The sequence below is a fragment of the Variovorax sp. 01T432 genome, assembly GCF_056398605.1.
Map to the genome: position 1 here is coordinate 1 of NZ_JBFTPS010000050.1, position 49,717 is coordinate 49,717.

The 49,717-nt window shown below is 66.2% G+C and carries 56 protein-coding genes; 23 read left to right on the top strand and 33 right to left on the bottom strand.

Translation table 11 applies throughout. The features are described 5' to 3' along the window. From AC1DNF_RS27890 to AC1DNF_RS27905, 4 genes are all read right to left on the bottom strand, one after another. A partial coding sequence (locus AC1DNF_RS27890) for a dihydrodipicolinate synthase family protein (RefSeq protein ID WP_478151899.1) occupies nt 1-363 on the bottom strand: 363 nt, incomplete at its 3' end. Between the two features lie 17 nt (nt 364-380). Then, the gene (locus AC1DNF_RS27895; protein ID WP_478151900.1) at nt 381-1,553 is read right to left on the bottom strand and encodes an L-rhamnonate dehydratase; all 1,173 of its coding nucleotides are present in this window, start codon (nt 1,551-1,553) and stop codon (nt 381-383) included. 33 nt (nt 1,554-1,586) lie between these two features. Further along, nucleotides 1,587-2,633: a 4-hydroxythreonine-4-phosphate dehydrogenase PdxA gene (locus tag AC1DNF_RS27900; protein WP_478151901.1), complete on the bottom strand. Its 1,047-nt coding sequence runs from the start codon at nt 2,631-2,633 to the stop codon at nt 1,587-1,589. A 4-nt stretch (nt 2,634-2,637) separates the two neighbouring features. After that, entirely contained in the window at nt 2,638-3,540 is a 903-nt protein-coding gene (locus tag AC1DNF_RS27905; protein WP_478151952.1) for a Bug family tripartite tricarboxylate transporter substrate binding protein, read from the bottom strand. A 173-nt stretch (nt 3,541-3,713) separates the two neighbouring features. On the opposite strand from AC1DNF_RS27905, the gene AC1DNF_RS27910 reads away from it, so the two are divergent. Then, nucleotides 3,714-4,667, top strand: coding sequence for a LysR family transcriptional regulator (locus AC1DNF_RS27910; protein ID WP_478151902.1), 954 nt, complete (start codon nt 3,714-3,716; stop codon nt 4,665-4,667). Between the two features lie 172 nt (nt 4,668-4,839). Here the strand turns inward: AC1DNF_RS27910 and ctlX are convergent, their stop codons facing one another. Continuing rightward, nucleotides 4,840-5,799, bottom strand: a complete 960-nt coding sequence (gene ctlX / locus AC1DNF_RS27915) for a citrulline utilization hydrolase CtlX (RefSeq protein WP_478151903.1) — start codon at nt 5,797-5,799, stop codon at nt 4,840-4,842. A gap of 34 nt (nt 5,800-5,833) precedes the next feature. Further along, nucleotides 5,834-6,883 carry an ornithine cyclodeaminase gene (locus AC1DNF_RS27920; protein WP_478151904.1) on the bottom strand — a complete coding sequence of 350 codons (1,050 nt, stop codon included), beginning with the start codon at nt 6,881-6,883 and terminating at the stop codon, nt 5,834-5,836. A 148-nt stretch (nt 6,884-7,031) separates the two neighbouring features. Between AC1DNF_RS27920 and AC1DNF_RS27925 the strand changes: the two genes are divergently transcribed. Further along, nucleotides 7,032-7,454: an Lrp/AsnC family transcriptional regulator gene (locus tag AC1DNF_RS27925; protein ID WP_478151905.1), complete on the top strand. Its 423-nt coding sequence runs from the start codon at nt 7,032-7,034 to the stop codon at nt 7,452-7,454. Nucleotides 7,455-7,490: 36 nt separating this feature from the next. Here AC1DNF_RS27925 and AC1DNF_RS27930 read toward each other — a convergent pair whose 3' ends face one another. Genes AC1DNF_RS27930 through AC1DNF_RS27950 form a run of 5 tightly spaced genes read right to left on the bottom strand, consistent with a single transcriptional unit; the run spans nt 7,491 to nt 11,573 of the window. Continuing rightward, nucleotides 7,491-8,051 carry a VOC family protein gene (locus tag AC1DNF_RS27930; protein ID WP_478151906.1) on the bottom strand — a complete coding sequence of 187 codons (561 nt, stop codon included), beginning with the start codon at nt 8,049-8,051 and terminating at the stop codon, nt 7,491-7,493. 20 nt (nt 8,052-8,071) lie between these two features. Then, entirely contained in the window at nt 8,072-9,112 is a 1,041-nt protein-coding gene (locus tag AC1DNF_RS27935; protein ID WP_478151907.1) for a zinc-dependent alcohol dehydrogenase family protein, read from the bottom strand. A gap of 10 nt (nt 9,113-9,122) precedes the next feature. Continuing rightward, nucleotides 9,123-9,701 carry an amino acid synthesis family protein gene (locus AC1DNF_RS27940; protein WP_478151908.1) on the bottom strand — a complete coding sequence of 193 codons (579 nt, stop codon included), beginning with the start codon at nt 9,699-9,701 and terminating at the stop codon, nt 9,123-9,125. A gap of 16 nt (nt 9,702-9,717) precedes the next feature. Further along, nucleotides 9,718-10,686, bottom strand: a complete 969-nt coding sequence (locus tag AC1DNF_RS27945; protein ID WP_478151909.1) for a Bug family tripartite tricarboxylate transporter substrate binding protein — start codon at nt 10,684-10,686, stop codon at nt 9,718-9,720. A gap of 26 nt (nt 10,687-10,712) precedes the next feature. Continuing rightward, nucleotides 10,713-11,573, bottom strand: coding sequence for a fumarylacetoacetate hydrolase family protein (locus AC1DNF_RS27950; protein WP_478151910.1), 861 nt, complete (start codon nt 11,571-11,573; stop codon nt 10,713-10,715). A 153-nt stretch (nt 11,574-11,726) separates the two neighbouring features. Here AC1DNF_RS27950 and AC1DNF_RS27955 point away from each other — a divergent pair, with 153 nt between their 5' ends. After that, nucleotides 11,727-12,440 (top strand): GntR family transcriptional regulator, encoded by a 714-nt coding sequence (locus AC1DNF_RS27955; protein WP_478151911.1) that lies wholly within the window; start codon nt 11,727-11,729, stop codon nt 12,438-12,440. 91 nt (nt 12,441-12,531) lie between these two features. On the opposite strand, the gene AC1DNF_RS27960 is transcribed toward AC1DNF_RS27955, so the two are convergent. Genes AC1DNF_RS27960 through AC1DNF_RS27975 form a run of 4 tightly spaced genes read right to left on the bottom strand, consistent with a single transcriptional unit; the run spans nt 12,532 to nt 15,654 of the window. Further along, a complete protein-coding gene (locus AC1DNF_RS27960; RefSeq protein WP_478151912.1) occupies nt 12,532-13,323 on the bottom strand; it encodes an SDR family NAD(P)-dependent oxidoreductase in 792 nt (263 codons plus the stop codon). Between the two features lie 39 nt (nt 13,324-13,362). Next, entirely contained in the window at nt 13,363-14,061 is a 699-nt protein-coding gene (locus AC1DNF_RS27965) for a succinate dehydrogenase iron-sulfur subunit (RefSeq protein WP_478151913.1), read from the bottom strand. A gap of 48 nt (nt 14,062-14,109) precedes the next feature. Continuing rightward, nucleotides 14,110-15,300 carry an MFS transporter gene (locus AC1DNF_RS27970; protein WP_478151914.1) on the bottom strand — a complete coding sequence of 397 codons (1,191 nt, stop codon included), beginning with the start codon at nt 15,298-15,300 and terminating at the stop codon, nt 14,110-14,112. Nucleotides 15,301-15,327: 27 nt separating this feature from the next. Beyond that, nucleotides 15,328-15,654 (bottom strand): DUF1161 domain-containing protein, encoded by a 327-nt coding sequence (locus AC1DNF_RS27975; protein ID WP_478151915.1) that lies wholly within the window; start codon nt 15,652-15,654, stop codon nt 15,328-15,330. A 175-nt stretch (nt 15,655-15,829) separates the two neighbouring features. Between AC1DNF_RS27975 and AC1DNF_RS27980 the strand changes: the two genes are divergently transcribed. Then, complete coding sequence (locus tag AC1DNF_RS27980) at nt 15,830-16,150, top strand: EthD family reductase (protein WP_478151916.1); 321 nt, start codon at nt 15,830-15,832, stop codon at nt 16,148-16,150. A 14-nt stretch (nt 16,151-16,164) separates the two neighbouring features. Here AC1DNF_RS27980 and AC1DNF_RS27985 read toward each other — a convergent pair whose 3' ends face one another. After that, entirely contained in the window at nt 16,165-16,710 is a 546-nt protein-coding gene (locus tag AC1DNF_RS27985; protein WP_478151917.1) for an aspartate carbamoyltransferase, read from the bottom strand. 95 nt (nt 16,711-16,805) lie between these two features. On the opposite strand from AC1DNF_RS27985, the gene AC1DNF_RS27990 reads away from it, so the two are divergent. Next, nucleotides 16,806-17,687 carry an MBL fold metallo-hydrolase gene (locus tag AC1DNF_RS27990; protein ID WP_478151918.1) on the top strand — a complete coding sequence of 294 codons (882 nt, stop codon included), beginning with the start codon at nt 16,806-16,808 and terminating at the stop codon, nt 17,685-17,687. A 15-nt stretch (nt 17,688-17,702) separates the two neighbouring features. Here AC1DNF_RS27990 and AC1DNF_RS27995 read toward each other — a convergent pair whose 3' ends face one another. Continuing rightward, nucleotides 17,703-18,863 (bottom strand): acyl-CoA dehydrogenase family protein, encoded by a 1,161-nt coding sequence (locus AC1DNF_RS27995; RefSeq protein ID WP_478151919.1) that lies wholly within the window; start codon nt 18,861-18,863, stop codon nt 17,703-17,705. Nucleotides 18,864-19,066: 203 nt separating this feature from the next. On the opposite strand from AC1DNF_RS27995, the gene AC1DNF_RS28000 reads away from it, so the two are divergent. The 7 genes from AC1DNF_RS28000 to AC1DNF_RS28030 all read left to right on the top strand — a co-directional run bounded on the left by AC1DNF_RS28000 (nt 19,067) and on the right by AC1DNF_RS28030 (nt 26,182). Continuing rightward, the gene (locus AC1DNF_RS28000; RefSeq protein ID WP_478151920.1) at nt 19,067-20,530 is read left to right on the top strand and encodes a benzaldehyde dehydrogenase; all 1,464 of its coding nucleotides are present in this window, start codon (nt 19,067-19,069) and stop codon (nt 20,528-20,530) included. Nucleotides 20,531-20,565: 35 nt separating this feature from the next. Then, nucleotides 20,566-21,549 carry a tripartite tricarboxylate transporter substrate-binding protein gene (locus tag AC1DNF_RS28005; protein ID WP_478151921.1) on the top strand — a complete coding sequence of 328 codons (984 nt, stop codon included), beginning with the start codon at nt 20,566-20,568 and terminating at the stop codon, nt 21,547-21,549. Between the two features lie 23 nt (nt 21,550-21,572). After that, the gene (locus tag AC1DNF_RS28010; protein WP_478151922.1) at nt 21,573-22,748 is read left to right on the top strand and encodes a mandelate racemase/muconate lactonizing enzyme family protein; all 1,176 of its coding nucleotides are present in this window, start codon (nt 21,573-21,575) and stop codon (nt 22,746-22,748) included. Then, nucleotides 22,748-23,944, top strand: coding sequence for a CaiB/BaiF CoA transferase family protein (locus AC1DNF_RS28015; RefSeq protein ID WP_478151923.1), 1,197 nt, complete (start codon nt 22,748-22,750; stop codon nt 23,942-23,944). Before AC1DNF_RS28010 ends, AC1DNF_RS28015 begins: the two co-directional genes overlap by 1 nt. A 54-nt stretch (nt 23,945-23,998) precedes the next feature. Then, nucleotides 23,999-25,237, top strand: a complete 1,239-nt coding sequence (locus tag AC1DNF_RS28020) for a CaiB/BaiF CoA transferase family protein (RefSeq protein ID WP_478151924.1) — start codon at nt 23,999-24,001, stop codon at nt 25,235-25,237. 7 nt (nt 25,238-25,244) lie between these two features. Then, complete coding sequence (locus AC1DNF_RS28025) at nt 25,245-25,880, top strand: TetR/AcrR family transcriptional regulator (protein WP_478151925.1); 636 nt, start codon at nt 25,245-25,247, stop codon at nt 25,878-25,880. Between the two features lie 101 nt (nt 25,881-25,981). Continuing rightward, nucleotides 25,982-26,182, top strand: a complete 201-nt coding sequence (locus tag AC1DNF_RS28030; protein ID WP_478151926.1) for a hypothetical protein — start codon at nt 25,982-25,984, stop codon at nt 26,180-26,182. A 36-nt stretch (nt 26,183-26,218) separates the two neighbouring features. Here the strand turns inward: AC1DNF_RS28030 and AC1DNF_RS28035 are convergent, their stop codons facing one another. From AC1DNF_RS28035 to atpD, 11 genes are read right to left on the bottom strand one after another with little or no spacing between them, the layout of a single operon-like run. After that, complete coding sequence (locus tag AC1DNF_RS28035; RefSeq protein WP_478151927.1) at nt 26,219-26,665, bottom strand: NUDIX domain-containing protein; 447 nt, start codon at nt 26,663-26,665, stop codon at nt 26,219-26,221. Next, nucleotides 26,665-27,552: an ADP-polyphosphate phosphotransferase gene (locus AC1DNF_RS28040; RefSeq protein WP_478151928.1), complete on the bottom strand. Its 888-nt coding sequence runs from the start codon at nt 27,550-27,552 to the stop codon at nt 26,665-26,667. The genes AC1DNF_RS28035 and AC1DNF_RS28040 overlap by 1 nt, the downstream gene beginning before the upstream one ends. Next, entirely contained in the window at nt 27,518-28,468 is a 951-nt protein-coding gene (locus AC1DNF_RS28045) for a F0F1 ATP synthase subunit gamma (RefSeq protein ID WP_478151929.1), read from the bottom strand. Before AC1DNF_RS28045 ends, AC1DNF_RS28040 begins: the two co-directional genes overlap by 35 nt. After that, nucleotides 28,465-30,063 (bottom strand): alternate F1F0 ATPase, F1 subunit alpha, encoded by a 1,599-nt coding sequence (locus tag AC1DNF_RS28050; protein WP_478151930.1) that lies wholly within the window; start codon nt 30,061-30,063, stop codon nt 28,465-28,467. The genes AC1DNF_RS28045 and AC1DNF_RS28050 overlap by 4 nt, the downstream gene beginning before the upstream one ends. Then, nucleotides 30,060-30,848 carry a F0F1 ATP synthase subunit delta gene (locus tag AC1DNF_RS28055; protein WP_478151931.1) on the bottom strand — a complete coding sequence of 263 codons (789 nt, stop codon included), beginning with the start codon at nt 30,846-30,848 and terminating at the stop codon, nt 30,060-30,062. Before AC1DNF_RS28055 ends, AC1DNF_RS28050 begins: the two co-directional genes overlap by 4 nt. Nucleotides 30,849-30,851: 3 nt before the next feature. Next, nucleotides 30,852-31,133 (bottom strand): F0F1 ATP synthase subunit C, encoded by a 282-nt coding sequence (locus AC1DNF_RS28060; RefSeq protein ID WP_478151932.1) that lies wholly within the window; start codon nt 31,131-31,133, stop codon nt 30,852-30,854. Between the two features lie 29 nt (nt 31,134-31,162). Continuing rightward, complete coding sequence (locus AC1DNF_RS28065; protein ID WP_478151933.1) at nt 31,163-31,876, bottom strand: F0F1 ATP synthase subunit A; 714 nt, start codon at nt 31,874-31,876, stop codon at nt 31,163-31,165. Further along, entirely contained in the window at nt 31,866-32,210 is a 345-nt protein-coding gene (locus AC1DNF_RS28070; protein WP_477925542.1) for an N-ATPase subunit AtpR, read from the bottom strand. Before AC1DNF_RS28070 ends, AC1DNF_RS28065 begins: the two co-directional genes overlap by 11 nt. Then, nucleotides 32,203-32,610: an AtpZ/AtpI family protein gene (locus AC1DNF_RS28075; protein ID WP_478151934.1), complete on the bottom strand. Its 408-nt coding sequence runs from the start codon at nt 32,608-32,610 to the stop codon at nt 32,203-32,205. Before AC1DNF_RS28075 ends, AC1DNF_RS28070 begins: the two co-directional genes overlap by 8 nt. Then, nucleotides 32,603-32,992 carry a F0F1 ATP synthase subunit epsilon gene (locus tag AC1DNF_RS28080; protein WP_478151935.1) on the bottom strand — a complete coding sequence of 130 codons (390 nt, stop codon included), beginning with the start codon at nt 32,990-32,992 and terminating at the stop codon, nt 32,603-32,605. The genes AC1DNF_RS28075 and AC1DNF_RS28080 overlap by 8 nt, the downstream gene beginning before the upstream one ends. Beyond that, complete coding sequence (gene atpD, locus AC1DNF_RS28085) at nt 32,982-34,409, bottom strand: F0F1 ATP synthase subunit beta (protein ID WP_478151936.1); 1,428 nt, start codon at nt 34,407-34,409, stop codon at nt 32,982-32,984. The genes AC1DNF_RS28080 and atpD overlap by 11 nt, the downstream gene beginning before the upstream one ends. Before the next feature lie 444 nt (nt 34,410-34,853). Between atpD and AC1DNF_RS28090 the strand changes: the two genes are divergently transcribed. After that, entirely contained in the window at nt 34,854-35,024 is a 171-nt protein-coding gene (locus tag AC1DNF_RS28090; RefSeq protein ID WP_478151953.1) for a SpoIIAA family protein, read from the top strand. Between the two features lie 120 nt (nt 35,025-35,144). On the opposite strand, the gene AC1DNF_RS28095 is transcribed toward AC1DNF_RS28090, so the two are convergent. Next, a complete protein-coding gene (locus AC1DNF_RS28095; protein WP_478151937.1) occupies nt 35,145-35,816 on the bottom strand; it encodes a GntR family transcriptional regulator in 672 nt (223 codons plus the stop codon). A 151-nt stretch (nt 35,817-35,967) separates the two neighbouring features. Between AC1DNF_RS28095 and dctP the strand changes: the two genes are divergently transcribed. The 4 genes from dctP to AC1DNF_RS28115 are packed head-to-tail and all read left to right on the top strand — an operon-like array spanning nt 35,968 to nt 39,287. Continuing rightward, nucleotides 35,968-36,954, top strand: coding sequence for a TRAP transporter substrate-binding protein DctP (gene dctP / locus AC1DNF_RS28100; RefSeq protein WP_478151938.1), 987 nt, complete (start codon nt 35,968-35,970; stop codon nt 36,952-36,954). A 17-nt stretch (nt 36,955-36,971) separates the two neighbouring features. After that, the gene (locus tag AC1DNF_RS28105) at nt 36,972-37,508 is read left to right on the top strand and encodes a TRAP transporter small permease (RefSeq protein ID WP_478151939.1); all 537 of its coding nucleotides are present in this window, start codon (nt 36,972-36,974) and stop codon (nt 37,506-37,508) included. Then, nucleotides 37,505-38,806 carry a TRAP transporter large permease gene (locus AC1DNF_RS28110; protein ID WP_478151940.1) on the top strand — a complete coding sequence of 434 codons (1,302 nt, stop codon included), beginning with the start codon at nt 37,505-37,507 and terminating at the stop codon, nt 38,804-38,806. Before AC1DNF_RS28105 ends, AC1DNF_RS28110 begins: the two co-directional genes overlap by 4 nt. A 22-nt stretch (nt 38,807-38,828) precedes the next feature. Beyond that, nucleotides 38,829-39,287 (top strand): type II 3-dehydroquinate dehydratase, encoded by a 459-nt coding sequence (locus tag AC1DNF_RS28115; RefSeq protein ID WP_478151941.1) that lies wholly within the window; start codon nt 38,829-38,831, stop codon nt 39,285-39,287. An 89-nt stretch (nt 39,288-39,376) separates the two neighbouring features. On the opposite strand, the gene AC1DNF_RS28120 is transcribed toward AC1DNF_RS28115, so the two are convergent. Both AC1DNF_RS28120 and mprF read right to left on the bottom strand, forming a co-directional pair. After that, a complete protein-coding gene (locus AC1DNF_RS28120) occupies nt 39,377-40,696 on the bottom strand; it encodes an AcvB/VirJ family lysyl-phosphatidylglycerol hydrolase (protein WP_478151942.1) in 1,320 nt (439 codons plus the stop codon). A gap of 113 nt (nt 40,697-40,809) precedes the next feature. Continuing rightward, complete coding sequence (mprF, locus tag AC1DNF_RS28125) at nt 40,810-43,410, bottom strand: bifunctional lysylphosphatidylglycerol flippase/synthetase MprF (RefSeq protein WP_478151943.1); 2,601 nt, start codon at nt 43,408-43,410, stop codon at nt 40,810-40,812. Nucleotides 43,411-43,638: 228 nt separating this feature from the next. Between mprF and AC1DNF_RS28130 the strand changes: the two genes are divergently transcribed. The 5 genes from AC1DNF_RS28130 (at nt 43,639) to AC1DNF_RS28150 (ending at nt 47,190) form a co-directional block, all read left to right on the top strand. Beyond that, nucleotides 43,639-44,055, top strand: coding sequence for a universal stress protein (locus tag AC1DNF_RS28130; RefSeq protein ID WP_478151944.1), 417 nt, complete (start codon nt 43,639-43,641; stop codon nt 44,053-44,055). 254 nt (nt 44,056-44,309) lie between these two features. After that, nucleotides 44,310-44,726, top strand: coding sequence for a MarR family winged helix-turn-helix transcriptional regulator (locus AC1DNF_RS28135; RefSeq protein WP_478151945.1), 417 nt, complete (start codon nt 44,310-44,312; stop codon nt 44,724-44,726). Then, nucleotides 44,723-45,223: a DUF3619 family protein gene (locus AC1DNF_RS28140; protein ID WP_478151946.1), complete on the top strand. Its 501-nt coding sequence runs from the start codon at nt 44,723-44,725 to the stop codon at nt 45,221-45,223. The genes AC1DNF_RS28135 and AC1DNF_RS28140 overlap by 4 nt, the downstream gene beginning before the upstream one ends. A gap of 63 nt (nt 45,224-45,286) precedes the next feature. Beyond that, complete coding sequence (locus AC1DNF_RS28145) at nt 45,287-46,642, top strand: chloride channel protein (RefSeq protein ID WP_478151947.1); 1,356 nt, start codon at nt 45,287-45,289, stop codon at nt 46,640-46,642. A gap of 227 nt (nt 46,643-46,869) precedes the next feature. Then, nucleotides 46,870-47,190: a hypothetical protein gene (locus tag AC1DNF_RS28150; RefSeq protein WP_478151948.1), complete on the top strand. Its 321-nt coding sequence runs from the start codon at nt 46,870-46,872 to the stop codon at nt 47,188-47,190. A gap of 146 nt (nt 47,191-47,336) precedes the next feature. Here the strand turns inward: AC1DNF_RS28150 and AC1DNF_RS28155 are convergent, their stop codons facing one another. Both AC1DNF_RS28155 and AC1DNF_RS28160 read right to left on the bottom strand, forming a co-directional pair. Continuing rightward, entirely contained in the window at nt 47,337-47,780 is a 444-nt protein-coding gene (locus AC1DNF_RS28155; protein WP_478151949.1) for a universal stress protein, read from the bottom strand. A 308-nt stretch (nt 47,781-48,088) separates the two neighbouring features. Next, complete coding sequence (locus tag AC1DNF_RS28160) at nt 48,089-48,520, bottom strand: VOC family protein (RefSeq protein WP_478151950.1); 432 nt, start codon at nt 48,518-48,520, stop codon at nt 48,089-48,091. A gap of 189 nt (nt 48,521-48,709) precedes the next feature. Here AC1DNF_RS28160 and AC1DNF_RS28165 point away from each other — a divergent pair, with 189 nt between their 5' ends. After that, complete coding sequence (locus tag AC1DNF_RS28165) at nt 48,710-49,450, top strand: GntR family transcriptional regulator (RefSeq protein WP_478151951.1); 741 nt, start codon at nt 48,710-48,712, stop codon at nt 49,448-49,450. Nucleotides 49,451-49,717 lie beyond the last annotated feature (267 nt).

Here is a 49,717-nt window from a genome sequence, read left to right on the forward strand (position 1 = left end):
ACGCACGCGGAAGGTCGCGCCGTGGTAGGGCGGCATGACCATCACCATCGCCGCGCCCATGTCCTGCGCGCGGCGGCTGCGCTCGGCGCAGACCCTGGAGCTGAAATGCGTGGTCGTCACGATCACCGGCACGCGGCCGGCCACGTGCTCGAGCACGGCGCGCGTGAGGATCTCGCGCTCGTCGTCCGACAGCAGGAATTGTTCGGAGAAGTTCGCGAGGATGCACAGGCCGTTGGAGCCGGCATCGATCATGAAGTCCACGCAACGCTTCTGGCTCGCGAGGTCGAGCTCGCCGCTTTCGGTGAAGGTGGTGGGAACGACGGGGAAGAGCCCTCGGTAGCGGGCGGTGGTCGAGGTCGTCATGTCGGTGCGCGGGCGGCCTATTCGATGATGTCGAAGTCCTGGAGGAACTCCGTCTTCAGCGTGAGGCCGAGGCCGGGCTTGTGGTCGTCGAGCTGAAGGAAGCCGTTCTCGGCCACCGGCTCGCCGTCGAAGATGTAGTAGAACAACTCGTTGCCCACCTCGACGTCGAACATCGGGAAGTACTCGCTCATGGGCGAGGCCAGCGTGCTCATGGTGAGGTGGTAGTTGTGCATCTGCCCGGCATGCGGGACCACGGGCACGCTGTAGGCCTCGCACAGGGCGTTGATCTTGTGCGCCGCCGTGATGCCGCCCACGCGGTTGGTGTCGTACTGCACCACGCTGACCGCCTTGCGCTCCAGCAGCTGCTTGAAGCCGTAGAGCGAGAACTCGTGCTCGCCGCCCGAGATCGGGATGCTGGTGAAGGCGTTGAGCTCGGCGTAGCCGTCGATGTCATCGGCGATCACCGGCTCCTCGACCCAGCGCGGCTGGAACTTCTCGAGCTTGGGCAGCATGCGCTTGGCGTAGTCCACGTTCCAGCCCATGTAGCACTCGAACATCAGGTCGTTGTCGTAGCCGATGACTTCGCGCAGGGCTTGCGCCGCCTTCAGGTTTTCCGCCACGCCCCGGGTGCCGTGGGCCGGGCCGTAGCCGAAGCGCGACTTGAACATGGTGAAGCCCTGGTCGAGGTATTTCTGCGCCTCGTCCTGCATCGCCTTCAGGTCGGTGCGGTACAGCTTGGAGTAGTAGCAGGGGATCTTCTCCTTGGTGCGGCCGCCCAGCAGCTCGAACACCGGCTTGCCGACCGACTTTCCGAGGATGTCCCAGATGGCGATGTCGACCGCCGAGATGGCCGCCATGGTGACGCCCTTGCGGCCCCAAGCGTGGGTGGCCCGGTACATCCGCTGCCACAGGTATTCGTAGTCCCACGGGTCCTGGCCGACCAGCAGCGGCGTGAGGTATTCGTCGATGATGGCCTTGGCGATCCGGGGCGCGAGGGCGACGTTGCCCAGGCCCACGATGCCGTCGTCGGTCTCGATCTCGACCACGGTCCAGGAGTGGAAGCGGAAGGTGCTCATGGTCTCGGTCTTCGAGTAGACGAGGTCCATGGCGTTGGAGCAGAAGTTGCCCTGCGGCGGAACGGTCTTGCCCTTCCATTGGAAGACGCGGGCGCGGACGGATTTGATCTTCATGAGAGGTGTCTCTGGTGGGCGTGGCGGATGAGTTCAGGCGGATGGGGTGGTCGCGAGACGGCGCGCGGCGCCCATGCGGCTCGCGATGCGGAAGGCCTGCCAGGTGGCTTCGACGCTGGCCTTGCCCAGCCCGGCGATGTCATAGGCGGTGCCGTGCGCCGGCGTGGTGATCGGAATCGGCAGGCCGCCCTGCACCGTCACGCCGCGGCTGAAGCCCATGAGCTTGATCGCGATCTGGCCCTGGTCGTGGTACATGGTGACGATGGCCTGGTAGTCGCCCGCCTGGGCCTTCAGGAAGATGGTGTCGGCCGGGAAGGGGCCGTGGAAGGGCTGCTCGGTCGGCCAGTCGCGCGCCTGCAGCGCCTTCACGGCCGGTTCGATGATGTCCACCTCTTCGCGGCCGCACAGGCCGCCGTCGCCACCGTGCGGGTTGAAGGCGGCAATGGCCACCTTGGGCTGCCGTACGCCGTTGGCCAGGAGCGAGTGGTAGATGAGCTCGGCGGCCTGCTCGATGCGCTCGATGCTCAGGAGGCCGGCGACGTCCTTCATCGGCACGTGCGAGGAGATGCGCGAGGTCCACAGCTCGCCCAGCGTGTTGAACTCGCAGAAGTAGCCGGTCACGCCGAGGTGGCTGGCGAAGTGGTGCAGCTCGTCCTCATGTTTCATGCCGCCGATCTTCATGGCCTGCTTGTTGAGCGGCGCGAAGCAGATGGCGTCGACGTGGCCGGCGAGCGTGGCGTCCATGCACTGGTCGAGCACCTGCAGCACCGAGCGGCCGCCGGCCGCCTCGGCCTTGCCCCGGTGCACCAGCGTCGCATCGATGCTGTCGACCGGGAAGAAGGCGGGCCGGGCGCTGTCGGCGCGGCCGCGCACCGCCGCCAGCGAACTCACTTCGCTGGTGGCCACCGGGATGCCGGCGATGCGCTGGCCCTCGTTCCATAGCCAGGGGTCGCCGACGAGCACGATGTTGGCGAGCGCCGTGGCTTGCGGCCTGGCGAGCAGGCGGGCGATGAGTTCGGCGCCGATGCCGGCGGGGTCGCCCAGGGTGAGGGCGACGACGGGGAGGCGTGTGAGGCTCATGGTCTCAGTCCAGGCGGATGTTGTTCTTCTTGATGATCTCGCCGAAGCGCTTGTACTCGGCGGTCTGGAATTGCGCGAACTGCGCCTGCGTCATCGGGGTGATCTCGGCGCCGACGCTCTCCAGGCGCGCCTGGGTCTCGGGCATCGCCAGCACCTGGTTGACGGCGTCGTGCACCTTGTCCTGCACGGCCTTGGGCGTCGAGGCCGGCATGTAGATGCCGTACCAGGCGCTCATCTCGATGCCCGGCACGCCGGCTTGCGCCATCGTCGGCACATCGGGCAATTGCGCGTTGCGCCGCGGTGTGGTGACGGCCAGGGCGCGGATCTTGTGGTTCCTGATCTGGCCGATCACCGAGGGGAGCGTGTCGAAGCTCATCTGGACCTGCCCGCCGATCAGGTCGACCAGGGCCGCGCTGCTGCCCTTGTAGGGCACGTGCGTGATGTCGATGCCGGCGGCATCCTTGAACATCTCGGCCGCGATGTGCTGCGTGCTGCCCGCGCCGCTGCTGGCGAAGTTGAGCTTGCCCGGCTCCTTCTTGGCGAGCTGGATCAGTGCCTTCACCGAGTCGGCCGGCACGCTGTCGCTGACCACCAGCACGTTGGGCACGGCGCCGACGAAGGCGATCGGCACCAGGTCCTTGTTGCTGTCGTAGTTGAGCTTGAGCAGGTGCGGCGCGATGGCGTGGGCGGTGACCACGCCCATCACCATGGTGTGGCCGTCGACGGACTTGGCGGTGGCGTCGGCCGCGATGGTGTTGGAGGCGCCGGGCCGGTTCTCGACGAGCACGGGCTGCTTGAGCAAGGGACCGAGCCGGTCGGCGACCGCGCGGGCCATCGCGTCGGTGCCGCCGCCGGGGCCGGAGCCGACCATGATGCGCAGGGGGCGGGTGGGCCATTCCTGCGCCATGGACGCGCCGGCGCACAAGGCCAGGGTCGCCGCCGCGAGTGCGGGGATGAATCTCTTCATGGGTTGTCTCCTGATTTCGTCAATGGATCGCGAGCCACGATGGTAGGAATGCGATTGATCGCCGTAAACTGAAAGCTCTTGATCGATCAATAACCTCAGGTGATCAAATAAGCATGGGCTCCATCGACACGCAGGACAGCACCCCGCAATTGCTCAACCGGCTGCGCATGCGCCAGGTCGCCTTGATCCTGGCGATCGCGGATCTGCGCACGCTGCGCGCGGCCTCGGGCCAGCTCGGGCTGACGCAACCCGCGGCCACCAAGATGCTCCATCAACTGGAGAGCGCGCTCGGCCAGTCCCTGTTCGAGCGCGTGGGCCGAGGGCTGCAGCTCAATGCCGCCGGCGAGCGCGTGACGGGCTATTTCCGCAGCATCCGCGGCAGCATGGAGGCGCTCAACCGAGAACTCGGCGAGCTCAAGCTGGGTGGGGCGGGCAAGTTCTCGGTGGGCAGCATCATGGCCGCGTCGCCCGGGCGGCTGACCGATGCGCTGGTGGGCCTGAAGGCCGCCTACCCGCTGCTGGCCGTCGAGATCGCGGTCGACACCAGCGACCGCCTGTTGGCGCAGCTGCGCGAAGGTGTGCTGGAACTGGTGATCGGGCGGCTGGTCGGGCATCCCGGCATCGAGTGCGCGTTCAGGGCGATCGACGACGAGGCGCTGGCCCTGGTGGTGGGCAACGAGCACCCGCTCGCGCGCAGGCGGCGGGTCGACTTCCAGGAGCTCCTCGACTACGGCTGGGTCCTGCAGCCGTCGGGCAGTCCGATGCGCGACGTCATCGAGCGCGAGTTTCGAGACCACCATGCGCAGCTTCCGCGAGGGCTGATCGAGACGGGGTCGATCCTGACCTCGATCAATCTGATCCGGCGCGCGAACCTGATCGCGGTGATCCCGGAGGCGGTCGCTCGCCGCGACGCCGAGCATGGCGTGTTGCGCATCGTCCCCTACCGCATGAAGCAGAGGCTCGAGGCCTACGGCAGCCTGGTGCCGAAGGACCGGCCCTTGAGCAAGCCCGCCGAGCGCTTCCTCGCGCTGCTGCACGCCGAGCGCAAGCCGGCGGCCCGGCGCTGAGGGCGGCGGCGACCAGCGCGTGCGGCGCAGTTCGATGAAGAGCGTCGAGATCACATAGACCATCGCGCAGGCGCTGAAGAAGTTGATCACCGCGTCGAAGGAGCCGGTGGCCTGCAGGAGCATGCCGGCCACGATCGGGATCAGGATGCCGCCGCGGCTGCCGGCAAGGAGGTCAATGACAGGCTGATGAAGGCTCGGGCCGCCGCGCCGCGAGGTGGATGCCGGCGACCATGCAACGCACCGAGCCGCCGGCCATCTCGATGGTCGGCACCGCCAGCGGAAGCAGCCGCGCGGAGCCCTCGATGGTCGCCTTCTGCGCGGCGTCCAGGCTGTCGAAGGCGCGTTGCGACAGCGCCAGGATGCGCCCCTCGCGCCCCGAGAGCTCGATCGCGTTGCCGGCGAAGCCGGCGATCTGCGCTGCGCTCAGCTCGATGATCTCGCGCCCCGATTCCTGCAGCCGGTCGCGCACCTGCGCCGCGCGGCGCTTGTCCGGGATCAGCTCGAAGCCGACCATCGCGAACTCGGTGGCCACGCACATCAGCACGTTGGTGTGATAGATCGGGCGCCCGTCGGCGCCGGCCGTGTCGAACACCATCGGCTCGTAGTTGAAGTGCGTGCTGAAGCGCTCCAGCGCCACCGGGTCGGCGCGGTTCGAGCGCGCGGTGTAGGCCACGCGCGCGAGGTGGTCGAACACCATCGCGCCGGTGCCCTCGAGGTACAGGCCATCCTCCTCCAGGCCGGAGTAGTCGATCGCGTCCTGCACCCGATATTGCGCCTTCAGCATCTCGATCACCTCGGCGCGGCGCTCGCGGCGGCGGCTCGGCGAATACATCGGGTAGACGGCGACATGGCCGCCGGGATGGGTGGAGAACCAGTTGTTCGGAAAGACCGAGTCCGGCGTGTCGCGCTCGCCGCGATCCTCGAACAGGTGCACGCGCACGCCCTCGGCCTCGAGGCGTCGGGCCGCCGTCGTGACTTCCTGGTAGGCGCGCTCGGCGATGGCCTGGGCCGAGGCCTGGTCGGCCGCGGTCTGGAAGCTGTTGTCGGCGGCGGTCTCGGGGTTCGGCGTGAAGCGATGCGGGCGCATCATGACGACCGCGGACGGAGCTTGAATGGAGGGGGTGCGGGGCATGGCGACGGGGTGACGAGGGGGTGGCGCAAGTCGCTCAGGCCACGCGGCGCATCACGGCGCGCGCTCCGCCGGCGCGCGTGTGGCGGAACAGGTCCTTCGGATCGTCGGCCTCTGGCACCAGCTCGACTTCGACGCCCAGGTTGTGGCGGACCGACTGGTCGAGCACGTAGCGCAGGGTCGAATAGTCCTCCAGCGCGAAGCCGACCGAGTCGAACACCGTGACCTGCTCGGCGCTCTGGCGCCCCGCCGCCGTTCCGGCGAGCACGCGCCAGAGGTCGACCACCGGGAAGTCGCGCGGCAGTTGCTGGATGTCGCCTTCGATGCGCGTCTGCGGCTCGTACTCGACGAAGACCCGCGCCCGGCGCAGCACGTCGGCATGCAACTCGGTCTTGCCCGGGCAATCGCCGCCCACGCCGTTGATGTGCATGCCCGGCTCGATCATCTCGGGCGTGAGGATGGTGGCGTAGGCCTTGTCGGCGGTGACGGTGGTCACGATGTCGGCCCCGCGCACCGCCTCGGCGGTGGAGCCGGCGCGAACGATGCGCAGCGACGGGTGGCCCGAGAGGTTGCGCGCCAGCTTGTCGGTGGCGCGCGGGTCCACGTCGTAGACGGCGATTTCCTCGATGCCCAGGTGGGCGTGGAAGGCCAGCGCCTGGAATTCGCTCTGCGCGCCGTTGCCGATGAGCGCCATGCGGCGGGCGCCGGGCCGCGCCAGCGCGCGCGCAGCCATCAGCGAGGTGGCGCAGGTGCGAAGCGCGGTGGCGAGCGTGAGCTCGGACAGCAGCACCGGGTAGCCGGTCTCGACCTCGGCCAGCACGCCGAAGGCCATCACCGTGTAGAGACCGCGCGCGGTGTTGCTGGGGTGGCCGTTGACGTACTTGAAGGCGTAGTTCTTGGCGTTCGACACCGGCATCAGCTCGATGACGCCGATCTCGGAATGGCTGGCGAGGCGGGCGGACTTCTCGAAGTCGGCCCAGCGGATGAAGTCGTCGCGGATGGCGTCGGCGAGTTCGCCGATGAAAGGGGCCACCCCGATGGCCTGCACCAGGCGGGACATGGCGGGGACGTCGACAAAGCGGGTCATGGGAATCTCCTCAAGGGTATTGCGAGCAGGCACTGGGGCCGTCAGCCGCAATTTTCCCGCTGGGTACGGCCAAATTGAAGCGAGCAACTTGGCAAATCCATGGTTTAACCGTACATTTTGTCAGTCGAGTTTGACAAGATGAATGGTGATGGACGACACGGACCGCCAACTGCTCTCCCTGCTGCGCGACAACGCGCGCATGCCGGTGGTCGAACTCGCCAGCCGGTTGCGCCTGGCGCGCGCCACCGTGCAGAACCGCATCGGCAAGCTGGAGCGGGAGGGGACGATCGTGGGCTACACCGTGCGCCTGAAGCCCCAGGCCGAGGGCCACCGCATCCGCGCGATCACCAGCATCGAGATCGAGGGCCATCATGGCGACGCGGTGCGCCGCGCGCTGCGCGGGCATCCGAACGTGGTGGCGCTGCACACCACCAACGGACGCTGGGACATGATGGCCGAGCTGCAGACCGATTCGCTGGAAGCCTTCGACACCCTGCTCAATGCCATCCGCTCGATTCCCGGGATCTCGAACACGGAGACGAGCATCCTGCTGTCGACGCACAAGCTCTAGCGGTCTGGAAGACCGCGACGAGGCCCAGGCTGGGCGTCAGGCCGTGCTGCCGCGCAATGCGGCATCGCGTTGCGCGAAGCGCGCGGCCCACTCCGATACCGGCATGAAGCTGGGGTCGGTGCGCACGATGCGCTCGGTCTCGGCCCAGATCGCATCGTCGTCCTGATCGAGATCGAGCGGGTCGCCGTGCGGCTGGCTCACATACCACGGGGTGTCGAGGTAGACCTCGACCGTGTTCTCCTCCGGGTCCCTGCAGTAGATCGAGATCGCGTTGCCGTGGTTCAGGCCCCGCATCTGCGTGGCGCCCAGCGCGATCGCGCGGCGGCGCGCCTCGCGCAGGTGGCCCAGCGTCTGGACCTTGAACGAGAGCTGCATCACCGTGCTCGGCGAGTCGGCGCCGCGGCTGGAAGCCAGCACCAGTTGATGGTGCTGGTCGGCCCGCCCGCTCAGGAACACGATGGTGAAGGGAAAGGTGAAGCCTTCGCCGCGGTCGGTCTCCTGCATGTCGAAGGTGCCGCAATAGAAGGCCTTCATCACCGCGAGGTCGCGGCAGAAGATGCCGCAGTGCGAGAGGCTGGGGGTGTAGGGCTGGTCCACGATGGGCTCCGGGCGTGAGGTCAGGGGTGGAGGACGATCTTGCCGAGGGTCTCGCCCCTGTCGAGCAATTCGTGCACGTGGCGCGCATCGGCCAGCGCGTACCGGGTGGCGCGCGGCGCGCGCACGCTGCCCGCGGCCATGAGCGCGATGGCGCTTTCCATCAGGCCACGCCGCTGTACGACATCGGAGTCGACGGTGTGGATCGAGAAGGTGCGGATCGCCAGGCTCCTGCCGAGCAGCTTTCGCAGCTCCTCGAAGACGTCGCCCGCCGGCGGGCCGTTCACGATGTTGTATGAGACAGCCATGCCGAAGGGCGCCAGCGCGCGCAGGCAGGCGATGAACAGCTCGCCGCCGATGTGGTCGAAGGCGAGGTCGACGCCGCGCCCGTCGGTAAGGCCCATCACCTGGTCGGTCAGCGTCCGCGGGTTGCCGTCGATCACCTCGTGCGCGCCGCTGGCCAGCGCGAATTCGCGCTTGATGTCCGAAGAGGCGGTGCCGATGACGCGCAGGCCACGCGCCCGGGCCACTTGCACCAGCGCGGTCGCGACGCCGCCGGCGGCGCCGGGGACCAGGATCGACCGGGCGGGCAGGTTGCCGTTGCTGGCCAGCAGGGCCAGGGCGAGCTGGAAATTGCCCAGGCTTACGGCGTCGTCGAAGCTCACCGCATCCGGCAGCGCAAACGGGGCGGCCTGCGGAACGCAGATGTATTCGGCATAGCAGCCGCCGCGCCGGGGCAGCTCGCGCGCGCTGACCAGCACGCGCTGGCCGAGGCGCAAGGCCTCGACCCCGGGGCCGATCGCGTCCACCACGCCGGCCATCTCGTTGCCGGGAATCGCGGGCATCGGCGGCATCCACTTGTAGGTGCCGTTGCGGATCAACACGTCCGGCCCGCCGGCGCCGATGGCATGGGCCTTGACGCGCACCATGCCGGGCCCCGGCTCGGGCAGGGGCAGCTCGACCAGCGAGAGCACCTCGGGGCCTCCGGGTGCCTGAAGCCGGATGGCCTTCATGACGCGCGCCGCGTGGCGATGAGCCGGTCCGCCGTCGGGTTCGATGTCCATCACGGCGCCCTCAACGTTGCCCGTCGTGGACGGCCACCTGGGACTTCGCGAGACCGCCCAGGCGCGAGTGGATTCGCCCGCCGTCGGCCATCACCAGGGCGAACAGGATCTCGTCCGGCCGGGGCGCATCCTGGATGCCGACCTCGAAGCTGTTGTAGTGGCTGCGCACATACGATGCATGGATGTAGTGCAGCGRCACCATCAGCCGATAGCCGGTGTGGGCAACGGCCTTCGCGGCCGGCACCATGGCCTTGGGTTGGCCCAGCACTTCCCGCATGGCCCAGCCGCCGGCCTCGTGCCACACCGCGCCGTGTTCGAGCTCGCCGTTGACGCCGACGATGGCGGCCTTGCTGTAGGCCTCCACGTTCTCCTTGCCGAGGGTGGAGACGAGTTCCGTGGCCAAGAGATTCCCGAGGCCGCGCAATTCGGCCATGAAGGGCAGCAGGTCGGCCTCGTAGCGCCCGGCGTAGGGGTTGCGAATCACCGCGCAGGCCGCGGCAAGCCGCAGCGGCTTGTCGGCGACGGGACCGCCCTCGTGAAACACGGTCTCGATGGTCAGGCTTCGCTTGCGGATCGCGACTAGCGACATGGGACTTGTCCTCGGTTCATTGCTTGGGAATCTTCGCGTCGGCCACGACCTGCGTCCACTTGTCGAGTTCGCGGCTGACCAGGGTCTTCATTTCCTCGGGGGTGCTTGCGCGCGCCTCGCCCCCCATGTCTTCGAGGCGCTGGCGCACGGCCGGTGCCTGCAGCGCCCTGGCGGTCTCGGCCTGGAGCCGTTCGATGACGGCGCGCGGCGTGCCTGCCGGCGCCATCAGCCCGGCCCACGAGCGCACGTCGTAGCCCGGCACGCCCTGTTCGGCCACCGTGGGCACGCCGGGCAGTCCGGGCCAGCGTTGCGGCCCCGTCGTTGCCAGGGCGCGCAGCTTGCCGGCCTGGATGTTCGACATCACCGCCGTGGGCGGCGCGATGATGAAGGGCACGTCGCCCGCCAGCAGCGCGGTCAGCGACGCCGCGTCGCCGCGGTAGGGCACATGGAGCATGGGTGCGTTCGCCATCCTGGCGAGCAGTTCGCCGGCCAGGTGATGCGTGGAGCCGATGCCGGCCGTGCCGTAAGCCAGCGCGTCCGGCGCGGCCCGGGCGGCGGCCAGCATTTCGGCGAAGCTCTGGAACTTCGAGCTGGCGTTGACGACGATCAGGAAGGGAAAGTACGTGACTGTCGAGATCATTTCGAAATCGGCGACGGTCCTGTACGGCAGCGTGTTGTAGAGCGCGCCCGCGACGGCATGGCCGCCGGTGGCGAGCAGCAGGGTGTAGCCGTCCGGCCGGGCGCGAGCGACGGTGGTCGATGCGATGGTGCCGCCCGCGCCGGCCTGCGCCTCGACCACGAAGGGCTGGCCCATCGCCTTGCCCATCTCGATGCCGATCGCCCGCGCAATGGCGTCCGCATTGCCGCCCGGCGCGAAACCCTGGTAGATCTTGATCGGGCGCTCCGGATAGCCCTGCGCGAACGCGGGCAGAAGAGGGCATGCCGCCAGTGCGCAGCAGGCCGTGACGAGGGCTCGGCGTTTCATTGGATTTGTCTCCTCGGCGGGGGCGTTCAGGCCTGCGCGACGATCGGATTGCGCAGCAGGCCCACGCCTTCGATCTCGACTTCAACCGTGTCGCCTGGCTTCATGAACTGCGGCGGCTTCTTGCTCCAGCCGACGCCCGCCGGTGTTCCCGTGGCGATCACGTCGCCCGGAACCAGCGTGAAGATGGTGGACGCGTAGTGAATGAGGCGCGGGATCGAGAAGATCATGTGGCCGGTGTGGCTGGACTGCACCACCTGGCCGTTCAGCCGCGTCTCGAGCTTGAGCGCGCGCCCGGGCGCTATCTCGTCGGCCGTGACCATCCAGGGGCCGAAGGCGCCCGTGGATTCGAAGTTCTTGCCGGAGGCGATCTGCTTGGCATGGAACTGCCACTCGCGCACGCTCGCGTCGTTGTAGCAGCTGTAGCCGGCCACGTGCTCCCATGCATCGGCCTCGGCGATGTCGCGCCCGCTCTTGCCGATGATCACGGCCAACTCGCCTTCCCAGTCGAGCGATTCCGACACACGCGGGCGCACGATGGGCGCGTTGTGCGCTGTCTGCGAGCGCCAGACGCGCAGGAAGATCGGCGGCTGCTCGGACAACTCGCGCTGCATGCCGGCGGCCAGCACCTCCTGATGGTGGTCCATGTAGTTCCTGACGGCGCAAATGATCTTCTCGGGGCGCGGGATCACCGGCAGGAACACCACGTCGGAGAGTTTCGCGTCGGGCCGCAGGCCGGACACGAGGGCTTCGCGCCGGGCGAAATCCGGACTCGCGATGAAGTCCGCAAGGCTCGCGCATCCGGTGCGCGGGCCCAGTTCGGCGACGCCGTCCCCGATGACGGCGCCCCAGGTGTCACGCCCGGCGTGTTGGTAAGACATCAATTTCATGCAGCTTCCTCTTTCATGGTCCGTGGGTCTCGCGATCGCTCTCGGCGTCGGATGCGTGAAGGTAGTTTTATGCATAAAAAATGTTTTACGCATAGGGTTTACAAGTATGCCCAGTAGATTGATTTCTGCGCGATACGCTAAGATCTGCGGGCCATGAGCCCAGTCAAACCCCTTGATGCCCCGGCGGAAGCGGACGTTCCGCTGGCCGAGCGTGCCTATCGCCGCCTGCGGCAAGCCATCGTGCGTTGCGAGGTCGAACCCGGGCAGCGTCTTCGGGTCGACGAGCTGAGCAGGCAGTACGAGATCAGCAGCAGTCCGCTGCGGGAGGCGCTGAGCCGGCTGGCGGAGCAGGGGCTGGTGCAGGCCTTCGAGAACCGCGGCTTTCACGTCGCGCCCTTGACCGTTCAAGGCATTGCCGACCTCACCCGCGTGCGTCTGCTTGTCGAATGCGAGGCCCTTCGCGACGCCATGGCGAATGGGTCCGACGAGTGGGAGTCGGGACTGGTGGCCTCCGCGCACGGTCTGGCATTGATCGAGCAGCGCCTGGGTGATGGCCCCTTGATACTCCAGGAAGCCTGGTCGCAGCGCCATCGCGAGTTCCACATGGCCGCTTATGCGGGCTGCACCTCGCCCATGCTGCGCGGCCTGGTATCGGCGCTCTTCGACAATGCCGAGCGCTTCAGGCAGTACTCGGCGAGGTATCGCAAGGTCGAGCGAAAGAAGAACTCCGAGCACCAGCGGCTGATGGCGGCCATCCTCTCGCGTGACGAGAACAAGGCGCTGGGCCTGCTGAGGCAGCACATCAGCAGCACCGAGCGCAACGTCACCGAAAGCCTTCTGAACATGGCCGGCGGAAAACCCCAGTGAGCGATTGAGGTCGGTTCGGCGTATCGCACCGCCTCAGGACGTGCTGTCCGTCAGTCCCCGCCCTCACGCCGAGGCCGCAGGCGCCGATGCGTCAGAACGCGCTCTTCGTGCAGCCCCCGTCGACCCGAAGCGCCGCCCCCGTCGTCCCCGAGGACAGCGGGCTCGCGATGTACGCCACCATGGAGGCAACCTCCTCGGGCGTCTCGAAGCGCTTGATGAGCGAGGTCGGGCGCACTTTTTCGAAGAACTCCTTCTCGTAGGCCTCGAAGGACTTGCCGTCGGCCTTGGCGAGTGCTTCCACGAATTCGCCCACGCCCCGCGACCGGGTCGGCCCCGGCAGGACGCTGTTGACGGTGATGCCGGTGCCGGCCACCGACTCGGCCAGGCCGCGCGAGACGGCCAGCTGCGCCGTCTTCGTCATGCCGTAGTGAATCATTTCGGCGGGAATCTGCACCGCGCTCTCGCTGGAGATGAAGATGATGCGTCCCCAGTTCGCGCGCTTCATGGCGGGCAGGACCAGGCGCGCCAGGCGCACGCCGCTGAGCACGTTCACGTCGAAGAAGCGGGCCCAGTCCGCGTCCGCGATGTCTTCGAAGGGCTTGGGCTCGAAGATGCCGAGGTTGTTGACCAGGATCTCGATGCCGGAATGCTTCGCCACCAGGGCTTCGGCGGCGGCGGCGGTGCTCAGGTCGCCGGCGAAGCCGATGACCTCGCCGCCGGGCGCCGCCTTCATCTGGGCGACCGCGGCATCGACCGAGGCCTGCGAACGCCCGTTCACGATGACGCGCGCACCTTCGGCGGCCAGCGCCGCCGCGATGGCGTGCCCGATGCCCGCCGTGCTGCCGGAGACCAGTGCCAGCTTGCCTGTGAGTTGGAGATTCATGGGGTATTCCTTTCGTGCGACTGCGCCGCATTCTGCCCCTCACACGCCGCGCCGCACCATCATTTCCTTGATCTTGCCGATGGCCTGCGCCGGGTTCAGGCCCTTCGGGCAGACATCGGTGCAGTTGAGGATCGTGCGGCAGCGAAACAGGCGGTACGGATCCTGCAGGTTGTCCAGCCTCTCGCCGCTGGCCTGGTCGCGGCTGTCGACCAGGAACCTGTAGGCTTGCAGCAGGCCTGCGGGACCCACGTACTTGTCGGGGTTCCACCAGAAACTCGGGCAGGCGCTGGAACAGCAGGCGCACAGGATGCACTCGTACAGGCCGTTGAGTTCGTCGCGGGCCTCGGGCGACTGCAGTCGCTCCTTCTCGGGCGGAGGATCGTCGTTCACCAGCCAGGGCTTGATCGAATGGTACTGATGGAAGAAGCCCGTCATGTCGACGAACAGGTCGCGAATCACCGGCAGGCCGGGCAGCGGCTTGAGCACGACGGTGTTCGGCAGAGACCGCATGTTGGTCAGGCACGCGAGACCGTTCCTGCCGTTGATGTTCATTGCGTCCGAGCCGCAGATGCCTTCCCGGCAGGAGCGGCGAAAGCTCAGGCTCGGGTCGATGGCCTTCAGCCGCGTCAGCACGTCCAGCAGCATGCGGTCGGCGACACCGACCTCCAGTTCCATCACCTGCATGCGCGGCTTCGCGTCGAGGTCCGGGTCGTAGCGGTAGATGTGGAAGGTGTGCATCGGTGCATGATGCGGCCTATCACCCCCTGGACCTGTAGGCACCCACCCTTAGTTGCGCACTCCATCCGCGGGCCGCATCGCGACGAAGACCACGATGGCTGCCAGTGAAAGGACTGCCGAGACCGCGAAGGCGAGGCTGGGCGTGACGGTCCACAAGGCGCCGGCCACCAGGGAAGCCGGGAGGTACAGCATGCCGGTGACGAAGTTGTAGACGCCGACGGCCGTGGCGCGCCGCTCGGGCTCGAGGTCGGCGATCAGGGCCTTGCTCTGCGATTCGTCGATCGCATAGAACAGCCCGTACACGGCGAACACGGACACCACCTCCCATCGGCTGCCGGCAAAGACCAGCCACAGATTGATGCCCGCGTAGAGCGCATAGCCCAGCACCATGATCACGCCGCGACCGAGCTTGTCGCCCAGCTTGCCCACCAGCGGGGCCGCGGCGACGCAGGTGGTGTTGAACAGGGCATAGAGCAGCACGATGTCGGTCACGCTGAAGCCCACGGCATGCGCCTTGAGCAGGATGAAACCGAGGCTGAAATACGCGAGCGCGAAGATCCCGGCCGGCCACAGGAAGCGCTTGAAACCGGCGCCGAGCTGCCGCCAGTTCTGGCTCACGCTTTCGCGCGCGTGCACCACGCCGGCCTGCTCCGGGATGCGCGCGAGCACCGCCAGGCTGATGACGGCGGGCACGAAGGCCACCAGGAAGAGCGTGCGGTAGGTGCTGGCGGACTCGCCCAGCCAGGACAGCAGGCCGTAGGCGACGAGCGGCCCCACCACGGCCCCCGACTTGTCGAGCGCCTTGTGCACGCCGAAGGCATAGCCGCGCGAGCGCCTGTCCGCGATGGAAGAAAGCCACGCATCGCGCGGCGGTCCGCGAAAGCCCTTGCCCAGGCGTTCGATGACGCGAAACAGGCTCAGGCCCGTCACGGACGAGGACACCAGCAGGATCAGCTTGGCCAGCGTGGAGAAGCCATAGCCGGCGCCTGCAAACCACTTGCGCCGGCCGCTGCGGTCCGACAGCCAGCCGGCGAGGTAGTTGAGCGATGAGGCGGAGAGATCCGCCAGTCCCTCGATGAGCCCCAGGAGCGCGCTGGAGGCGCCCGCCACAGTGGTGAAGAAGACGGCGAACACCGAGAAGATCATCTCCGAGCTGATGTCGGTGAGAAGGCTCACCAGGCCCAGCTTGAGCACGTCGGGGTGGAGCCGCTGGCCTTTGCCGCCGGGAGGCTGGGTCATGGAGCGAGCAGCCTGCCGGGGCGGCCGCTACCTGGGGCAGTCGCCGCCGACGGACACCGTGCCGTCCTTGCATTCGGTCAGGATGCGCTCGTCGCGCGCGCCGGGGCGCGGAGGCACCGCGCCCGGCGCCGCATCGGCTTCGCGCCGGTACACGATCTTCCTGCTGCCGAGTTCGCAGCTGCCCACCACCTGGCCGTCCACCGGCGCGTCGGCGTCGGCGATGGTCACGGTGAAGCGCGTCACCCCGGCCGCGCCGATCTTCGTTTCGATCTGGGTGCGCAGGGCTTCGCAGTTCTCGGCGCCGTGGGCGGCGCAGGCCAGGGCCCAGGCGATGGGAAGCAGCCAGAGTTTCATGATGATGGACCCGTCAGAAGGGGTGTAGGGGCAGAGTCTAGCCCCGCGGGAATGAAGGCTTCGCCGCCGGTTGCCGATGGGGCCCCTTGTGTTCCCGCGGCACGGGCGCGGAAAATGGCCCGACCGCCGCGAGCAAGTTGACTGCAGCGGACCATTCACCATTTGGAGACCCCTGATGATCAAGGTTAGCGTGATGTACCCGAACACTCCTGGCGCCCGCTTCGACCACGACTACTACCGCGACAAGCACATGCCGCTGCTCAAGCAGCGCATGGGTGATGCATGCCTGTACTACACCGTCGACAAGGGGCTCGCCGGCGGCGCGCCCGGCGAGCCCGCGCCCTACGTCGGCATGTGCCACTTCTTCTGCGACTCGGTCGAATCCTTTCAGGCGGCGTTCGGGCCGAATGCCAAGGAGATCATGGCTGACATACCCAAATACACCGACCTGGTCCCCCTGATCCAGATCAGCGAGGTCGTCGTCGAGCGCGCCTGATGCGCGCCGCGAGTTCAGTTGGGCGTGTGCATGCCGTGAGAGTGGCCTTCCATCGCATCGGGGCCATGGTCTGACAGTTGCGCGTCGAACCAGGCATGCAGGGCCTTCACCAGCCTGGGCGCCTTGGTCGAATAGCTCAACTGCGCGCCGCCGGGAACATCCGCATAGTCGATCGAAACCTGGCCGGGCCTGGCCGCCCGAAGCTGCGCGAGGCCCGGCATGTCCTGGCCATGAATGTGCGATGGGCCGGAGAAGTCGCCCTTCTTGAAGCGCGCCTGGATGTCCCTCAGGTGCCCGCGAACCAGTTCCACCTGCGCGGTGTTGCCCGGGTCCTTGGCGACGACGCTCTGGATGCCGCCGGTCGCGGTCTTCGTGAAGACATGGGTGGTCGCCCGCAGGTCGAAAGGCATCACATCGGGTCCGCGCCGGGCGACCTCGGCGACTCGGCGCGCATCGGCGGCCTGGCCCGCGAGGGGAAGGCAGATGGCGGCCAGCAACGCGAGACAGGGCACAAGCTTCTTCATCTTCCAGCTTTCCAGGGGGGTGAATGTCGAAGACATGATGACACGCCGTGGCGCCCGCGGACAGGGCCACCGGCCGCGTCGGGTTGGTAGGATCTTCCAGGACACTCACGACGAACATTCCGGAACACGCCATGCCCAGCCTGACGACAACCCAAGGCTTCTTCGACCCCAAGACCTGGACGATCTCGTACGTCGTCTGGGACCATGCCACCCATCGGGCCGCCGTCATCGACCCGGTGCTGGATTACGACTTCAAGTCGGGCCACACGAGTACCACCTCGGCGGACCAGGTGCTGGCCTACGTCGCCGCCCATGGCCTCATCGTCGACTGGATTCTGGAGACGCACGCGCATGCGGACCACCTCTCGGGTGCCCGGCACATCCAGGCGCGCGTGGGCGGGCGCATCGCCATCGGCGAGAACATCCGGCAGGTGCAGGCGACCTTCAAGAAGATCTACCACCTCGAGCGCGGCTTCCTGCCGGACGGCAGCCAGTTCGACCACCTGTTCAAGGATGGCGAGACATTCGGAATCGGCGAGGTCGAAGCCACCGCGCTGCTCGTTCCCGGGCACACGCCGGCCGACATGGCCTATGCGCTCGATGGGGCGGTGTTCGTGGGCGACACGCTGTTCATGCCGGACGTCGGCAGCGCCCGCGCGGACTTCCCCGGTGGCGATGCGCATCAGTTGTACCGCTCGGCGCGCCGGCTTCTCGCGCTGCCGCCCGAAACGACGATGTATGTCTGCCACGACTACCCGCCCGAGGGGCGCGCCGCGGCATGGAAGACCACCGTGGCCGAGCAACGCGCGCACAACATTCACCTGCACGACGGCATCGGGGAAGACGCGTTCGTCGCGATGCGCACCGCGCGCGACGCGACACTGGAGGTGCCGACCCTGATCCTGCCCTCGCTGCAGGTGAACGTGCGTGCGGGCCAGATGCCGCCGCCGGAGTCCGATGGCGTGAGCTACCTGAAGATTCCCGTCAACAGCCTGCCGACGCACAGCGTCTAGCAGCCGCCGGCGCGCTCACATCGAGCGGGCGATCAGGTCCTTGAGCGTTTCGTTGGAGCCGCCGTAGATTCGCGCGACGCGCGCGTCCATGTAGAGCTGCGCGATCGGGTACTCCGACATGTAGCCGTAGCCGCCGAAGAGCTGCAGGCAGCGATCGATGATCTGGCACTGCTTCTCCGAACCCCACCACTTGGCCATCATCGCGTCATTGGGCTGCAAGGGCTTGCCGGCGGCGAGATCGCCCACGATGGCGTCGACGAACACCCTGCCGATGCGCGCTTCGGTCGAGCACTCGGCGAGCGTGAATCGGGTGTTCTGGAAATCCCACAGCGTCTGGCCGAGCATCTTTCGGTTCTTCGCATGTTCCACCGTGAGTTCGATGGCACGCTCGGCGCATGCGATGCCGACGACGCCGATGGACAGGCGCTCCCGCACGAAGACGTCCATCAACTGACCGAAGCCCCTGCCTTCGGCGCCGCCGATCAGGTTCTCGGCGGGAACGCGCACCTCGTCCAGGAAGATCTCGCAGGTGTCGAGGCCGTTTTGCCCGACCTTCTCCAGCACCTTGTTGACCCTGAATCCGGGCGTCTTGTCGGTCTCGACCATGAACAGCGAGATCCCCCTGGCGCCCGAGCCGGCGCCGCCGGTGCGCGCGGCCACGAGCGACAACTCCGCCTGCTTGCCGTGCGTGATGAAGATCTTGTTGCCGTTGAGGACGTACTCGTTGCCCTCGCGCCGGGCCGTCGCGCGCATGGCCTTGACGTCGGTGCCGGCATCCGGTTCGGTGATGCACACCGACAGCATCTTGCGGCCCGATGCGATGTCGGGCATCCAGCGCAGCAGTTGTTCATGGGTGGCCGTGCCGTGAAAGAAGGCGGGGCCGTTCACCGCCCCGGGGATGAAGCCGAATGTCGTGTCGCAGATGCGGGCCTGTTCCTCCATGACCACCACTTCGTGCGCGAAGGAGGCGCCCTGGCCGCCGTATTCCTCGGGAATGCTCATGCAGAGCAGGCCCAGTTCGCCCGCCTTCCTCCATACCGCGCGATCGATGTGGTGCTGCCGGCGGAAGCGCTCCGCGTGCGGGGCGACCTCTTCCTCGAAGAAGCGGCGCGCGGTGGTTCGCAGCATGTCGAGCTCGTCGGTCATCCAGGGCGAGCGGTAGGGGGCGTGGGTCACATTGATCTCCGGGGTTCGAAATGTCGTTGCGGCGGATTCTGTTCATGCGCGTGCATAAAGTCAACCCACCGGTTGGTTGACTTTTGTGAACGCTGATCTTAGAGTTCGCACCGCGGTCTTGCGGATCGCACCGGAATTCATCCCGAGGCATCGGGTTCCGGCGGCCGGCAAAGACCGATTGAACCCCATATTCAGGAGACAAAATGAGTGACGGCTTGTTGACGAAGACGAACTGGAGCGGCAAGGCGCTGGCCGGTGAATGGATGGCGCTGGCGGGCGGCCAGGTCGAGGTGACGGAGCCCGCAACGGGTCAACCGATTGGTCGAGTTTCCAGGGCCAACGCCCAGGACGTGCGCAGCAGCTGCGCCGCGGCGAAGCAAGCCCAGAAGACCTGGGTCGCCATGCCCCCTGGCGAACGCGCACGGATGTTTCGCGCGGCCGCGGCCTTGCTGGAGGCCAATCGGCAGGACTTCGCGACCTGGATCGTCCGCGAGACCGGCGGCATCGTGCCGAAGGCGATGTTCGAGATCGATTCGGTCCTGCATCACTTCCACGAGGCCGCCGCCATGCTCAGCCAGCCCAAGGGCCTGCTGCTGCCGAGCGCCGAGGGTTGCACCAGCATCGCGCGCCGGGTTCCGCATGGCGTGGTGGGCGTGATCTCGCCCTTCAACTTTCCATTCCTGCTCTCGAGCCGCGCGGTGCTGCCGGCGCTCGCCACGGGCAACGCGGTGGTGCTGAAGCCGGACCTGCGCACGCCCGTCAGCGGCGGCGTGCTGCTGGCCCTGCTGCTGGAGGCCGCGGGCCTGCCGGCCGGGGTGTTCCACATGCTGCCGGGCGACGCCGAGGCAGGCGAGGCATTGGTGAGCGACCCGGACACGACGATGATTTCCTTCACCGGCTCGACGGCCGTGGGCCGCAGGGTAGGGGAGCTGGCCGGCCGCCATCTCAAGAAGGTGGCGCTGGAGCTGGGCGGCAAGAACGCGCTGATCATCCTCGCCGACGCCGACCTGGAGTCGGCCATCAGCGGGGGCTCCTGGGCCTCGTGGCTGCACCAGGGGCAGATCTGCATGAGCGCCGGCAGGCACCTGGTGCACGATCACCTCGTCGCGGAATATGCCGAGCGCATGGCGCAGAAGGCCCGGGCGCTGCCGGTCGGCGACCCGCACCGGGAGCAGGTCGCGCTCGGCCCGATCATCACGCCCCAGCAAGTGCAGCGGGTCGACCGCATCGTGCGGGAATCCATCCGCATGGGCGCGAGGCTGCTGGCCGGCGGCACCTGCGACGGGCCGTTCTACGCCGCGACCGTGCTCGCCGACGTCACGCCCGACATGCCGGTCTTCCGCGAGGAGATCTTCGGCCCGGTCGTGTCGATCACCCGCTTCGGCACCGACGCGGCGGCCATCGCGCTGGCCAACGACACGGAGTACGGCTTGTCCGCCGGCATCTACACCCGCGACATCGGTCGCGGCATGGCCATGGCGGAGCAACTGAATGTGGGCCTGGTGCACGTGAACGACCAGACGGTCAACGACGACGGCACCATGCCCATGGGCGGGCGCGGCGCCTCCGGCAACGGATCGCGTCATGGCGGTCCGGCCAACTGGGACGAATTCACCCAATGGCAATGGACCACCGTGCGCAACACCGCGCCGGTCTATCCGCTTTGATCGATATCCACGAACGCCCGCACCAGGAGACCGCCTTGAATCACCCATCCCCCTTCGCACGACTGATCCGCACCACCTTCGTCGCCGTCGCCGCCTGCCTCGCCCTGGCCGGCACGGCCGCGGCGCAGGACAAGCCTGTCATCCGGGTTCTGGTCGGCTTCCCGCCCGGCGCCGGAACCGACACGCTCGCCCGCCTCTACGCGCGGGCCTTGAGCGACCTCATGAACGTCACGACCGTGGTCGAGAACAAGCCGGGCGCCGGCGGCCAGCTCGCCGCGCAGGCGCTGAGGACGGCAACGCCCGACAGCAACACCATCATGTTCGCCGTCGACCACCAGGTCGTGATGCTCCCCCTGATCACCAAGACGCCGGGTTTCGACGTCAAGAAGGACATGGTGCCGGTGGGCCGGGTCGTCAATTTCTACACCTGCCTCGCGGTACCCGGGACTTCGCCCGCGCATGACATGCAGAGCTACCTGGACGCGGTCAGGAAGACCCCGGAGCAGGGCAATTTCGGCATTCCGGCGCCCGGCTCGCAGGCCCAGTTCGTCGGCTACGTGGTCGGCCAGCACTTCAAGGTTGCCATGAACCCGATTCCCTACCGCGGCGCCGCCCCGGCGATCGTGGACCTGGTGGGCGGGCAGATTCCGGCGGCCATCGTTCCCTGCGATGCCCTGGTCGAGTACCGCAAGGCGGGCAAGGTGCGCGTGCTGGCGATGGCCTCCGACCAGCGCTACTCCGAGATGAAGGATGTGCCGACCTTCGGCGAGCTCGGCGTGAAGATGCCGGCCGACAGCTTCCTGGGCGTCTATGCCGCGGCGAGCTTCAGGCCGGAACTGCTTCGCCAGCTCATCGCGGCCACGCGCGCCATGTTCGATTCGCCGCAGACGGTCGAGAAGTTCGCATCCACCCGCATGGAACCCGCCTATGCGGGCCCGGAGGAATTGCGCCGGATCGTCGAGCGCGGCAGCGAGTTCTGGGGCGAGCAGGTGCGCAAGTCCAACTTCCAGGCCCAGTAGTTTCAAGCAGTCACGGAGTCCCCATGCCCAAAATCGTCAAGGTCGAATGCCTTCCCGTTTCCACACCGCTGAAGAAGCCGGTGATCATGCCCAACACCCGCATCACCTCGATCGACAGCGTCGTGCTGAAGATCACGGCCGATGACGGCACCGTCGGTTTCTCCGACTCCGGCGACACCTCGTCCTGGTACCGCGGCGAGTTGCAGGAGTCGATCATCGCGATGATCTGCAACGTGATCGCGCCGCGCGTCCTGCTGGGCGAGGATCCGCGCCACATCGAGAAGATCGTCGGCAAGATGGATCTGCTGGTGCGCGACAACAACCAGGCCAAGGCGACGGTCGACTTCGCGTTGCACGACCTCAAGGGCAAGCTGCTGGGCGTGCCCGTCTACGAACTGCTCGGCGGCCGCACCGCCACGGCCTCCCGCCAGGGCTGGGTGCTGTCGGCGGGCAAGCCGGAAGACGTCGCCGCGGAGGCCGCGCTGGCGAAGAAGACAGGCTTCGCGCTGTTCAAGATGAAGATCGGCTACGGCACGCTGCAGGACGACATCGACATGGTGCATGCGGTGCGCGACACGGTGGGCCCGGACGCGTACCTGACGATCGATGCCAACGGCTTCTGGAGCTACGAGAAGGCCCTGCACATCATCCGCAAGCTCGACGACTGCGGGTTGGACCTGGTCGAGCAGCCGCTGCCGCACTGGGACATCGAAGGCATGGCTCGCCTGCGGGCGCAGGTGCGCACCCCGATCTATGCCGACGAGTCGGCGCAGGAACTGCACCACCTGAAGGAGATCATCGACCGGCGCGCCAGCGACGGCCTCTTCATCAAGCTGCAGAAGGCCGGTGGCATCCTCAAGGCGCAGCGCTGGCTCACCCTGGCGCGCCTGGCGGGGCTGCCGGTGCACTGCGGCTGCATGATCGGCTCGGGTCTGGAGCACAGTCCGGCGGCCCACCTGTGGGTGAGCAACGAATGGGCCTCGCAGGGCCTGAGCGAATCGATCGGGCCGCTGATGATCCACGGCACCATGGAGAGCAAGAACATCGCGCCGGGCACCGACATCGCCCTGAACATCCCGCGTTTCGAGAACGGCATGGCCTATCCGAACGAGGGGCCGGGCCTGGGCATCGAGCTCAACGAAGCCTTTCTCGTGAGCAACAGGACGGCCGGCAAGGAAGGCCGGACGGTGAGCCAGTGATGTCGCGCGCCGGCCCGTTGTCGGGGCTGACGGTGGTCGAGTTCGCCGCGCTCGGTCCGGCGCCCTTCGCGGGCATGATGCTCGCCGACCAGGGCGCGCGCGTGATCCGCATCGACCGCCCGGTGAAGCCGCGCGGCAAGGGCCCGGGGGGGCCGGACGCGGGCGCGGGCATGGATGCGCTGACCGCGCGGCGCAGCGATGTGCTCTGTCGCGGGCGCGAATCGATCGCGCTCGACCTGAAGCAGCCCGCCGCGCGCGAAGTGGCGCTGCGCCTGATCGAGCGCGCCGATGTGCTGATCGAGGGCTTCAGGCCGGGCGTCATGGAGGCGATGGGCCTCGGCCCCGAGACCTGCCTGCAGCGGCGCCCCTCGCTGGTCTACGGCCGGGTGACCGGCTGGGGCCAGACCGGCCCGCTGGCGCAGGCGGCGGGCCACGACATCAACTACATCGCGCTGACGGGCGCGCTGCACTCCACATCGCGCCGCGGCGCGGCGCCCACGCCGACGCCCGGCCTGATCGGCGACTTCGGCGGCGGCGGGATGCTGCTGGCCTTCGGCGTGCTGGCGGCGCTGGCCGAGGCGCGCGAAAGCGGCCTCGGCCAGGTGGTGGATGCCTCGATCTGCGACGGTTCGGCGCTGCTGACCTCCCTCATCCAGGGCTGGCGCTCGGCGGGCCTCTGGAACGCGGAGGCGGGCACCAACAACGGCGACGGCGGCGCGCATTTCTTCGACGCCTACGCCTGCGCCGATGGCAAGTACGTCTCCATCGGCGCCATGGAACCCAGGTTCTATGCCTTGCTGAGGGAAAAATGCGGCCTCACCGACCCGGCCTTCGACGCCCAGTGGGACACTGCGGGCTGGCCGGCGCTGAAGGAACGCGTGGCGCAGATGTTTCGCGGCAAGACGCGCGCGCAGTGGTGCGAACTGCTGGAGGGGAGCGACGCCTGCTTTGCGCCGGTGCTGGACCTCGACGAGGCGCCCCGGCATGCGCACAACCGGGCACGCGGCACCTTCGTCGAGGTCGACGGCATCACGCAGCCCGCGCCGGCGCCGCGCTTCAGCCGCACGCCGGCGGCCGGGTGCCATCCGGTGGGCGAGCTCGCCGCCGACACGCGCGCGCTGCTGGCCGAACTGGGCTACGACGAAGCGGCGGTCGAAGGCCTGCTGGCCGGCGCCGCGCAGTCTGCTGCGGGCTGATGCGGGCGATCGAAGCGACACGAACGAAACAATCTACAAGGTGGTGCTGAACCCATGACGAACATCCCCGCGCAATCCCGTGGCGCCCTGACCGGGCTGCGCATTCTCGACCTGACCCATGCGCTGGCGGGCCCCTTCTGTTCGCAGATGCTGGCCGACCATGGCGCGGACGTGATCAAGATCGAGCCGCTCGAAGGCGATTTCTTTCGCCGCATGGGCCCTTTCCGCGCGGACGACCGCCTGCGCCATTTCGGCGGGCTCTTCCAGGCCTGCAACCGCAACAAGCGCTCGATCGCCATCGATCTCAAGCATCCGGACGGGCGGCAGCTGCTCAAGGAGCTGGTGCAGGGCGCCGACGCGCTGGTGGAGAACTACCGCGCGGGCGTGCTCGACCGCATGGGTCTCGGCTACGAGACGCTGAAGACGCTGCGGCCCCAGCTCGTCTACACCTCGGTGCGCGGCTTCGGCGATCGCGCGGGCGGCGAGAGCCCCTACATGGACTGGCCCGCCTTCGACGTCGTGGCGCAAGCCATGGGCGGCTGGATGGGGATCACGGGAGAGGACGAGGACCATCCCGTCAAGGTCGGCGGCGGCGCCGGCGACACCGTGGCCGGCCTGTTCGCCGCCTTCGGAACCATGAATGCGCTGTGGCACGCGCGCGCCACGGGGGAGGGGCAGTACGTGGACGTGGCGATGACCGACAGCATCCTGGCCATGTCCGAGCTCGTGGTCAGCCAGTTCAGCTACCTCGGCGTCTCGCCCAAGCCCGTGGGCAATGGGATTCCCGGCCTGGCGCCCTTCGGCACGGTCAAGGTGCTGGATGGCGTCATCGCCATTGCCGCGCCGCACGACGCGCAGTTCCACCTGCTGTGCGAGCTCATCGGCATGCCGGCCCTGAAGTCCGATCCGCGCTACGCCAGCGAATCCCTGCGCTGGGACCATCACCGCGAACTCACCGAGGCGATCGAGTCCTTCACGCGCACGCGCACCAAGGCGCAGCTGCGCGAGCTGTTCGGCGGCAAGGTGCCGTTCAGCCCCATCTACAACGCCCGCGAGATCTTCGAGGACTCGCACTTCGCGGTGCGCAAGATGCTGCCCGAGGTCGAGCAGCCGGGCAGCGCGCGGCCGGTGGCCATCCCCGGCGTGCCGGTCAAGCTGTCGCTGACGCCGGGCGGGGTGCGCCATCGCGCGCCGCTGCTGGGCGAACACACGCGGGAGATCCTGGAGGCCGCGGGCCTGCCGACTTCGCGCGTGGCCGCGCTGCTCGAGGCGGGCGTCGTTTCCACACAATAATCCCCGCATGCCCGAACCCAAAGCCAGTACCCCCGTCACGCCCCGGCAGCGTCGCGCCCCCGGCGTGCGCCACGAGGACAAGCGCACCGCCATCCTGCGCACGGCGGCGCAGCTGTTCGCGGCCCACGGCTACGAGGCGACCTCCCTGGACGCGATCGCCGACCAGCTCGGCATGCACAAGGCCACGCTCTATCACTACGTCGAGAGCAAGGAGAGCATTCTTTTCCAGTGCCTGGTCAAGTCCTTCGGCGATCTCGACACGGTGATCAAGAGCATGGAGGACCGCAGCGTGCCCGTGCTCGAGCGCCTGCGGCAGTTCTGCCAGAGCCTGGCCCAGGCGCAGAACAGCGACTTCGGGCGCTGCCTGGTGCTGGTCGGCTCGCGGCCCCTCGACCTCGTGCCCGACGGCGAGATCCGCAGGTTTCAGAAGCGGCTGGACACCACGGTGCGCGCCCTGGTGACCGAGGGAATCGCGGACGGCTCCATCAGGCCCTGTCAGCCCAGCATGGTCTCGGCCATGTTGTTCGGTTCGCTCAACTGGGTGCCGCGCTGGTTCAGCGAGCAGGGCAAGCTGAGCCTGCGCGAGGTGGTCGATTCCTTCATGGACATGCTGACCCAGGGCATCGCGGCGGGAAGACGCTAGCCATTGCCGGGCGGGAAGGCCGGGCGCGCATGTTCGAAGGCGCCCGGGTCAAGGAAAGCGCAAGTCTGCCGATATCCATGCAGGACCTCTCGGAGCCAGACATGAATACCTATCCCACCGCCAGCCAGGCCACCGGCGTGGCGCGCACCCTTAGCAAGCATTCGGCGTGCACCATCGTCATCTACCGCACGCCGGAGGCGAAGTTCGTGACGGCGCGGCCGACCGACCCGATGCTCGGATGCATCGAAGGCGTCTACCGCAACGGGTACGAGGTGCCGACACTGCTGAGCCGGACGACCTGATGCTGTGCGGGCGGCCATGTCGCCGAGGCCGGCCCGCTAGTGTCCGGCGGGCGGCATCGCCTCGAAGCCGGGGAGCGTCCGCAGCAGCGCGGTCATCGACCTGGCGGCGAAATCCGGTATGTCGGCGACGTCCACCCATTTGAAGCGGTCCACTTCGGGAATCATCACGCCCGAGGCGAAGTGAGGAAAGAAGCTCGTGCACCTGCAGGCCCGGATGTCGCAGTCGCGCGTGTGAAGGACGACGCGAAACAGGTGCAGGTCCTTGCGGGACTGGTAGGCCATGCGGCCGAGCTCCTCCAGCGAATCCGGCGCAAGGACGATGCCCGTTTCTTCCCGCACCTCCCGCACGGCCGCGGCGCGCGGGGATTCGCCTTCTTCCGCGCCGCCCTTGGGAATGTCCCAGTGCTTCTGCCCGGTGGCATGCGCCAGGAGGAGCTGACCATGCTCGTTGAGGATGAGCACGCCGTAGGAAGTGGTCTTCATCAGCGGCTGGCGCGGCCTTCGGCCACCAGCCGGTCGCGGATGACGAGCAGTTCCTTGCGGCGCTGAGGGGTGACCTCCGGTTCGTGCATCTGGAACGCCCTGAAGGTTTCGAGCACGATCTGCGAGACGATCAGGCGCGCGTTGTCCTTGTCGTCGGCAGGAACCACATACCAAGGCGCAATGTCCGTGCTCGTGGAGCTCAGGCAGGCTTCGTATGCGCGCATGTACTCGTCCCAGAACCCCCGCTCCTCCATATCGGCGAGGCTGAGCTTCCAGTTCTTCGTCGGGTCGTCGATGCGCTCGAGGAATCGCTTTCGCTGCTCTTCCTTCGAGAGATGGAGAAAGAACTTGAGGATCCTGGTACCGTTTCGATGCAAGTGCTTCTCCAGATCGACGATCGAGCGATAGCGGCCCTTCCAGACCGCCTTGTCGTCGAGCAGCGCATCGGTCAGACCCTGGCTTCGAAGGATCTCGGGATGCACGCGAACGATGAGCACCTCCTCGTAGTACGAGCGGTTGAAGATGCCGATCCGACCACGCTCCGGCAGGCATTGAGTGCTGCGCCAGAGGAAGTCGTGCTCCAGTTCCGTCGCGCTCGGATGCTTGAAACTGAAGACCTGGCAACCCTGGGGATTCACACCGGACATCACATGGCGGATGGACCCGTCCTTGCCGGCCGCGTCCATCGCCTGGAAGATGAGCAACAGGGCGTGGCGATTGGATGCATAGTGAAGTTCCTGCAGCGCGCTCAGTTCCTCGACATCGGACGCAAGGAGCTCCTCGTACTTGCGCTTCGATCGGTAGACGGGCTTTGTCAGCGTCTTCCACTTCGCGAGATCCACCGTCGCGCCTTCACGAACCCGGAAGTCGTCTGGCTTGATCTTCATGGTGGCGCCCCTTTCGTCTTGGCCATTGCCGCGGTCGATTGAGAGCCTCGAAGCCTGAGATCACGTCGAACAGCTCCTCGTCAATGCCATTTTGACGCAGTCGATGGAAGCTGCCACGCAAATCGCCCAACAACTCGTCGATGTTCTTGTCGGCGCGCTCCATGGCGGCCAGGCGGCTTGCGTTCTCGCTCGCGAGCGATTCCGCGCACGCACGGAACAGCGAGACAAACAAGTACTCGCCGACGAGCGCCGCCAGCGTCGCGGCGCCGCCGCCCATGACCTCGGGGAGGTTCTTCGTCGGCCAGGTGATTTCGACGCGGGTGAGGCGCCAGTCTTCATCGAGCGGCAGCAGTCGCTGGCTGACGGTTTCATAGGTCGATCCGGATGCGCGGCTGTTGAAGAAGAGGTGGAGTTGGCTGTCCACGTCGTGTCGGCCTTGTCTCTGGCTGTCCACGAGAATCTGTCCGACCAGGGGCGCAATGGCATTGACGGACGTCGGCACGGCGAACCCGCCCACTGGCGCCAGGCCGGCGTCGACCAGCAGCGCATGAACACGCTCACCCACGGCCCAGACCCGGGGCGCATCGGGCAGCTTCGCCAGCGTCGCGATCGCATGATCCGCCACCGCTTCATTGAATCGGCCGACCAGCCCCTGGTCGGACCCGAACACCACGGCGCTGACAACGCGGGCGGCGGCCTGTCCTTGTCGCGGCAGCCGCAAGGCCGCCGGCCCGACGCTCCGAAGGCAGGCGCCCAGTCCAAGGTCCACCGTGCGCTTGTAGTCCGCCAGCGCGCGCACTGATCTTTCGTACTGTCCGATGCTCGAGGCGGCGATCGCCTTCATGGTGCGAACAACCGATTGGAGATCTGCCGCGCTGTCGATCTGACGGCGCAGGCCGGCTGTGCTGTCGCTCACGGATTGCCGCCCTTGCGGGCCTCGCGATGACCGGGGCCGGGCTTCGACGCGGGCCCAGGGTCGGGTGCCGGCAGAAAGGGTGCGAGCCCGCGGCGGGCCATGTCGAGAATGGTCGCGCGATCCTCGTCGCTCAGGGTGTCCGCGGTGTCCAGGTGCTCGCACACCTCGGCAGGGATCCTGGTCGCGAGCTCGCGCAACGTGCGTTCGGCATCGGCCATCCTGTCCATTGGCACGGCATCGAACAGGCCGGCGGCCAGCGCCAGCAGAATGGCGATCTGCGCTGGCACTGGTACCGGGGCGGATTCGGCCTGATTCAGGCAGGCGCGGATGCGCCGTCCATGCTCGATCGATTTGCGGGTACCGTCATCCAACCGGGCGCCGAATCGGGCGAAGGTCTCGAGTTCCTCGAACTGCGCATAGGCGAGCTTGAGGTCGCCTGCCACAGCGCGGTAGGCGGCTCGTTGCGCCTTGCCTCCGACTCGCGACACGGACTTGCCGACATCGACCGCCGGCAACACGCCCAGTTCGAACAAGGTCGGCGACAGCACGATCTGTCCGTCGGTGATGGAAATCAGATTGGTCGGGATGTAGGCCGACATGTTCTGCGCCTCGGTTTCGATGATGGGCAGGGCGGTGAGCGATCCGCCGCCGAGCTCCTTGCGCAGGCGCGTCGAGCGTTCCAGAAGCCGCGAATGGATGTAGAAGATATCGCCCGGAAAGGCCTCGCGCCCGGGAGGTCGCCGCAGCAGCAGGGACAGCTCGCGGTAGGCGCGGGCGTGCTGCGTGAGATCGTCGTAGACGATCAGCACGTCGCGGCCCGCCTCCATGAAATGCTCGGCGATGCTGGTGGCGGCGTAGGGCGCGATATAGGCAAGACCCGGCGCTTCGTTGCCCTCGGTCACGACCACCACGGTGTGCTCCATCGCGCCCTGGTCGCGCAGGACGGCCACGACCTTGGCCACGGCGGAAGCGCGCTGGCCGATGGCGCAATAGACGCACACGACGTCCTGGCCGCGCTGGTTGAGGATGGCGTCGATCGCAATCGCCGTCTTGCCCGTCTGGCGGTCGCCCAGGATCAGCTCGCGCTGGCCGCGGCCGATGGGAATCAGCGCATCGATGACCTTGAGGCCCGTCTGCAGAGGCACGGTCACGGCCGCACGGTCCATGATGTGGGCGGCAGGGCGTTCGATCGGCAGGCGTGCGCCCGCGTCGACCGAGCCGAGGCCATCGAGCGGCAGCCCCAGAGGATCGATCACGCGGCCCAGCAGCCCATCACCCACTCCCACGTCCATCACACGGCCCGTGCGCTCGACTTCGTCGCCCGCACGCAGATGCGCGTGGTCGCCGAGCAGGACCACCCCGATCTCGTCCTCGTCCACATTGAACGCAATGCCGAACACGTCACCGGGGAACCGGATCAGCTCCTCGAAGCCGATACCGGGCAGGCCGGATACGCTGGCGATGCCGGTGGACAGCATCGTGATCGTGCCGACCTCGCGCGGCGCGAGCTTCGGCCCATGGTTTTCTCGCGCTCGTTCGAGGCCCGCGAATGCGCGGTCGAACGCGCCTTCGAGGTCTTCGGCCCGTGCGTTCATGGGCTGCCTGCTTCGGCCACCGGCCGCGGCTGTGCCTGCATGAATTCGTCAACCTCCTTGCGCAGCGACGCCAGGTAGTCGGCGATGCTCCAGGCCACCTTCTGCCCGTTCGAGCTGAGTTCAACGCCGGCCACCAGGTCCGGTGCCGTCTCGAAACGCAGCGCGATGTCGATCGAGAAGGCTTCGTTGACCGCGGACTGAATTGCGGCACGCTGCGCGGCGGGCAGCTCGAACGCACTGCGGACAAGCACGGGGCCGGTCCCGCTCGTCAGCGCCTGGGCAACGTCTTCCTTGGCCGGACCGTCCAGGGCTCGCAGGCGCCGCACAAGCACCTCGGCGATTCGCTCTTCCAGACTCGTCGTCGCAAGTTCCGACAGCGCCTTGCGCGCGATGGCGAACACCTCCTGCTGCGTCCGGCGCGCCAGGGCCTGGTTCAGGCGCCGCGAGTCGCCCACGAGCGCCTCGCGGCGCCTCGCACTCAACGCGTCGGCCGCCTGCCTTGCCTCGTCGATGAGGCGGTGGCGCTCGGCCTCGGCGTCCTTTGTTGCTTGATCGATCAGCGAGGCGCGCTGCCTCTCGAACGCATCATTCTTGAGCTGGAATTCGTCGCGCTCCTTGTGCGCTTCGGCCTTCCTTGCTTCGGCATCGGCGAGGGCCGCAGCGATGCGTTTTTCCCGTGAGTCGATCGCGTCGAGGATGGGCTTGTAAAGAAAGCGCTTCATCAACCACACGAGGATGACGAAGTTCAGCGCCTGCGCCCCGACAGTGAACCAATCGATGAGCATGCCCTACTTTCCCGCGACCTGCGCGATTGCATGATTCCAGAACGGGTTGGCGAAGATGAGGATCATCGAGACCACGAAGCAATAGATGGCCGTGGACTCGATCATCGCCAGGCCGACGAACAGCGTGCGGGTAATGGTCGAGGACGCGTCGGGCTGCTGGGCCAGCGAACTCAGCGCCGTCGCGACGGCATGACCTTCGCCCAGCGCCGTGCCGATGACACCGATGCAGATGGTGAGGCCGGCCGTGACGATGGAGGCCACCGCGATGATTGTGAGGGTGTCCACTCGGATTCCTTTTCGATGATTGTTGTTGATCAAACCGATGTTGAAGATTCTTGCGGCGCTTCGGCGTCCGGTCGGTCCGTGCGCACGCCGATGGCGGCCGCGATGTAGACCGTGGCGAGGATGAAGAAGATGTACGCCTGCACCATCCCGGTGAGCAGGCCCAGCACCGTCATGACGACGGGGAAGATGAAGGGTGTGATGGTCAGCAGGATGGCGATGATCATGGCACCACTCATCATGTTGCCGAACAGGCGCACCGCCAGGGCAAGCGTGCGCGAGACCTCGCTGATGATGTTGAACGGCAGCATGATGACCGTCGGTTCGGCATAGGACGCGAGGTAGCTGCGCAGGCCCTGATCCGCGATGCCGAAATACGGCACCGCGACCAGCACGCACAGCGCAAGGGCCGCGGTGGTCGACAGCGATCCCGTGGGCGGCTCGTAGCCTGGAACGACGGTGCACAGGGCGGAGACCGCGACGATCAGGAACAGCGTGCCGAGGAAGCCGAGGTACTTGCGTGGCTGGCGCAGGCCCACCTCCCGGATCTGCGTCTCGAGGGCCGTGACGACGATCTCCAGCAGGTTCTGCCAGCGCGACCGCTGGAGCCCTGTGGAGAGCTTTCGGGTAATGAGCCTGGAGCCGACCACCAGCACGAGCATCAGCCCCCAGGTGTACACAATGGTGGCGTTGAGCTTGAAGTGGCCGAACTGCCAGTAGATCAGTTCGTCGGGACTAAGGCGCATGTTCGGCCTCCTGCGACGCATGGGCGCGGCCTTGCGGCGGCGGCCGCGTCAGGCGCACCACCACCGCTCGCGCCACGACGAACCCAAGCAGGCACGTCAGCATCCGCTCCCAATGGCCACCGGAGACTGCGTAAAAGCCCCCGAGTGCGATGCTCAGGCGCGCCAACAGGCTGGCGAAGAACCACAGCGCCGGCTGGGAAGACGCCGCACCCCGCCGAGCAGTCCACCACAGGCCGCCGAAGAAAAGCAGGCCCAGCGCGGCGCCCGCCAGAGCCGACAGCATCAGCACGAGCACCGTTGCCGTTCCGGCGGGGGATGCGAGCAGCTCATTCATCGTCGGACTCCTGTTCCTCGCGCATGGCCTTGTCTTCCTTGGCGACCCAATGCCACGCGTTGAGGCATCCGATGGCGAGCCCGGCGACCAGCAGCGCCAACGTCCACGAATGCGTGTCCGAGTGTCGCTTGTCGAGCCACATGCCGAGCGCCGCGCCCAGCAACGTCGGCACCACCACCGACCAGCCGATCAACCCCATCATGCCAAGACCGAACCATACGCCTTGCGAGGCATTGCGGCGCGCCTTGAGCTTGCGCGTGGCCTTCGTACCCGCCTGCGTGGCAAAGCCCGGCGCATCTTTCGAACGGTCGCCTGCGGGCTCTCGGGTCCATTCGCCTTGGCCACTCGAACCATCGGAGCGCGGCGGCCTTTCCGGTGCCTGGCGGGTTTCGTCAGCCATGATGCAGGCCCCCGAGGCGACGCAGGAACCCGGCCTCCAGCTTGGCCATGACCTGGCGCAGGCTCTGCGCGTCCTCGCTCTGGGTCAGGAACTCGCGCTCCACCGCCTCGCGCAGCCGGGCGAGGTCGGTACCGCCCAAGGCGCGGCGTACCGAGACCAGGACGTCGGGGCCGGTCTTCACGAGCACGCCCTCATCCACGGCCACGCAGACCTCGCCCTGCGCCTGTGTCTCATAGATGAAGATGCCCGGGACAAGCGCCAGCACGCAATCCAGCCGCCGGGGCAAGAGGCCGAACGAACCCTGCCGGGTCTCTGCAACGATGCGGGACACACCGGTCTTCTCGGCGAAGACCTCGAACGGCAGCAGTAGCTTAAGGTTCATGGGCATCGGCTGCCGGCGCTGCCTGGTCCTGACGCTTGGCGTCGTGCTTCGAAGTCCGCCCGGGGCCTGGTCCGGCCTTGGTCTTCGCTTCGTCGATCCTGCCGATCATGTACAGCGCACTCTCCGGGTAGTCCTTGAACTCGTCTGCGAGGATGCGCTCGCATCCGTCCAGCGCGTCTTCAAGACCGACGAGCTTTCCGGCCATGCCGCTGAACTGCTCGGTGGTGACGAAGGGCTGGGTGAGGAAGCGCTCCAGTCGCCGGGCGCGCTCGACCACATTTCGGTCCTGGGTCGAGAGCTGTTCCAGGCCCAGCATCGCGATGATGTCCTTGAGCTGCGCGTACTGCGCCAATGTGCGCCGGATCTCCTGCGCCAGCGCGTAGTGTCGCTGGCCAACAATGCCCGGCGTGGCCATCTTGGAGTTCGACTGCAGCGGATCGACCGCCGGAAACAGGCCTTCGCTGGCGCGCTTGCGCGACAGCACGATCGACGCCGAGAGATGCGAAAACGTGTGCACCGCCGCCGGGTCGGTGAAATCGTCCGCCGGCACGTACACCGCCTGGATGCTCGTGATTGCGCCGGCGTCGGTGTTGGCGATGCGCTCCTCCAGTCCCGCCAACTCGGTGCCCATCGTGGGTTGATAGCCCAGCCGCGACGGCATTTGCCCGAGCAGACCCGACACCTCCGCGCCGGCCTGGATGAAGCGGAAGATGTTGTCGATCAGCAGGAGCACGTCGCGGCGTTCGTCGTCGCGGAAGTACTCGGCCATGGTCAGCGCCGCGTGTCCCACGCGGAAGCGCGCGCCAGGCGGCTCGTTCATCTGGCCGAAGACCATCACCATGTTCGGCAACACGCCGGCTGCCTTCATGTCGCGATAGAGTTCCTCGCCTTCGCGAGAACGCTCACCGATACCGCAGAAGATGCTGATGCCCTTCTGGTGCCCGATCATGTTGTGGATCATTTCGGTGAGCAGCACCGTCTTGCCGACGCCCGCACCACCGAACAGGCCCGCCTTTCCACCTCGCTCCAGCGGCGCGAGCACATCGATGACCTTGATGCCCGTCTCGAAGATTTCGGACTTCGTGGAACGCCGTGCGAGCGGCGGCGGCGCGCGATGCACTGAACGCCACTGGACATCGGACAAGACCGCCTCGCGATCGATGGTGTTGCCGAACACGTCGAACATCCGCGAAAGGATCGCCCGGCCCACAGGTGCCATCAACGGGCTTCCGGTGTCCAGCACCGCCGTGCCGCGGGCCAATCCCTGCGTCGGCGTCAAGGCAATCCCGCGCACACGATGCGCATCGGGCTGCGACAGCACCTCGATCACGATGTGCCCCTTTTCGCCGGCGCGCAGCACGGTGTAGATCGGGGGCAGGCGCCCATCGAACCGTATGTCGATGACGCTTCCGCGCACGGACACAACGGAACCGATGTTGGGGGTTCCGGACTCCGATCGGGGCGATGACGGCAGTCCTGGGGCTGCGGGTGCTGCGATCAAGATGTTCTCCGCGTCGATGGGACCATACCGGGCCGATTCTCAGCCGGGCATGATTCCAACACCGCTGGATGCAAGAGCGACTGCAAGGGCATTATCCGACCGCATGATGGACGCGAGGCCGGCACGCGGAGGAGGGCGGCACGCGGAGGAGGCCGGCACGCGCGGCCCAGTTGGCTGATTCACAAGTGAACCCTGTGCTCGGCCAGCCGTCCAATACTTTCTGACGCCGGTTCGAGCCGACGCTGATGTCGTCGGCATTTTCGCTTCCGGCTACGTGAGCGCGAGCGATTATGAAGCGATCCTCGTTCCGATCGTCGAGTCGAGGCTGAAGCAGATCGACAAGCTACGGCTACTCTCGACCTGAAGCTCGGCGTCGCCCATTGGAAGGCGTGGGAAAGGATCGCTGTCGTCACCGATGTCGATTGGATCGCCAACCTTGGTCGCTTTTTCAGCTTTGCCATGCCGTGCCCGATAAGAGTCTTCCCCAACAGTGCCATCACGCAAGCCACCGCCTGGCTGATCACCGACTGACCGTTCGAATGCCGGCCGGCCGGGCTCTCAGGTGGCGGCGCGCCCACCGGCAATCCATAGACATGCATCGCGCGCTCGCAACGGCAGCCCGGCGCCAGCTCAGCACAGCTGCAAGCGCCCTCAAGTCACCAGGCGCTTGTCGATCATGTGCTTCACGCAGTCCTGCACGTGCTTGGCGAGCGTGCTCTGCGCGCCCTTCCAGTCGCGTTTGAGTGCGCAATCCAGCAGGCGCCGGTGTTCGCCGGCGGCGATCTCGCCGCGGTACACCGCTGCAACCATCTGGTAGCGGAGGTAGCGGTCGTAGATGACCGCATGGATCTGCAGAAGCACCTGCGAGCCGCATGCCGAAATCAGAGCGCGATGGAATTCGCGGTCGTAGTGCTTCCAGGCTTGCGCGTGCGAGTGCCCCTCGGCGTCCATGCGCCGCTCCATCGCGGCCAGCTTGTGGTGCGCTGCGACGACTTTGCCCTCCCACTCCATATCGCCCGCCTCGAACGACTCGCGCAGCGCATGCACTTCCAGCAGACAACGCATGGCGGCCACCTCGCGCAGGTCGGCCGCCGAAACTGGGGTGACCTGAAAGCCGCGCGAACCCTCGGCGACGATGAGGCCTTCCGAGGACAACCGGTTCAGGTTCTCGCGCAGGGTGCCGACGCTGACCTCGTAGGCGTCGCGCATCCGGTCGAGTGTCAACCGCTCGCCGGGCTTCAGCTTGCCGCTGACGATGTCCGCGCGAATGCGCAGGTAGGTTCTTTCGCCGATGGGTTCCGTCTGTCGCGCTTCGTCGAACATGCCTTTTCCCTCTACGCACTGTGGCGACCGAAGCCGCCACACCGCTTCATGATCTTACGCCTGCGGCCATCATCCGACTGATCGTTGGATCCTATTGTCATCGTTGGATAAAGTGACTAATGTCAGATGAACTCATAAGAAGGAGACTCCCATGCCGTCGACGGTTCAACGCCGCGCCATTCTGCGTACCGGCGCCTCCACGCTCGCCCTCGCCGCCGCGCCTCGCCTGTGGGCGCAAGGCGCGATGAAAATGCGCTTCAGCTCGGCCTTTACCGAGCAGGACCTGCGCGCCGAGGCCTACAAAGCCTTTGCCGCCGCCATGAAGAATGACTTCGAGTTCCAGCCGTTCTGGGGCAACACGATGTTCAAGCAAGGCACGGAACTCGTCGCGCTTCAGCGGGGGAATCTCGAGATGGCCAACCTCGCGCCACAAGACATCTCCAAGCAGGTCCCGGCATGGTCGCTGCTGACATCCGCGTATCTGTTCCGCGACGTGGCCCACCTCAAGAAGACCTTCAAGAGCGACGTCGGCCAGCAGTTCGTGAAATTGGCGCGCGATCAACTCGGGATCGAGGTGATCACTCCAGTCTATTTCGGCGCGCGCCACGTCAACCTCAAGCCCGACCGCCAGATCAAGACGCCGGCCGATCTGGCCGGCATCAAGCTACGCATGCCGCCTGGCGAGTTCTGGCAGTTCCTCGGCGAGTCCATCGGTGTCAATCCGACGCCCGTGGCATTCGCGGAGGTCTACACCGCCCTGCAGACGGGCGCCATCGATGGGCAAGACAATCCGCTGCTTCTGAGCAAGCTGATGAAGTTCGACGAGGTGACGACGCAGTTCGTTCTCACCGGGCACGTCATCGGCTATGACGTGATGGCCGTTTCGTCGAAGGCCTGGAGCGAGCTGAAACCCGAACAACAGGCACGCTTTCGCTCGACTGCCGAAAAAGCAATTGACGACTACACCGCCAAGTTCGAGGGCCAGGAGCGGGAAGTGGTCGCCGCGCTGAAGGCCGAGGGCAAGAAGGTCTACACGCCGGACCTGAACGCCTTCCGCACCTTCGCGCAGAAGCGCTACGTCGACAAGTACGGCCGCGATTGGCCCAGCGGTGCGCTGGAGCGCATCAACGCGCTTTAGACCCGGGGATCGTGTCGATGCCTGAAGAGGCCCCCCCGCGGGCCAGCCGCACGTCGCGCGCTCGCTGGCTGGGGCGGCGCGCCAACGACGTCGCAGTCGCGCTGATCGCGACCATGTTCGTTTCATTCCTGCTGCAGATCTTGTTCCGCTATGCCCTGAACCGCCCTCTGGGCTGGACCGAGGAGGTAACCGTGCTGTGCTGGCTGTGGGTGGTGCTGTGGGGTGCGTCGTTCCTGGTCGCGGACGAAGATGAAGTCCGTTTCGACATCGTCTACAACGCCGTGTCACCAGACGTCCGGCGCGCGTTCACGATCATCGCAAGTCTGGCAATGATCGTCCTGATGGCCCTGTCGCTCCCGGCGACGTGGCGCTATGTCGCTTTCATGCGGCGCGAGCATTCTGCCTACCTCGGCATGCGCTTCGACTACCTCTACGCCATCTATCTGCTGTTCGCGATCGTGTGCATCGTGCGGCAAGCGCGCGGGGCGTGGATCGCCTGGCGCGGCGCGGCCCCAACCGTCGCCAAGGACGTTCCAGGGGACAGAGCCGCATGATGGGACTCTCACCCTTCGTGATGTGCGTGATCGTGCTGGTCGCCTTGGCATTGCTCGGTCTGCCGATCGCCCTCTCGATGATCTCCGCGTCAATCTTCTATTTGCTCATGGCCGGGCTTGACCCGGGAACCGCGGCCGAGCAGATTCTGAACGGCCTGTACAACAGCTATGTGCTGCTCGCGGTTCCGCTGTTCATCCTCGCTGCGGACTTGATGAATACGGGCAGTCTGACCGACCGGCTGTTGAGGTTCTGCCTGATACTCGTCGGGCGCTTTCGCGGTGGCCTCGGCCACGTCAACATTGTCTCGAACATCATCTTCGCCGGCATGTCTGGGTCGGCGATCGCGGATGCGGTGGGCATCGGGCGCATCATCATCGGCATGATGTCGCGCGACGGGAAGTATCCGGTCGCCTACGCTGCGGCGATCACCGCCTCGGCCGCGATCATCGGGCCGATCATTCCTCCGTCGATCCCGATGGTGGTCTACGCGCTGGTGTCGGACGCGTCGATCGGCTATCTCTTTCTCGGCGGCGTGATTCCGGGGCTCTTGCTGGGGATCGCCTTCATGGTGATGAACGCGGTCATCTCGACGCGCCGCCGCTACCCGATCGAGCCTCCGGTTCAGCTGCGCGAGGTGCCACGCGCCACGATCGATGCCCTTCCGGCGTTGCTACTGCCGGTGATCCTCCTGTTTGGCATCTACGGTGGTGTGATGACACCCACCGAAGGCGCAGCTGCTGCGGCCGCCTATGCACTGCTTGCCGCAGCGTTGATCTACCGCTCGCTATCGCCCCGCCAGGTATACGGCGTGCTACTGTCGAGCGCGAAGGCCACCACCTCGGTCGGCATGCTGATCGCCGGCGCGCTGGCCTTCAACTACGTCGTTACCGCAGAGAACATCCCGGCTTCGGTGCAGCATTTTGTCGCGGGCTTTCACTTGTCAAGATTCGGCTTCCTGCTGCTGGTCAATGCAATTCTGCTCATGCTGGGTTGCCTGCTCGAGGGCACGACCATCCTGCTCGTCATCGTGCCGATCTTCATCCCGGCCGTGAAGGCACTTGGCATCGACACGGTGCACTTCGGAGTGGTCGTGGTCGTAAACATCATGATCGGGCTCCTGACGCCGCCGTTCGGTCTGCTGCTGTTCGTTGTAGCCAACATGACGCGGCAGCCGCTGGTTGCCATCGTGCGCGAATCGATGCCGTTCATCTTCGCGGCCATCGCGGTGCTCGCGCTCATCACGTTTGTTCCGGAAACCGTCCTGTGGTTGCCGCGCGTCATGGGCTACAAAGGATGAATCCGGATTCCGAGGACACCCCATGAACAAGCCCATCTATGTGCTCAACGGCCCGAATCTCAATCGCCTGGGCACTCGCGAGCCTGGCATCTACGGCAGCACGACCCTCGCGCAGATCGAGGCCCTGTGCCGGCAAGCCGCCGGCGCGCAACCGATCGAGTTCCGGCAGACCAACAGCGAGTCGCAGATGATCGACTGGGTCCATGAAGCAATTGATCAGGGCAGCGGCATTGTCATCAACCCGGCGGGCTACTCATTCACCTCGATCGCCATCCTCGATGCGCTGAAGATGTTCCAGGGCCCCATCGTGGAGATACACATCTCGAACATCCACCGCCGGGAAGAGATCTACCAGCGCTCGTTGATGTCGCGCGCGGCGACCGCCGTCATTGCCGGGCTTGGGGCTAAGGGGTACGCGGTGGCTATCCGAGCCGTCGCAGACCTTGTCGAAGGCGAATCGAGCGCGGCTCCGCGGCCGTGACGCTCCTGATCGCTCCCGCAGACGGAAGAACGTGGGCAGAAGGACCAGCCAGGAAACAATGTCGAAAGCAAGGTCGCGAGCGATGCCATCTAGCGAACTCCCGGAGGCACCGCCGCCAAAACCTTGGCTGCCAGCGCCTGATAGTCACCCCCGAGATGATGCCCGCCCGGCATGACGACAACCTGCGCGCCTGTGTCTCTGAGCAGCGGGCACAGGGAATCCTTTCGTTCGTCCGCACCATAAATGCACAGCGTCTCGGCGGTTGCCATCTTCTTGGCTTCAGGAGCGATCGGCCGATCACCGCTCTTGCCTATCCAGTTGCTCACGTGGAACTCGAAGGAAGCCTTCTCCCCGGGACCGAGCAGCGCCGTGAGTCGCACCAGGGCCCGCGTGCGCGCCGGCAAGCGGTTGAGGGCGAATGGCAGTATGTCTGCGCCCTGCGAATACCCGATCAAGATGACCTCGGTGCGCTTCCAGTGTGCCGCGTAGTAGCGGATGACCCGGTCAAGGTCGGCGGCGACGCCCTCCGGCGTGCGGGCCGACCAGAAGTAGCGCAGGGAGTCGATCCCCGCGACCGGCACGCCCGCCGCGGCGAGTGCCGCCGCAACGCGCTTGTCGATGCCGGCCCAACCGCCGTCGCCCGAGATCATCACTGCGAAGCGCGAGCCGTCGCCAGCGGCGGCAACTTCTGTCATCGGCAGGTCCGCGAGCGTGGCAGGCGGGGATTCGAGGGCTGCGCGTTGTTTGGCAAGGTACTCGAAGGCCGACTCGAAGCCGGCGGGCAATTCCTGGGTGTCCGAAGTGGCCTTCGCGGGCACGCCAATCCACGTGGCCTCGGGAACTTCTCGGGTGAACGCCCGCGCCCTCACCGTGCAGGCGGACGGGGCGTCACCTTGAACCGCGGCCCAGGCGGCCGTGAGTCGAGTGCCGGCATCCAGGTCGACGCCGCTGGCCGCCGGCCGCCATCGAAGCACGCCCTCCTCGCACAACGGCATCGGCAGCGTCAGCCGCGGACAGAAGTCCAACGAAAGTGCCCCTGTAAACGTCTGGACTGGTGCCTGGGCGAGTAAACCATAGACGAATGCGCCGCCATTGCCGGTGCCGACCAGCAGCGGCTCGATGTAGCCGGGCACCTTCTCATACGCCTGCACGTAGCGCGCGAAGTTCTCGACGCCGCCGGGTCCGTGGACGCATTGGCGGCTCACCGCCGCGATGCCGTCGTAGAAGACCGGCAGCGGCACAACCACCACCATCGCGCCCTTGGCCACCATCCATTGCACAAGCCTGTGGTCTCGCGCGCTCGGTTTGCTGTCACCGGAGAACAGAAGGACGAACTGTTGGACCTGCCCCGCAGGTCGAAAGACCGGTACGTCCACGAACACGCCATGAGTGATGAGATGGGTGGCCATGGGCGCGCTTGTCGGTTCTTGCGTCTGGGCGACAGCCAACCGAAGTAGACCCACGAAGAGAACCGCCCCGATGGCCATGGCCCGCAGGCCAGGCATCCGCGCCGAGCGTTGATTCATTTTGCAATTACTCCCTTGGCCCCACCGCCGATCAAGGCCGCCAGATCAATCAGAACGAGCAGCGGCGACACCCCACCCGCAGCGGCCAGATAGCGAGCTTCCCAGACGGGTTCGAACTTGTCCTTGAAGCTGAAGAGGCCACGGAAGTTGTAAAAGCGCTCGCCGTAGTCGAACAGCACGCGACCCAGTCGCTGCCAGCGCGGCGCGCTCTGCCGCGTTGCCATGCCGGCCATGGGCGACATGCCCAGTCCGAATCGATGGAAACCCTTGGCCTGCAGGTGAAGCAGGATCCTGGCGAACAGAAAATCCATGGTTCCTGGAGGCGATTCAGGCAGATGGCGCATCAGGTCGACGCACGCCTCCTGCGCCGCGTCCGTGGTGAACAGCGTCGCGAACGCGATGACCCGACCTTCGTATCGCACCACTGCAACTGGGAAGCGCGCCAGCCGAGCAGGGTCGAAGCGGCCAACGGAGAAGCCTTTCTCGCGGGCGTTTTGTTTGTCCAGCCAGGCGTCGGAGACGGCCTGCAGCTCTGGCATCACGTTCATCACGGCTTCCGGCGCCAGAACCTCGAACGACAAGCCTTCACGTTCGCCGCGATTCATGCCTGAACGCAGATTGGCCCTCCTGGCTCCCTTGAGGCTGAACTCAGGCAGTTCGATGTGTGCGTACTCGCCTAGCTTGAACGCCTGCAATCCGCAGTCCAGGTACAGCGGCAAACTGGCGGGCCGCACTTGATAGAAGGCCGGCCGACCGCCATGGGCCGAAGCAAGTTCGACGAAGGTCCAAACCAGATCGGGCCATTCATTCGGCTCCCCGATCGGGCCGAAGAGCGCAATCCACGAGCGGCCGCGCTTGCCGAACATGAGGAAGCTCTTGCCGGTGGGAGAAAACAGCAGGTGCTTGTCGCCCATGAGAGCCATGCAGCCCTCCGGCGCCGAACTCGATCGGACGATGGCCGCCGCTCGATCGATCTCTTCATCGGACGGATATGCGACTTCGCCCGCCGGAAGACGCAGCAACTGCCACAGCCCGAAGGTAAGGGCCGTCAGTGCCGCCCCCAGCAACGCGCGCAGCGAACGTGGAGCCTGTGCATCGAGTTCGAACTCCCAGCACAACCGACGGGTGTAGCTCACCTCCTGGTAGGCAAAGAGCAGGATCCAGACACAAGCAGCAAACACGGCGGCCAGCGCAAAGATCCACCCAGGCTCAAGATGTTGGGAAAACAGCGATGACGGCCGGTCGAACTGGCGACGTGAGATCAGCAACAACACCGCGAGGGCCGACATCAGCGCGGCCTCGTGCAATGCGATGCCCTTGGGTAGCGCGAGGACGGCCGAAGCGACGGACAGGCCCAGTGCTACCCACCATGCCGCATCGAGCCGGTGGAACAGCCCGCGGGCCACCAGCAGCAAACCCAGGCCGGCGACACTGCCAAGAAAGTGCGACGCCTCAATCAGTGGAAGTGGCACCTTCAGCGCTTCGAGCAGGTCCCGCGCGTCTTCGGTCAACGGAGTCACGCCCGAAACCAGCAGCCAGATGCCGGCAACCAGCGCCAGGGCCGCCAATAGGCGCGGGCTCAGTCGCACCGCTGCGCGTCCAATGGGGGCGGCCACGCCGGAGCGCAATTCGTAAGTCAGCACGATGGCCGTCGCGATCACCAGGGGGAGCACGTAGTAGATGCCGCGATTGAGCAGCAGCGCGCCGAGCATGGCTTCGGTCGGCACGTGCGCGCCGCTGATGAGGAGCATGACCGCCTCGAAGACGCCCACACCACCCGGGACATGGCTCACGATGCCGGCAGCCACGGCAATGGCGTAAAAGCTGATGAAGGTTGATGGAGCAATGCGATCCGCCGGAAGCAGGAACCACAGCGCTGCCGCCGAGGCCGCCAGTTCGAGCGCCGAGAGCACCAGTTGCCGAGTTGCGAGCCGGACCGGTGGCAGTCGAAGCGTTCTGCGTGCACCGAGGTTGAGCACTCGCCGCCGGGCGCAAAGCCAGAGGAATGCGGCCACCCCCAGCAGCGTCGTGCCCGAGATCAACCGCAGGAGCGTCACCGGCATCCGCAGGAGCGGCGCAACATGGGGTGCGTCCCAGAGGAGGGCTAGCGCGCCGAACGTCGAGATGCCCAGAGCGAACGCGACGGCGTTGAACGTGATCACCTGAACGATCTGGTGCGGCGTCAGGCCCGACGCCGTGTACATGCGTGTGCGGACTGCACCACCCGTCAGCGGGCCGAAGCCGATGGTGTTGGACAGCGCATAGGCCACGAAGGAAGTGAGGACCACGGTGGAGCGCTGGACACTGGCGTGCGCATACGTGAGCGACGAGAAGTCGTATCCAGTCAGGATGAGATAGCTCGCGGCCGTCGCCGCCAAGGCGAGCCCGATGTGAAGATCCGGCGTGGCCGCGACGGCCTGCATCACGCTGCCGTAGCGCACCTCGCGCAGCAGGCCATGCAGCGCCATTCCGACCAGCGCGCACAACAGCGCGCCCAGAGCCGCCAGCACCCACGGCCTGAAGCGCGGCCAGGAGGCGGCAAAGCGGTACGTCAGCAGCGTGAAGTGTCGAGGGATTGCGGGGGGTACTGCAGTCACAGCAAGGTGAGTATTTCCATGCTTTTCTCGGGAGTGGAAACCAACTCTCCACTGAGTAACGCGGCATCGCGCTCTTGGTTGTCACGAACTCGGCGCTCGATGTGAGGCGAGGGGAAAATCTGGGGCACTACGTCGCCGCAATGGAGTCTACAAATAGCTGGGTGCGGCCGGGCGCGATTTGGCCCCCTCGCGACGTGCTCCAGCGCTGTTCAAGACGGAGGAACGACCATGATCAGGCGAATCTTGTTGGCCTATGACGGATCGGAAAGCGCCGATAACGCGTTGACGTTTGCAGTGGACCTTGTGCATCGATATGTCGCCGAAATCTACGTTCTGACGGTGGCCAGGTTGCCTGACTTCGCCAATGAAATGGCCGTCTCTGGCGGCTTGGAAACCGTCTATGAGCAGTGCAATGAACTCCTGCGATCAGTGAGGGAGAGACTGAACAAGGAGTCGATTGCGTCGACGCTCGAAGTGACCATCGGGCAGCCCGGGGAGCAAATCGTTCGCCATGCAGAGAAACACAACATCGATCTGATCGTGGTCGGCCACCGCGGACACACGTTGTTCGATCGCTGGCTCATCGGTTCTGTCGCGCGCCAGGTCATCAGCCACTCACATTGCACTGTGACGGTGGTGAGGTAGTACGTGGCCCACAGGCATTCTCCCGTGGGCCCCAGAATGCCTCATATTATGAGGCATCTGTGGGCCTTCGGCATCGGGAAGCTGGCCGCATGTGCGTCTCCCTCGCAGGATGAAACACCGAAGTGAGATCGTCACGGCATGAGGAAAATTTACTCATCTTGTGAGTAATCCATGGCGGCGTGTATTCCTTGCAGAGGCGACGTCCGTTTAGCCTTCGCGCCCTGTTTCTCTGGCCCTCCGACTTGAGGTTTCCGTTGGCAACCAATCCTCCCCCGCTGCTGAAAGAGCAGCTCGAAGCACTTTCGCTATTCCGATATCAGCTGCGTACCTTCCTTCGCTTCAGCGAGGACGCGGCTCGCGCAGCCGGCGTCACGGTGCTTCAGTACCAGCTGATGCTGCATACCCAGGGATATCCGGGCCGCTCGTGGGCCACCATCAGCGAACTCGCACTCCGCCTGCAGGCCCAGCCGCACGGTGTCGTGGCGCTTGTGTCCCGCTGCGAGGCCCTTGGACTCGTGCGGCGAACGCCCAGTCAAACGGACCGCCGACAAGTGGAGGTTCACCTGCTACCCAAAGGGCGCAGGCTTCTCTCGAAGCTTGCGCCCCTGCATCAAGGACAGCTCGCGGGGTTGGCCAAGGCTGTGCAATCGGCGAAGGAGGCCAGATCATGAGATTGTGGAGCCGTCGCGCACCTCAGGCAGATCGACCTACGTTGGATGGCCCATGCGACGAACTGGGGCGGGCGATCGCGATTTGGCTGTCAGATAGGGAGCGCGACTTGTCATGCGAGATTGTCGAGCGCCTGCAGGCGGGGCGCTTGCGGGCGATTGCCAACCGCAAGGTGGTGCCACAACAGCCGCGACCACCTCTCGCATGGCTGAACTCTTCAATCTCCCTCAGAAGCGCCCGGATCTGGGTACGCATCGGGTCCATCGCGCCACTCGTCGTCCTCATCGCCGGGCTTGCTCTAATCAGCGGCGAACTTGACGACCGTGCGGCGCAGATGGAGGCAGAAGTCGACGCGCAGTTGCTCACGGACGTGCTGCCACCGTCCGCCTACATCGATGCCGGCTTTCGCGAGTTCCTCAGACCCACCCCGCGTCGAACGGCAGTTCACCCGGACTCGTTGAAGCCGAGCGCGGCCTCGGCTGCCACCCGACATGCTTGACGCGCCCGCTCGCGAACAAACGCGCCTTGGCCTTTGTCGACGCCGCCCAGCCCGCCTACGGCCATGAACCACGAGCCTGATTTCCTGCAGAACTTGCGCGCCGAACTGTCGAGCGGCCGCGTATGGTTGGACCGTGCCATCGTGCTTGGCTACGCGATCGTCGCAGGTCTGTTCGTTGTGGGATTCACGATGGCAAGCGACTGGGCATTCGGGCTGTTCCAGGGCCTCCACCGGGCCCATGCCTGGGTCATCCTGCTGTGGACACCGGCCGCCACAGCCGCGATCGTCTGGGCGACAAGGCGTTGGGCGCCGACAGCGGCTGGCTCCGGCATCCCGCAGGTGAAGGCCGCTCTGGATGCGGCCATGCCGCCGGAGCGGCGGAGCTTTTTCGTGTCGCTCAGGTTGACGCTCGCGAAGATCGGACTTGCTGTGCTCGGCTTCGCAGCCGGCCTTTCGATCGGGCGCGAGGGTCCTTCGGTGCAAGTGGCTGCCGGCGTCATGCAGCACGCTCGACGCTGGCTTTCGCCTCGCACGACGATCGATGCGAGGGGCCTGTTGCTGGCGGGCGGCGCCGCCGGCATCGCCGCGGCCTTCAATGCGCCCTTGGCGGGCGTCGTCTTCGCGATTGAGGAGCTCTCGGGCCGAATTGAAGCGCGCGCAAGCGGGCTCATCATCACGGCGATCGTGCTAGCAGGCCTGGTGGCGGTTTCCGCGTTCGGCAACCTCAGCTATTTCGGCGTCATCAAGGTGCCGCGCATTGGCTGGGAGGTGCTGTGGCCGGGGCTTTTGACCGCGATTGTGAGCGGCGCCGCGGGTGGGTTGTTCGCACGGCTCATGGCGGCGTCACTGACTCATGCGCCTGGACGACTCAACGGGCTGCGTGCGCGCGGTCCCGTGCGCTTCGCGGCCCTAGGTGGATTGACTGTTGCAGTGATCGGCCTCGTGACGAACGGCATGACCTTCGGCTCGGGGTCGGCAGCCGTGAAGGACATGCTCGCGGGTGGAGTCGGCCTTACGTCACTCTACACACTGCTCAAGTTCATCGCCACTTGGCTGACGGCTTGGTGCGGCGTGCCCGGCGGGATCTTTGCGCCGGCATTGTCGATCGGTGCCGGAATCGGCGAAGCCATCGCTCAACTCTCCGGTTCCGCGCTCGGCACAGCACTGATTGCCATGGGTATGGCCGGGTTCCTCGCGGCCGTGACACAGGCGCCACTTACCGCCTTCATCATCGTCATGGAAATGGTTGATGGCCATTCCATGGTGCTTAGCCTGATGGCTTCCGCCATGCTGGCCAGCCTGGTCTCGCGCATGATCAGCCGGCCCCTCTATGAGACGCTCGCGGCCCACATGGTGAGAGCCGCAATCGGCTCCCCGACGCCGCTCATCAGCACTCATCCATCGTCCGAGCGGTCGTGAGCGGGTGCGTGCCAAAGCGAATTCTTTATGCGCAGGGCCCGGGCTCCGCCTGCCGCCCGGCTCGAAGAAACTCAACCGCACCGCTCTGGTCAATCGCGGCGACCCGGGCTTGATGCGGATCAAGTCTTGGCCTAGCCGATCCGCGAATACTGGAACCCGCCCCGCAATTCGCCCACTGAGAACCATGATCGGCTGAATGCAAGCCATTCGCAAGCATCGAGGAAGCCATGCAAAGCATAGACCGTCTTGTTGAACAACATATCCGCGAATCGGAATCGCATCTTCGACATATCGACGAATTGATGGCCAAGGCAAGCCAGCCTGCCATCGATACGTCAGCAGCCCCTGAAGTTCAGACGCTGCTGAGTCAAGTCAAGGAAGACCGTGCGCGACTGGTGCAGGAACTCGAAGACGTCCGCCGAGGTTTCGTAAACGGGAGTGACCCGAACACGGTCCAGCGCGGTGAAGGCCTGAAGTCCGCCTTGCAGGCGGTGGGAATTCAATTCGAACGAGCACTCACCGCGATCCTCGACTCCCGAGGACTGTAGTTCGATGAATTTGCCGTTCGCTCGTCGCGGATGCATCGGGCTTCAACCTTCATCGCACAAGGTAAGCGGCCGGCTCGCTCGCATGAGCTCTTCGGCCATCACGGACCAGGCCTTTTCCGTTGTGTGGGTGATGTCCCACGCGTGGCCTAGGACGATCGCACCAGCAGCACCGGCACGGGACTGGCTCGGGCGATCAGGTCGGCGTCACTGCCAAAGACCAGGCGGCTCAAGCCGTGGCGTCCGTGCGTCCCCATCACGATGAGATCGCAGTGCTGAGTCTGGGCCTCTTGCAAGATGAGATCTGAAACCGTATTGGGTACCGCTTCGATCAAGACGCACTCGGCTGGAACTCCGGAATCGGCAGCGCTTCTTTGTGCGTCGGCGAGTAAAGCCTCGGCCCTCTGGCGGACTTTCTGGACCGCAGCGTCGAAGGTGGACTCCGCCGATTGATCGACCTGCGCCTTGAAATCGTCGATGACGTGCAGCAGCCTCAACCGGCTTTTCAGCGCCGCGGCCAAACGAATCGCCTCGCGTAGACCGCGCTCGGAGATCGGGGTGTCGTCGATGGGAACCAAGATGTGCTGATACATGAATCTACCTACGAATGTGGACCGCGTGGACTGCGTGCATCGCTGGGCGCCATTGAGCGGTCGAGCCTGGTGAATTATTGGCACAGTAGGAATTGAATCAATCAGAGAATTGCTTTGAGTGGACGAAGTGCGCCTGCGGATGCGCTGTCTTTGACGACGCCAGGCGCCCCCCATATCCGCCCCGTGCCCAGCGGCATATCAGCGGCGGCCGATGTTCTGCTACCGGCCTATCACCGATGGCGAGTAGCTCCTCTCGGCGCTGGGGGAGGCGTCCATGGCCTCTCGGTCCGCGGCGCGGGCCGGAACGCTCAGGCGAGGACTTCGCCGTGGACGCCGGCCGCCAGCGTCTTCTTCTCCCAGCGCTCCATCGGAACGACTTCCCCGACCGGGCCGTTGGGCGAGCGGAACTTGACCGGCAGGTGCCCGGGCGCCGTCAGGATCTCGCCGCCGTTGGCCTTGATGGCGGCGATGAATTCCTCGAGGTTCTCGACTTCCATGCCGATGTGATGGATGCAGGGCGCGGGGCCCGCGAAGTCGGCCTCGTCCGAATCCGGGCCTTCGTAATGGATCAGGGTCAGGTCCATGTAGCCGTCGGTCAGGTGATGCGAGATGTGGTCGCCGTTCTTGCCCTTGCGGCGCACGGTGTTCACGTGCGTGTAGCCGAAGACGGTTTCGTAGAAGGCGCGCGTCTTCTCGACGTCGTCGACCTTGAGGGCAATGTGCTTGATGAAGTTGGGCATGGGGTTCTCCGCAAAAGTACGCGCCACCGCGGCGCGCTTCGAGAAGGACTTTAGGACGCGCACCCCCAATCCGTCAATCGAATCATTCGAATAATTCAATTTATTTGACGCATGAGGGTTCGCGCTATCCTCCTTCGCTCCAAGCCCTGTTAACGAACAGCCAGAATCCGCCCCGGACGACCCCGAACGATGCAGCCAGAATCACCCAAGCCCGCCCAGCGGTTGTACGAATCGGTACGTGCCCGCGTGGTCGACCGCCTGCGCTCGGGCCACTGGTCGCCCGGCGACCGCATCCCGACGGAGGCGGAGCTGGCGTCGGAATTCGGCGTCGGCATCGGCACCATCCGGCGTGCCGTCGAGGAACTCGTGGCGGAGGGCGTGCTGATCCGGCGCGCCCGGCGCGGCACCACGGTGGCGCGGCACACCAACGAGAACAGCTTCGACATGTTCTTCAGCTTCGTCGACCTGGCCGGCAGCCCGATCAAGGTGTCGGCGAAGCTGCTGAGCTTCGCGAAGGAGCGCGCAAGCCCGGAGGTGGCCGCCGCGCTGCGCCTGGCGCGCGGCGCGCGGGTCGCGCGCATCGAGAACCTGCGTCTTCTCGACGGGGCACCGGTGATGCTGGACCGCATCTGGATTCCGCTCGAACGCTTCGCCGACCTGAGCATCGAGACCTTCTCGGCGCGGCGCAGCTCGATCTATGGCTACTACCAGGAGCACCACGGCATCTCGATCGTGCGCGTGGTCGAGGACCTGGGCGCGTGCAGCGCGGACGACAGCCTCGCCCAGCCGCTGGAGCTCGCGGCCGGCGATCCGCTGCTTCGCATCCAGCGCACCGCCTTTACCTACAAGGACACGCCCATCGAGTTCCGGCTGCGCCACGTGAACTCGGCGGACTGCCGCTACCGCAGCGTGCGCGGCCTGCAGGACTAGGCTGAAGTTCCTTGTACTTCGTAGTCACTCGGGAAGCGGCAAGTGGTTGTCGTGGTTCACGAATCCTCCTCTTCGGAGGATTTTTTTGGTGTCAATATGTAGTCACTAAATAGTTGACATTATGGCTCTTGTTGTATATATTGGCATTCATGGCAGCCCGCACCGGAACCGCTCACGTCGTCACTACGACCCGCAAGTACAAGGACCAGGTCTATCGCACCCACCTGCTACGCCGCAGCTACCGCGAGGACGGCAAGGTCAAGAACG

Bases quoted from the DNA above. Each gene is read 5' to 3' on its own strand.
- AC1DNF_RS27945 (WP_478151909.1), bottom strand. From the start codon at position 10,686: ATGAAACGCCGAGCCCTCGTCACGGCCTGCTGCGCACTGGCGGCATGC.
- AC1DNF_RS28040 (WP_478151928.1), bottom strand. From the start codon at position 27,552: ATGAAGATCAAGCCAGACGACTTCCGGGTTCGTGAAGGCGCGACGGTG.
- AC1DNF_RS27950 (WP_478151910.1), bottom strand. From the start codon at position 11,573: ATGAAATTGATGTCTTACCAACACGCCGGGCGTGACACCTGGGGCGCC.
- AC1DNF_RS27935 (WP_478151907.1), bottom strand. From the start codon at position 9,112: ATGGACATCGAACCCGACGGCGGACCGGCTCATCGCCACGCGGCGCGC.
- AC1DNF_RS28160 (WP_478151950.1), bottom strand. From the start codon at position 48,520: ATGCCCAACTTCATCAAGCACATTGCCCTCAAGGTCGACGACGTCGAG.
- AC1DNF_RS28065 (WP_478151933.1), bottom strand. From the start codon at position 31,876: ATGCGCCTTAGTCCCGACGAACTGATCTACTGGCAGTTCGGCCACTTC.
- AC1DNF_RS27985 (WP_478151917.1), bottom strand. From the start codon at position 16,710: ATGTCTTCGACATTCACCCCCCTGGAAAGCTGGAAGATGAAGAAGCTT.
- AC1DNF_RS28155 (WP_478151949.1), bottom strand. From the start codon at position 47,780: ATGTATCAGCACATCTTGGTTCCCATCGACGACACCCCGATCTCCGAG.
- AC1DNF_RS28145 (WP_478151947.1), top strand. From the start codon at position 45,287: ATGAACCACGAGCCTGATTTCCTGCAGAACTTGCGCGCCGAACTGTCG.
- ctlX (WP_478151903.1), bottom strand. From the start codon at position 5,799: ATGCCCCGCACCCCCTCCATTCAAGCTCCGTCCGCGGTCGTCATGATG.
- AC1DNF_RS28080 (WP_478151935.1), bottom strand. From the start codon at position 32,992: ATGAACCTTAAGCTACTGCTGCCGTTCGAGGTCTTCGCCGAGAAGACC.
- AC1DNF_RS27905 (WP_478151952.1), bottom strand. From the start codon at position 3,540: ATGGCGCAGGAATGGCCCACCCGCCCCCTGCGCATCATGGTCGGCTCC.
- AC1DNF_RS27900 (WP_478151901.1), bottom strand. From the start codon at position 2,633: ATGAGCCTCACACGCCTCCCCGTCGTCGCCCTCACCCTGGGCGACCCC.
- AC1DNF_RS27910 (WP_478151902.1), top strand. From the start codon at position 3,714: ATGGGCTCCATCGACACGCAGGACAGCACCCCGCAATTGCTCAACCGG.
- AC1DNF_RS28035 (WP_478151927.1), bottom strand. From the start codon at position 26,665: ATGAAGACCACTTCCTACGGCGTGCTCATCCTCAACGAGCATGGTCAG.
- dctP (WP_478151938.1), top strand. From the start codon at position 35,968: ATGCCGTCGACGGTTCAACGCCGCGCCATTCTGCGTACCGGCGCCTCC.
- AC1DNF_RS27965 (WP_478151913.1), bottom strand. From the start codon at position 14,061: ATGCACACCTTCCACATCTACCGCTACGACCCGGACCTCGACGCGAAG.
- AC1DNF_RS27975 (WP_478151915.1), bottom strand. From the start codon at position 15,654: ATGAAACTCTGGCTGCTTCCCATCGCCTGGGCCCTGGCCTGCGCCGCC.
- AC1DNF_RS28095 (WP_478151937.1), bottom strand. From the start codon at position 35,816: ATGTTCGACGAAGCGCGACAGACGGAACCCATCGGCGAAAGAACCTAC.
- AC1DNF_RS27970 (WP_478151914.1), bottom strand. From the start codon at position 15,300: ATGACCCAGCCTCCCGGCGGCAAAGGCCAGCGGCTCCACCCCGACGTG.
- AC1DNF_RS27960 (WP_478151912.1), bottom strand. From the start codon at position 13,323: ATGAATCTCCAACTCACAGGCAAGCTGGCACTGGTCTCCGGCAGCACG.
- AC1DNF_RS28150 (WP_478151948.1), top strand. From the start codon at position 46,870: ATGCAAAGCATAGACCGTCTTGTTGAACAACATATCCGCGAATCGGAA.
- AC1DNF_RS27895 (WP_478151900.1), bottom strand. From the start codon at position 1,553: ATGAAGATCAAATCCGTCCGCGCCCGCGTCTTCCAATGGAAGGGCAAG.
- AC1DNF_RS27925 (WP_478151905.1), top strand. From the start codon at position 7,032: ATGGACGACACGGACCGCCAACTGCTCTCCCTGCTGCGCGACAACGCG.
- AC1DNF_RS28075 (WP_478151934.1), bottom strand. From the start codon at position 32,610: ATGGCTGACGAAACCCGCCAGGCACCGGAAAGGCCGCCGCGCTCCGAT.
- AC1DNF_RS28010 (WP_478151922.1), top strand. From the start codon at position 21,573: ATGCCCAAAATCGTCAAGGTCGAATGCCTTCCCGTTTCCACACCGCTG.
- AC1DNF_RS28110 (WP_478151940.1), top strand. From the start codon at position 37,505: ATGATGGGACTCTCACCCTTCGTGATGTGCGTGATCGTGCTGGTCGCC.
- AC1DNF_RS27920 (WP_478151904.1), bottom strand. From the start codon at position 6,883: ATGACCCGCTTTGTCGACGTCCCCGCCATGTCCCGCCTGGTGCAGGCC.
- AC1DNF_RS28120 (WP_478151942.1), bottom strand. From the start codon at position 40,696: ATGGCCACCCATCTCATCACTCATGGCGTGTTCGTGGACGTACCGGTC.
- AC1DNF_RS28025 (WP_478151925.1), top strand. From the start codon at position 25,245: ATGCCCGAACCCAAAGCCAGTACCCCCGTCACGCCCCGGCAGCGTCGC.
- AC1DNF_RS27980 (WP_478151916.1), top strand. From the start codon at position 15,830: ATGATCAAGGTTAGCGTGATGTACCCGAACACTCCTGGCGCCCGCTTC.
- AC1DNF_RS28020 (WP_478151924.1), top strand. From the start codon at position 23,999: ATGACGAACATCCCCGCGCAATCCCGTGGCGCCCTGACCGGGCTGCGC.
- AC1DNF_RS28015 (WP_478151923.1), top strand. From the start codon at position 22,748: ATGTCGCGCGCCGGCCCGTTGTCGGGGCTGACGGTGGTCGAGTTCGCC.
- AC1DNF_RS28050 (WP_478151930.1), bottom strand. From the start codon at position 30,063: ATGAACGCACGGGCCGAAGACCTCGAAGGCGCGTTCGACCGCGCATTC.
- AC1DNF_RS27955 (WP_478151911.1), top strand. From the start codon at position 11,727: ATGAGCCCAGTCAAACCCCTTGATGCCCCGGCGGAAGCGGACGTTCCG.
- AC1DNF_RS28165 (WP_478151951.1), top strand. From the start codon at position 48,710: ATGCAGCCAGAATCACCCAAGCCCGCCCAGCGGTTGTACGAATCGGTA.
- AC1DNF_RS28130 (WP_478151944.1), top strand. From the start codon at position 43,639: ATGATCAGGCGAATCTTGTTGGCCTATGACGGATCGGAAAGCGCCGAT.
- AC1DNF_RS28140 (WP_478151946.1), top strand. From the start codon at position 44,723: ATGAGATTGTGGAGCCGTCGCGCACCTCAGGCAGATCGACCTACGTTG.
- AC1DNF_RS28000 (WP_478151920.1), top strand. From the start codon at position 19,067: ATGAGTGACGGCTTGTTGACGAAGACGAACTGGAGCGGCAAGGCGCTG.
- AC1DNF_RS28055 (WP_478151931.1), bottom strand. From the start codon at position 30,848: ATGCTCATCGATTGGTTCACTGTCGGGGCGCAGGCGCTGAACTTCGTC.
- AC1DNF_RS28070 (WP_477925542.1), bottom strand. From the start codon at position 32,210: ATGAATGAGCTGCTCGCATCCCCCGCCGGAACGGCAACGGTGCTCGTG.
- AC1DNF_RS28030 (WP_478151926.1), top strand. From the start codon at position 25,982: ATGAATACCTATCCCACCGCCAGCCAGGCCACCGGCGTGGCGCGCACC.
- AC1DNF_RS27990 (WP_478151918.1), top strand. From the start codon at position 16,806: ATGCCCAGCCTGACGACAACCCAAGGCTTCTTCGACCCCAAGACCTGG.
- AC1DNF_RS28105 (WP_478151939.1), top strand. From the start codon at position 36,972: ATGCCTGAAGAGGCCCCCCCGCGGGCCAGCCGCACGTCGCGCGCTCGC.
- AC1DNF_RS28115 (WP_478151941.1), top strand. From the start codon at position 38,829: ATGAACAAGCCCATCTATGTGCTCAACGGCCCGAATCTCAATCGCCTG.